The 52,729-nt window shown below is 71.0% G+C and carries 50 protein-coding genes and 1 pseudogene; 35 read left to right on the top strand and 16 right to left on the bottom strand.

Features of this window, described 5'->3' with window-relative positions:
* Together G6N75_RS05500 and G6N75_RS05495 are read right to left on the bottom strand one after the other, a co-directional pair.
* On the bottom strand, window positions 1–607 hold a 607-nt coding region (locus G6N75_RS05500; RefSeq protein ID WP_165347349.1), incomplete at its 3' end, for an AMP-binding protein.
* Window positions 604–1,326 carry a class I SAM-dependent methyltransferase gene (locus G6N75_RS05495; RefSeq protein WP_165347348.1) on the bottom strand — a complete coding sequence of 241 codons (723 nt, stop codon included), beginning with the start codon at window positions 1,324–1,326 and terminating at the stop codon, window positions 604–606. The genes G6N75_RS05495 and G6N75_RS05500, both read right to left, overlap by 4 nt.
* A gap of 100 nt (window positions 1,327–1,426) precedes the next feature.
* On the opposite strand from G6N75_RS05495, the gene G6N75_RS05490 reads away from it, so the two are divergent.
* From G6N75_RS05490 to G6N75_RS05480, 3 genes are read left to right on the top strand one after another with little or no spacing between them, the layout of a single operon-like run.
* Window positions 1,427–1,813 carry a DUF393 domain-containing protein gene (locus G6N75_RS05490; protein WP_165347347.1) on the top strand — a complete coding sequence of 129 codons (387 nt, stop codon included), beginning with the start codon at window positions 1,427–1,429 and terminating at the stop codon, window positions 1,811–1,813.
* Window positions 1,810–2,739: an NAD(P)H-binding protein gene (locus G6N75_RS05485; RefSeq protein ID WP_165347346.1), complete on the top strand. Its 930-nt coding sequence runs from the start codon at window positions 1,810–1,812 to the stop codon at window positions 2,737–2,739. The genes G6N75_RS05490 and G6N75_RS05485 overlap by 4 nt, the downstream gene beginning before the upstream one ends.
* Window positions 2,739–4,205 (top strand): SDR family oxidoreductase, encoded by a 1,467-nt coding sequence (locus tag G6N75_RS05480; protein WP_165347345.1) that lies wholly within the window; start codon window positions 2,739–2,741, stop codon window positions 4,203–4,205. Before G6N75_RS05485 ends, G6N75_RS05480 begins: the two co-directional genes overlap by 1 nt.
* Here G6N75_RS05480 and tagH read toward each other — a convergent pair.
* Window positions 4,202–5,443, bottom strand: a complete 1,242-nt coding sequence (gene tagH / locus G6N75_RS05475) for a type VI secretion system-associated FHA domain protein TagH (RefSeq protein ID WP_165347344.1) — start codon at window positions 5,441–5,443, stop codon at window positions 4,202–4,204. The genes G6N75_RS05480 and tagH overlap by 4 nt on opposite strands.
* Before the next feature lie 143 nt (window positions 5,444–5,586).
* Here tagH and G6N75_RS05470 point away from each other — a divergent pair, with 143 nt between their 5' ends.
* The 4 genes from G6N75_RS05470 (at window position 5,587) to G6N75_RS05455 (ending at window position 11,681) form a co-directional block, all read left to right on the top strand.
* The gene (locus G6N75_RS05470) at window positions 5,587–5,928 is read left to right on the top strand and encodes a DUF1820 family protein (protein ID WP_165347343.1); all 342 of its coding nucleotides are present in this window, start codon (window positions 5,587–5,589) and stop codon (window positions 5,926–5,928) included.
* 9 nt (window positions 5,929–5,937) lie between these two features.
* On the top strand, window positions 5,938–6,696 hold the full coding sequence (locus G6N75_RS05465; RefSeq protein ID WP_165347342.1) for an MBL fold metallo-hydrolase: 759 nt from the start codon (window positions 5,938–5,940) through the stop codon (window positions 6,694–6,696).
* 103 nt (window positions 6,697–6,799) lie between these two features.
* On the top strand, window positions 6,800–10,681 hold the full coding sequence (gene purL / locus G6N75_RS05460; RefSeq protein ID WP_165347341.1) for a phosphoribosylformylglycinamidine synthase: 3,882 nt from the start codon (window positions 6,800–6,802) through the stop codon (window positions 10,679–10,681).
* A 118-nt stretch (window positions 10,682–10,799) separates the two neighbouring features.
* Window positions 10,800–11,681, top strand: a complete 882-nt coding sequence (locus tag G6N75_RS05455; RefSeq protein ID WP_165347340.1) for an NAD(P)H-binding protein — start codon at window positions 10,800–10,802, stop codon at window positions 11,679–11,681.
* Between the two features lie 9 nt (window positions 11,682–11,690).
* On the opposite strand, the gene G6N75_RS05450 is transcribed toward G6N75_RS05455, so the two are convergent.
* On the bottom strand, window positions 11,691–12,749 hold the full coding sequence (locus tag G6N75_RS05450; protein ID WP_165347339.1) for a cobalamin-dependent protein: 1,059 nt from the start codon (window positions 12,747–12,749) through the stop codon (window positions 11,691–11,693).
* Window positions 12,750–12,882: 133 nt separating this feature from the next.
* Here G6N75_RS05450 and pepQ point away from each other — a divergent pair, with 133 nt between their 5' ends.
* Window positions 12,883–14,217 carry a Xaa-Pro dipeptidase gene (gene pepQ, locus G6N75_RS05445; protein ID WP_165347338.1) on the top strand — a complete coding sequence of 445 codons (1,335 nt, stop codon included), beginning with the start codon at window positions 12,883–12,885 and terminating at the stop codon, window positions 14,215–14,217.
* Window positions 14,218–14,235: 18 nt separating this feature from the next.
* Here pepQ and G6N75_RS05440 read toward each other — a convergent pair whose 3' ends face one another.
* Window positions 14,236–14,862 carry a hypothetical protein gene (locus G6N75_RS05440; protein ID WP_165347337.1) on the bottom strand — a complete coding sequence of 209 codons (627 nt, stop codon included), beginning with the start codon at window positions 14,860–14,862 and terminating at the stop codon, window positions 14,236–14,238.
* 265 nt (window positions 14,863–15,127) lie between these two features.
* Window positions 15,128–15,952, bottom strand: a complete 825-nt coding sequence (locus G6N75_RS05435) for a class I SAM-dependent methyltransferase (RefSeq protein ID WP_165347336.1) — start codon at window positions 15,950–15,952, stop codon at window positions 15,128–15,130.
* Window positions 15,953–16,068: 116 nt separating this feature from the next.
* On the opposite strand from G6N75_RS05435, the gene G6N75_RS05430 reads away from it, so the two are divergent.
* Window positions 16,069–16,809 carry an FAD-binding oxidoreductase gene (locus tag G6N75_RS05430; RefSeq protein ID WP_165347335.1) on the top strand — a complete coding sequence of 247 codons (741 nt, stop codon included), beginning with the start codon at window positions 16,069–16,071 and terminating at the stop codon, window positions 16,807–16,809.
* A gap of 15 nt (window positions 16,810–16,824) precedes the next feature.
* On the opposite strand, the gene ettA is transcribed toward G6N75_RS05430, so the two are convergent.
* Entirely contained in the window at window positions 16,825–18,489 is a 1,665-nt protein-coding gene (ettA, locus tag G6N75_RS05425) for an energy-dependent translational throttle protein EttA (protein WP_165347334.1), read from the bottom strand.
* Between the two features lie 160 nt (window positions 18,490–18,649).
* Here ettA and G6N75_RS05420 point away from each other — a divergent pair, with 160 nt between their 5' ends.
* The 13 genes from G6N75_RS05420 to G6N75_RS05360 are packed head-to-tail and all read left to right on the top strand — an operon-like array spanning window position 18,650 to window position 29,101.
* A complete protein-coding gene (locus G6N75_RS05420) occupies window positions 18,650–19,621 on the top strand; it encodes an acetoin utilization protein AcuC (protein ID WP_346765498.1) in 972 nt (323 codons plus the stop codon).
* 40 nt (window positions 19,622–19,661) lie between these two features.
* Window positions 19,662–20,915, top strand: coding sequence for a serine hydroxymethyltransferase (glyA, locus tag G6N75_RS05415; RefSeq protein WP_165347332.1), 1,254 nt, complete (start codon window positions 19,662–19,664; stop codon window positions 20,913–20,915).
* 35 nt (window positions 20,916–20,950) lie between these two features.
* Window positions 20,951–21,454 (top strand): transcriptional regulator NrdR, encoded by a 504-nt coding sequence (nrdR, locus tag G6N75_RS05410; protein WP_165347331.1) that lies wholly within the window; start codon window positions 20,951–20,953, stop codon window positions 21,452–21,454.
* On the top strand, window positions 21,451–22,563 hold the full coding sequence (ribD, locus tag G6N75_RS05405) for a bifunctional diaminohydroxyphosphoribosylaminopyrimidine deaminase/5-amino-6-(5-phosphoribosylamino)uracil reductase RibD (protein ID WP_346765497.1): 1,113 nt from the start codon (window positions 21,451–21,453) through the stop codon (window positions 22,561–22,563). Before nrdR ends, ribD begins: the two co-directional genes overlap by 4 nt.
* Before the next feature lie 31 nt (window positions 22,564–22,594).
* The gene (locus G6N75_RS05400) at window positions 22,595–23,239 is read left to right on the top strand and encodes a riboflavin synthase (protein ID WP_165347330.1); all 645 of its coding nucleotides are present in this window, start codon (window positions 22,595–22,597) and stop codon (window positions 23,237–23,239) included.
* Window positions 23,223–24,368, top strand: a complete 1,146-nt coding sequence (ribBA, locus tag G6N75_RS05395) for a bifunctional 3,4-dihydroxy-2-butanone-4-phosphate synthase/GTP cyclohydrolase II (RefSeq protein WP_276611234.1) — start codon at window positions 23,223–23,225, stop codon at window positions 24,366–24,368. Before G6N75_RS05400 ends, ribBA begins: the two co-directional genes overlap by 17 nt.
* Before the next feature lie 25 nt (window positions 24,369–24,393).
* A complete protein-coding gene (gene ribE, locus G6N75_RS05390) occupies window positions 24,394–24,870 on the top strand; it encodes a 6,7-dimethyl-8-ribityllumazine synthase (protein ID WP_165347329.1) in 477 nt (158 codons plus the stop codon).
* Between the two features lies 1 nt (window position 24,871).
* On the top strand, window positions 24,872–25,327 hold the full coding sequence (nusB, locus tag G6N75_RS05385; RefSeq protein ID WP_346765496.1) for a transcription antitermination factor NusB: 456 nt from the start codon (window positions 24,872–24,874) through the stop codon (window positions 25,325–25,327).
* Window positions 25,328–25,337: 10 nt separating this feature from the next.
* Window positions 25,338–25,892 (top strand): DUF2889 domain-containing protein, encoded by a 555-nt coding sequence (locus G6N75_RS05380; RefSeq protein ID WP_165347327.1) that lies wholly within the window; start codon window positions 25,338–25,340, stop codon window positions 25,890–25,892.
* Complete coding sequence (thiL, locus tag G6N75_RS05375) at window positions 25,889–26,833, top strand: thiamine-phosphate kinase (protein ID WP_346765495.1); 945 nt, start codon at window positions 25,889–25,891, stop codon at window positions 26,831–26,833. The genes G6N75_RS05380 and thiL overlap by 4 nt, the downstream gene beginning before the upstream one ends.
* Window positions 26,830–27,312 carry a phosphatidylglycerophosphatase A gene (locus G6N75_RS05370; RefSeq protein WP_165347326.1) on the top strand — a complete coding sequence of 161 codons (483 nt, stop codon included), beginning with the start codon at window positions 26,830–26,832 and terminating at the stop codon, window positions 27,310–27,312. Before thiL ends, G6N75_RS05370 begins: the two co-directional genes overlap by 4 nt.
* A gap of 10 nt (window positions 27,313–27,322) precedes the next feature.
* Window positions 27,323–28,597 (top strand): serine/threonine-protein kinase, encoded by a 1,275-nt coding sequence (locus G6N75_RS05365; RefSeq protein WP_165347325.1) that lies wholly within the window; start codon window positions 27,323–27,325, stop codon window positions 28,595–28,597.
* Between the two features lie 3 nt (window positions 28,598–28,600).
* Window positions 28,601–29,101: a hotdog fold domain-containing protein gene (locus G6N75_RS05360; RefSeq protein ID WP_206202944.1), complete on the top strand. Its 501-nt coding sequence runs from the start codon at window positions 28,601–28,603 to the stop codon at window positions 29,099–29,101.
* A gap of 409 nt (window positions 29,102–29,510) precedes the next feature.
* On the opposite strand, the gene folE2 is transcribed toward G6N75_RS05360, so the two are convergent.
* From folE2 to G6N75_RS05340, 4 genes are all read right to left on the bottom strand, one after another.
* Complete coding sequence (gene folE2 / locus G6N75_RS05355) at window positions 29,511–30,347, bottom strand: GTP cyclohydrolase FolE2 (protein ID WP_165347324.1); 837 nt, start codon at window positions 30,345–30,347, stop codon at window positions 29,511–29,513.
* Window positions 30,348–30,424: 77 nt separating this feature from the next.
* A complete protein-coding gene (gene dxs / locus G6N75_RS05350) occupies window positions 30,425–32,314 on the bottom strand; it encodes a 1-deoxy-D-xylulose-5-phosphate synthase (RefSeq protein WP_165347323.1) in 1,890 nt (629 codons plus the stop codon).
* Window positions 32,315–32,402: 88 nt separating this feature from the next.
* Window positions 32,403–33,293 (bottom strand): (2E,6E)-farnesyl diphosphate synthase, encoded by an 891-nt coding sequence (ispA, locus tag G6N75_RS05345; protein WP_165347322.1) that lies wholly within the window; start codon window positions 33,291–33,293, stop codon window positions 32,403–32,405.
* Complete coding sequence (locus G6N75_RS05340; RefSeq protein WP_165347321.1) at window positions 33,290–33,556, bottom strand: exodeoxyribonuclease VII small subunit; 267 nt, start codon at window positions 33,554–33,556, stop codon at window positions 33,290–33,292. Before G6N75_RS05340 ends, ispA begins: the two co-directional genes overlap by 4 nt.
* Window positions 33,557–33,822: 266 nt before the next feature.
* Between G6N75_RS05340 and G6N75_RS05335 the strand changes: the two genes are divergently transcribed.
* From G6N75_RS05335 to parC, 5 genes are all read left to right on the top strand, one after another.
* Window positions 33,823–34,245 (top strand): rubrerythrin family protein, encoded by a 423-nt coding sequence (locus G6N75_RS05335; protein ID WP_165347320.1) that lies wholly within the window; start codon window positions 33,823–33,825, stop codon window positions 34,243–34,245.
* Window positions 34,246–34,372: 127 nt separating this feature from the next.
* Window positions 34,373–35,713 carry a heterodisulfide reductase-related iron-sulfur binding cluster gene (locus G6N75_RS05330; protein WP_165347319.1) on the top strand — a complete coding sequence of 447 codons (1,341 nt, stop codon included), beginning with the start codon at window positions 34,373–34,375 and terminating at the stop codon, window positions 35,711–35,713.
* 62 nt (window positions 35,714–35,775) lie between these two features.
* Window positions 35,776–36,357, top strand: a complete 582-nt coding sequence (locus G6N75_RS05325) for a DUF3501 family protein (RefSeq protein WP_165347318.1) — start codon at window positions 35,776–35,778, stop codon at window positions 36,355–36,357.
* Between the two features lie 146 nt (window positions 36,358–36,503).
* Window positions 36,504–38,396, top strand: a complete 1,893-nt coding sequence (gene parE / locus G6N75_RS05320; RefSeq protein ID WP_165347317.1) for a DNA topoisomerase IV subunit B — start codon at window positions 36,504–36,506, stop codon at window positions 38,394–38,396.
* The gene (gene parC / locus G6N75_RS05315) at window positions 38,393–40,642 is read left to right on the top strand and encodes a DNA topoisomerase IV subunit A (protein WP_165347316.1); all 2,250 of its coding nucleotides are present in this window, start codon (window positions 38,393–38,395) and stop codon (window positions 40,640–40,642) included. Before parE ends, parC begins: the two co-directional genes overlap by 4 nt.
* Window positions 40,643–40,652: 10 nt before the next feature.
* Here parC and G6N75_RS05310 read toward each other — a convergent pair whose 3' ends face one another.
* Both G6N75_RS05310 and epmB read right to left on the bottom strand, forming a co-directional pair.
* On the bottom strand, window positions 40,653–42,710 hold the full coding sequence (locus tag G6N75_RS05310; RefSeq protein ID WP_165347315.1) for an EAL domain-containing protein: 2,058 nt from the start codon (window positions 42,708–42,710) through the stop codon (window positions 40,653–40,655).
* A 47-nt stretch (window positions 42,711–42,757) separates the two neighbouring features.
* Window positions 42,758–43,774 (bottom strand): EF-P beta-lysylation protein EpmB, encoded by a 1,017-nt coding sequence (gene epmB, locus G6N75_RS05305; protein WP_165347314.1) that lies wholly within the window; start codon window positions 43,772–43,774, stop codon window positions 42,758–42,760.
* Window positions 43,775–43,838: 64 nt separating this feature from the next.
* On the opposite strand from epmB, the gene efp reads away from it, so the two are divergent.
* The 3 genes from efp to G6N75_RS05290 are packed head-to-tail and all read left to right on the top strand — an operon-like array spanning window position 43,839 to window position 45,893.
* On the top strand, window positions 43,839–44,405 hold the full coding sequence (gene efp / locus G6N75_RS05300; RefSeq protein ID WP_165347313.1) for an elongation factor P: 567 nt from the start codon (window positions 43,839–43,841) through the stop codon (window positions 44,403–44,405).
* Complete coding sequence (epmA, locus tag G6N75_RS05295; RefSeq protein ID WP_165347312.1) at window positions 44,380–45,375, top strand: EF-P lysine aminoacylase EpmA; 996 nt, start codon at window positions 44,380–44,382, stop codon at window positions 45,373–45,375. Before efp ends, epmA begins: the two co-directional genes overlap by 26 nt.
* 38 nt (window positions 45,376–45,413) lie before the next feature.
* Window positions 45,414–45,893 carry a GAF domain-containing protein gene (locus tag G6N75_RS05290; RefSeq protein WP_165347311.1) on the top strand — a complete coding sequence of 160 codons (480 nt, stop codon included), beginning with the start codon at window positions 45,414–45,416 and terminating at the stop codon, window positions 45,891–45,893.
* Between the two features lie 12 nt (window positions 45,894–45,905).
* Here G6N75_RS05290 and asd read toward each other — a convergent pair whose 3' ends face one another.
* The 3 genes from asd to G6N75_RS05275 are packed head-to-tail and all read right to left on the bottom strand — an operon-like array spanning window position 45,906 to window position 47,856.
* Window positions 45,906–46,757 carry an archaetidylserine decarboxylase gene (gene asd / locus G6N75_RS05285; RefSeq protein ID WP_165347310.1) on the bottom strand — a complete coding sequence of 284 codons (852 nt, stop codon included), beginning with the start codon at window positions 46,755–46,757 and terminating at the stop codon, window positions 45,906–45,908.
* Complete coding sequence (locus tag G6N75_RS05280) at window positions 46,757–47,233, bottom strand: copper chaperone PCu(A)C (RefSeq protein ID WP_165347309.1); 477 nt, start codon at window positions 47,231–47,233, stop codon at window positions 46,757–46,759. The genes asd and G6N75_RS05280 overlap by 1 nt, the downstream gene beginning before the upstream one ends.
* Window positions 47,234–47,235: 2 nt before the next feature.
* A complete protein-coding gene (locus tag G6N75_RS05275; RefSeq protein WP_165347308.1) occupies window positions 47,236–47,856 on the bottom strand; it encodes an SCO family protein in 621 nt (206 codons plus the stop codon).
* A gap of 102 nt (window positions 47,857–47,958) precedes the next feature.
* Between G6N75_RS05275 and prmB the strand changes: the two genes are divergently transcribed.
* The 5 genes and pseudogenes from prmB to G6N75_RS05250 all read left to right on the top strand — a co-directional run.
* Window positions 47,959–48,855 (top strand): 50S ribosomal protein L3 N(5)-glutamine methyltransferase, encoded by an 897-nt coding sequence (prmB, locus tag G6N75_RS05270; RefSeq protein WP_165347307.1) that lies wholly within the window; start codon window positions 47,959–47,961, stop codon window positions 48,853–48,855.
* Window positions 48,855–49,955, top strand: coding sequence for a chorismate synthase (gene aroC, locus G6N75_RS05265; RefSeq protein ID WP_165347306.1), 1,101 nt, complete (start codon window positions 48,855–48,857; stop codon window positions 49,953–49,955). The genes prmB and aroC overlap by 1 nt, the downstream gene beginning before the upstream one ends.
* Window positions 49,942–51,183, top strand: coding sequence for an MFS transporter (locus G6N75_RS05260; RefSeq protein ID WP_206202943.1), 1,242 nt, complete (start codon window positions 49,942–49,944; stop codon window positions 51,181–51,183). Before aroC ends, G6N75_RS05260 begins: the two co-directional genes overlap by 14 nt.
* Window positions 51,180–52,208, top strand: coding sequence for an aspartate-semialdehyde dehydrogenase (locus G6N75_RS05255; protein WP_165347305.1), 1,029 nt, complete (start codon window positions 51,180–51,182; stop codon window positions 52,206–52,208). Before G6N75_RS05260 ends, G6N75_RS05255 begins: the two co-directional genes overlap by 4 nt.
* A gap of 102 nt (window positions 52,209–52,310) precedes the next feature.
* Window positions 52,311–52,729, top strand: a pseudogene (locus G6N75_RS05250) (pilus assembly protein FimV); the annotation flags it as partial.

The following is a 52,729-nucleotide window of genomic DNA, read 5'->3' as shown; positions in this document are numbered from 1 at the left end:
ACGGCGCCAGCATGGCCGGCACCACCGAGACGTGGCTGGCGCCTGCGGCCATCAGGACCCGCGCCGCGGCCGGGTCGAAACGGGGCAGCAAGGCCAGCGCGGCGCCGGCCACGAGCGCCCGCCACAGCGCGGCCAGGGCGCCAATGGTGTGCGGCGGCAGGCAGAGCAGCCAGCGGTCGCCGGGACCGAGGGCCGGCAGCACCTGCGCACTGGCCGCGACATGGGCGTCCAGGGCGGCGGCCGGGAGCATGGCGGTGCGCGCCGCGCCGGTGGTGCCGCTGGTCGGCACCCACAGCGCCGGCCCGGCCTCGGCGCCGGGGGCAAGGTCCTGCAGGGCGGCGGCCAGTCCGGGACGGCCCGGGTCCAGGACTGCAACTGGCTGGCCCAGTGACAATCCGGCCAGCACCTCGATGATGCATTCGACCGGGTCCTGCGCTGCTACGGGCACCGGGCCGGCGGCCTTCGCCGAACTTCGCAGTGCCTCTGCGCGCGCGGCGATGCGCGCCCGCAGCTCGCCGGCGCCCAGTACGCCGCCGGGCCAGCTCAGGACGGGATCCGCCGCGGGTCGCCGCGCCAGTGCGGCGAGCGGGGCGGGGAGAGTGGTCATGCCGGCCGGGAGCCGACGTGCAGCGCCGCGATCCCCATGCTGTAGTTGCGATACCAGACGTCGGTGAACCCGGCTTCGCGCAGGATGCCGCAGAAGGCCTGCTGGTCCGGGAAGCGGCGGATGGATTCCACCAGGTAACGATAGGCGGAGGTATCGCCGGCCACCATGGTGCCGATGGCGGGGATGGCCCAGCGGTTGTAGAACTCGTAGGGCACCCGCAGGGGCCCCTGCACGCGGGAGAACTCGAGGCACAGCAGCCGGCCGCCGGGCTTGAGCACGCGCAGGATCTCGGCCAGTGCGTCCTCGATGCGGGTGACGTTGCGGATGCCGAAGGCGATGGTGACGGCGTCGACGCTGGCGTCCGGCAAGGGCATCTGCTCGGCCGTGCCGGCGACCCAGCGCAGGGCGTGGTGCCGGCTGTCGCGCCCGGCGGCCATCATCTCGTAACTCGGATCCACCACGATCACCTGGCGATCCACGCCGGCGAGGCGGTGCGCGATGTCGCCGGTGCCGCCGGCGAGGTCCACGATGCACTGGCCGGGCCCCGGGTTCACTGCCCAGGCCATGGAGCGTTTCCACAGCCGGTGGATGCCGCAACTCATCAGGTCGTTCATCAGGTCGTAGCGCCGCGCCACGCGCCGGAACACGTCGCGCACGAGCTGCTCGCGCTCGCGCGGATCGACTTCCTGGCTGCCGAAGGTACGGGAAAGGTCTGACACGCTGCGCGCCCCTGGCTGTTGGCCGGGGTACCTTAAGGCAGGGCCCGGCGGGCGGCAAGAACCCGAATCCGGCCACCCCTTCCGGCACGAAAGCACGGCCATGAAAACGATCGTTTACTTCGACAGCGGCTGCCCGGTGTGCGCCGCCGGCGCGGCCCACTGGCGGGGCCGGGACTGGGCGCGGCGCACCGAGTGGGTGGACCTCATGGAACAGCCCGAGGCCCTGGCGCCCGAGGGCGTGAGCTTCGCGGCGGCGATGGAAACCCTGCACGTGCGCGACCGCTCGGGCCGGCTGGTGGCAGGCGGCGACGCCTTCCTGCTGCTGTGGGACCAGCTGCCGGGCTGGCGCTGGGTGTCGCGGCTGGTGCGGGCTGCGGGACTGCGGCGCTTGTTCGACCGGGCCTATCGCTGGCACAGTCGGGGCAGGTTCGAAAAGCGCTGCAGCAGCGGGACGTGCCCGGTGCCGGGCGCAGGGAGCAAGGCATGAAAGTCGCCCTGTTCGGCGGCACGGGCTTCGTCGGCAGCTATCTCGTCGACACGCTGGTAGCCCACGGCCACACGCCACGGCTGCTGGTGCGGCCCGGCAGCGAGTCCAGGGTGGTGCAGACGGAGCGCTGCGAGATCGTGCCCGGCGAGATCGAGGATGCCGGCGCCGTGGCGGAGTGCCTGGCCGGCGCCGACGCCGCGATCTACAACATCGGCCTGATCCGCGAGTTCCCCCGCCAGGGCATCACCTGGGAAAAAATGCATTACGAGGGCGCGGTGCGAGCCATGGACGCGGCGTCGCGCGCCGGCGTGCAGCGGTTCATCCTGATGAGCGCCAACGGCGTCAAGCCCGACGGCACGGGTTACCAGTCCACGAAGTGGCGCGCCGAGCAGTACCTCGCCGCGAGCGGCCTCGACTGGACGGTGTTCCGGCCCTCGGTCGTGTTCGGCGAGCCGCGCGGTCGCGAGGAGTTCTGCAGCATGCTGTACGCGCAGATGCTGGCGCCGCCGATCCCGGCCCCGCTGTTCCACGAGGGGCTGCTGCCCACGGACGCGGGCCGCTTCCGCATGTCGCCGGTCGCGGTGGAGAACGTGGCCGAAGCGTTCGTTCGCGCGCTCGAGACGCCGGCCAGCGTCGGTCGCATCTTCCCTCTCGGCGGGCCGCAGGCGCCGGAATGGCGCGAGATCCTGGACATCATCGCCGCCGCGGCCGGGAAGCGGAAGTTCAAGGTGCCGACGCCGGTGGCCCTGACTCGCGCCGCGGCAGCCCTGTTCGACCGCTTCGCCTGGTTCCCGGTGACGCGGGCCCAGCTCACCATGCTGCTGGAAGGCAACGCCTGTGACGGCAGCGAGGCCTGGCAGCTGTTCGGCATCGGGCCGCAGCGCTTCGAGCCGGGCAATCTCTCCTACGTGAAAGAAGCCGCCTGATGGCCCGCCGCCAGCCCCTCAACCTGGTGTTCGGCGCCAGCGGCTATATCGGGGGGCACCTGGTGCCGCGGCTGCTCGAAGCCGGCCGCAAGGTCCGCGCCGTCTCCCGCGACGTCGCGGCGCTGGATCGCCCGGGCTGGGAGGCGGTCGAGCGCAGGTCCGCCGACGCGCTCGAGCCGGACAGTCTCGAGCCCGTGCTGCAGGGGGTCGATACCGCCTATTACCTGGTGCATTCCATGGCGGCCGGCGAGGATTTCGGCCGGATCGACCTGGAGTGCGCCGGCAATTTCGCGGCGGCGGCCGAGCGCGCCGGCGTGCGCCGTATCGTCTATCTCGGCGGCCTGATCCCGGAGGGCGCGAAATCCGAGCACCTCGTCTCCCGCCAGGAGACGGGCGACCGGCTGCGCCACGGCAGCGTGCCCGTCACGGAGATCCGCGCCGGCATCATCGTCGGTCCCGGCTCGGCGGCCTTCGAGGTGATCCGCGACCTGGTCAACGCCCTGCCCGGGATGGTCACGCCGCGCTGGGTGCGGGCGCGCACGCCGCCGATCGCGCTCGACAACCTGCTGGAATACCTGGTCCGCATCCCGGAGCACGAGGAGAGCGCCGGCCGGATCTACGACGCCGCCGGGCCCGAGATGCTGTCCTACGAGGAGCTGATGCGCAGCTACGGCGAACTGGTCGGGCGGCGGCCCTTCATCGTGCCGGTGCCGGTGCTGTCGCCCACGCTGTCGTCTTACTGGCTGGGGCTGGTCACCGCAGTGCCGACACCGGTGGCGCGGGCGCTCATCGGCGGGCTCGCCCACGAGATCCCGGCCGACCCGGAGCCGCTGCGGCGGCTGGTGCCGCAACGCCTGCTGGACTACCGCGAGGCGGTGAGCGCGGCGCTGGAGGCGGAGCGGCAGAACGCCGTCGCGTCCCGCTGGACCGAGGGCGCGCTGATGTACCGCAACTACCGGCAGGACTACGCCTACTATGCCAAGCGCAGTTCCGGCAGCGCGGTGACGACGGCGACGCCGGCCGAGGTCTGGCGCGTGGTGACGGCCATCGGCGGGAAGAACCGCTATTACGCCCTGGACCTGCTGTGGACGCTGCGGGAACTGGCCGACTGGTTCATCGGCGGCCCGGGCACGAGCCGCGGCCGGCGCAATGCGGCCGAGCTGCGGGTCGGCGACACCGTGGACTCGTGGCATGTCATCGGGCTGGAGCCGGAACGCCGTCTCACGCTCTTGTTCGGCATGAAGGCGCCGGGCGCGGGCATCCTGGAGTTCGAGCTGGAGCCCGAGGGCCGGGGCACCCGCATCACGGCGACCGCCTACTGGCATCCCAAGGGCGCCTGGGGCCTGCTGTACTGGTACCCGCTGGAGCCCTTCCACGGGCTCATCTTCAAGCGGATGACGACGGCCATCGCGCGCCGCGCGGAAAACGGGGGCGCGGCGCCCGGGCTCCTGGCCGGCGAGAACTAGCTCCGCTTCCGGTTGCGCCCTTCGCGCGTAGCGGCCAGCTGGACCTCGCGATCGTAGGCGTCGGCGAACCGCGCCCCGATCACCGACGCGAAGTTCTCGTCGGCGAAGCCGGCGATGGACCGATAGGCGTCCTGGTACAGGTCCCAGTAGCGGGCTTTCGGCGAGCCGCCCAGCAGCCCGGCGGGCTTGGCGCCCTGCTTGAACCGCTCCTCGAGCGTTTCCGGGTCCAGGCGGTCGAGGAGGTCGCGGACCGCGACCTGCATGGCCTTGAGCGTAGCCGACTGGTGGATGCGCAGGTCGCGGACGGCATTGTCGACCGCTTCCAGCGGGCCGAGGTAGGCGCCGGGATCGCTCTCCTCCCGCAGGTTGAACATCTGCTCCAGCGCTTCCCGGCTCGTCGGGGCGAGCTTGAGCGGATTGTTGCCGGCCTCCTGGAATCCGGTCTGGCTGATCCGGAACTGGCTCTTGGTGAAGCCCCGCTGCTGCAACAGGGCCCGCAGGCCTTCGGCCGCGGCGTTCAGCATGCGCCCGGCCGTGGCGATGATTTCCTCTTCGTCCGCGCGCGACACGCTGCTGGCTTCCAGCCCCGCGTGCTCGAGCAACAGCCGGACGGCCTCGGTGAAATCGCGGCGGCCGGTCCCGGCCGGTGCCGGCGCGCCCCCCGCCGTGCCGGCGTCGAGTTCCAGCGCATCGCCGGTCGAGAGGAGCGCGGACTCGGCCTGCTTCAGAGCGGCGACCTTGTCGCGGTCGACCTCGGTCTGGGTGTCGAGCCCGGCGTCCGCGAAGCGGACGGTCGCCACCATCTCGTCCTCCTGGTCGCCGGCGTGCTCGCTCAGCAGCTTCACGGACAGCTTGGCCGGGTCTTCTTCCTTGCGCCGCAACCGCGGGCCGCGCGCTTCCTCTTCGTCCTGGCTGATCTCGATGATGCTGGCGCGGAACTGGTAGTCGCCCATGCGCAGCTCGTCGCCGTCGTAGAGCCGGATCGGGGTGCCCCGGCCTACCGGCTGCTCGGAGTGGTTGACGTAGACGCCGTTGGTGCTGGTGTCGCGCAGGAAATACGCGCCGTCGCGATAATCTATGCTGGCATGATGGCCCGAGATGAACCGGTCAGGATCGGGCAGCACCCAGTCGTTGTCCGGGGCCCGCCCGATGGAGCCGCCATGCACAGTGAATACCCGCACGCTGTCCGAACCCAGGATGTGCTTCTGCTTGCTGGTGATCTTCAGCGTAAGCGGCATATTCCATCCGGCGAAACATTGACTTGCGGACCCATGGGGCAAAAATAGTTGAACTCCGGCCGGGCCACAATGCTGCATTATGTGAACTGCATCACGAAACGCCGGGTATTCGGCCCCGAATCTACTCCCCGACAGTGAGCGCGATGACCAGCAAGCGAATCTTCAAGGTGCTGTTTCTCAACCAGGGCAAGGTCTACGAGATCTATGCCCGGTCCGTGTCCCAGGGCGAGCTGTTCGGCTTTCTCGCGGTCGAGGAGCTCGTCTTCGGCGAGCGCAGCTCGGTCGTGGTCGACCCCGCGGAGGAACGGATCCGGTCCGAATTTGCGGGCGTCCGGCGCAGTTACATCCCGCTTCATTCCGTGCTGCGGGTGGACGAGGTGGAGCAGCAGGGGATCAGCAAGATCAGCGCGGTGGAGGGGAGCAACGTCGCCCAGTTCCCGCTGCCGGTCTATGCCCCGGGCGGCGATTCCTCGGCGGGCAAGTAGGCCGCGCCGGTGCGTTTCGCCTGGCTGGCCAGTGGCAGCCGCGGCAATGCCGCGCTGGTCGAGGCCGACGGCTGCTGCGTCATGATCGACTGCGGGCTCGGGCTGAAAGCGGCCCGGTCGAGGCTGGCCCAGCTCGGGCGGGCGCCGGAGGACATCGAGGCGATTTTCGTCACCCACGAGCATGCCGACCACATCGGCGGCGTCGCCCGCCTGGCGGCCCGCCACGGTATCCGGGTGCTGGCGACGGCCGGCACGGCCCGGGGCTTTCGCCTGACGCCGCCGCCGCGACTGGAGCTGATCAACGCCCACGAGCCGCTGGCGCTCGGTCCCTTCGAGGTGACGCCGGTGCCGGTGCCGCACGATGCCCGCGAGCCCTGCCAGTTCCTGTTCGGCGACGGCGCGGTGAAGCTGGGCATCGTCACCGACCTGGGCCGCGTCACGCCGCACGTGGTCGCCAGCCTGCAGGGCTGCGACGCGCTGGCGCTGGAGTGCAACCACGACGCGGGCATGCTCGCCCGGGGGCCGTACCCGGAGGCCCTGAAGCGGCGGGTCGGCGGCGATCTGGGCCACCTTTCCAATGCCCAGGCGGCGGAGCTGCTCGCGCAGCTCGACATCGCCCGCCTGCGGCACCTGGTGGCGCTGCATCTCTCGGACCACAACAACCGGCCCCTGCTGGCACAGAGGGCGCTGGCGACGGTGCTGGACTGCCCGCCCGAAGAGATCGCGGTGGCGCGCCAGCACCACGGGCTGGACTGGCGCTCCCTCTGAAGCGGCCCGGCAACGGCCCGGCAGCGCGCCGTTCGGGTGGGCAGGCGGCGATGTCTGCAGTAGAATTCTGGCGGCCATCCAGCCCCGCCGTCCCCAGGAAACCATGCTGACACTGCCCGGTGCGCCGGCCTACTCGCAGTTCCGGCTCGACAAGTTCCTGGAGGACCTGCGCGCGGTGTGCCCCGCGGTCACCGAGGTGGCGGCCCGGCACGTCCATTTCGCCGCCGTCGAGCGCGAGCTGGAACCCGGCGAACTGCGGCTCCTCAAGCGCCTGCTGAGTTACGGGCCCAGCCGGGCCGTCACGTTCCCGGAGGGCGAGGTGCTGCTGGTCGTCCCCCGCTTCGGCACGATCTCGCCCTGGTCCAGCAAGGCCACCGACATCGCCCGCAACTGCGGCCTCGACGTGGTGCGGCGCCTGGAGCGCGGCGTCGCCTGGCACGTCGCCGCCCGGCGGCCGCTCGGCGAGGAGGACATCGAGGCCGTGGCGGCCGTGCTCCACGACCGCATGACCGAGTCGGTGGTGCGGCGGATGGATGAGGCGGCGCGCCTGTTCGAGCGCCACGAACCGGCCCCGCTCGGGTCTGTCGACCTGCTGGGCGGTGGTCGCGAGGCGCTGGCCCGGGCCAACGGCGAGCTGGGCCTGGCGCTGTCGGAGGACGAGATCGACTACCTCGCGGCGCACTACCTCGAGACCGCCCGCAACCCCACCGACGCCGAGCTGATGATGTTCGCCCAGGCCAACAGCGAGCACTGCCGGCACAAGATCTTCAACGCCGACTGGACCGTCGACGGCGAGCAGCAGCCGAAGTCGTTGTTCGGGATGATCCGCAACACCCACGAGAAGTCCCCCGGCGGGGTGCTGTCGGCCTATCGCGACAACGCCGCGGTGATGGCGGGCTGGCCTGGCGAGCGCTTCTTCCCGGCGCCGGCCGACGGCCGTTACGACTACGTGGCCGAGCCGGTCCACATCCTGATGAAGGTGGAGACCCACAATCATCCGACCGCGATCTCGCCGTTCCCCGGCGCGGCGACCGGTTCCGGCGGCGAGATTCGCGACGAGGGGGCGACCGGGCTGGGGGCGAAGCCCAAGGCCGGGCTGGCCGGCTTCTCCGTCTCGCACCTGCGGATCCCCGGCCACGAGCAGCCCTGGGAACAGGGCGGGCCCGGGTTCCCCGGCCGTATCGCCACGCCGCTGGAGATCATGCGCGACGGGCCCATCGGCGCCGCGGCCTTCAACAACGAGTTCGGCCGGCCCAACCTGGCAGGCTACTTCCGCACCTGCGAGCTCACCGTGGACGGCGTGGTGCGCGGCTATCACAAGCCCATCATGATCGCCGGCGGGCTCGGCAACGTCCGGCCCGGGCACGTCGACAAGGGCGAAGTCACCCCGGGCGCGCGCCTGATCGTGCTCGGCGGCCCGGCGATGCTGATCGGCCTCGGCGGCGGCGCCGCGTCTTCCATGTCGAGCGGGGAGAGCAGCGAGGACCTCGATTTCGCGTCGGTCCAGCGCGGCAACCCGGAGATCCAGCGTCGCGCCCAGGAAGTGATCGACCGCTGCTGGGCGCTGGGCGCCGACAACCCGATCATGCTGATCCACGACGTCGGTGCGGGCGGGCTGTCCAACGCCCTGCCGGAGGTGATCGACCACAGCAAGCTCGGCGGCCGCATCGAGCTGCGCGAGGTGCCGAACGACGAGCCGGGCATGTCGCCCATGGCGATCTGGTGCAACGAGGCCCAGGAGCGCTACGTGCTCGCGGTCGCGCCCGAACGCCTGGAGGCTTTCGCCGCCATCTGCGCGCGGGAGCGCTGCCCCTGGGCCGATGTGGGCGAGACCACGGCGGCGCGGCAGCTTTTGGTCAGCGACCGCCTGTTCGGCAACACGCCGGTCGACATGCCGGTGGAAGTGCTGCTGGGCAAGCCGCCCCGCATGACCCGCGAGGCGGTGCGCGTGGCCCGCCGCGGCGACGCGCTGCCGGCGGACATCGAGCTGGCCGAGGCGGCCCGGCGGGTGCTGCGGTTCCCGGCCGTGGCGGACAAGACCTTCCTCGTCACCATCGGCGACCGCAGCGTCGGCGGGCTGACGGCGCGCGACCAGATGGTCGGGCCCTGGCAGGTGCCGGTGGCCGACGTGGCCGTGACCACTACCGGCTACCGCGGCACGACGGGCGAGGCCATGGCGATGGGCGAGCGGACGCCGCTGGCGCTGCTGGACGGACCCGCGTCGGGGCGCATGGCCGTCGGCGAGGCCATTACCAACATCGCCGCGGCGGCCGTCCCCTCGCTGGGCCATGTGCGCCTGTCGGCCAACTGGATGGCGGCCTGCGGCGAGCCGGGCGAGGATGCCGCGCTGTTCGACACCGTGCGCGCGGTCGGCGAGGCACTGTGCCCGGCGCTGGGGATCGCCATTCCCGTCGGCAAGGACTCGCTGTCGATGCGAACCCGCTGGGAGACGCCGGCCGGCGAGCGGGCCGTCGTGGCGCCGCTGTCGCTGATCGTGTCGGCCTTCGCGCCGGTGGAGGACGCGCGCCGCACGCTCACCCCGCAGCTGCGGCTCGATCGCGGCGAGACCGAGCTGTTGCTGGTCGACCTGGGGGCCGGCCGCAACCGGCTCGGCGGCGCCGTGCTGGCGCAGGTGTACGGCTGTATCGGGCAGGAGCCGCCCGATCTCGACGACCCCTCGCGCCTCGCCGCCTTCTTCGCGGTGATCCAGGACCTCAATGCGCGCGGTGAAATCCTCGCCTACCACGACCGTTCCGACGGCGGCCTGTTCGCCACCCTGGCCGAGATGGCTTTCGCCGGCCACTGCGGGCTCGATATCGACCTGGCGCCGCTGGCCGGCGAACCGCTGGCAGTGCTGTTCAACGAGGAACTCGGCGCCGTGCTGCAGGTGCCGGCGTTCGCGAGCCCCGAGGTGCTGGATGTTTTCGCCGTGGCCGGGCTGCGCGCGTGCGTCCACCGCCTGGGCCGGCCGACGACGGACGGACGCCTCCGCTTCCGGCGCGGCGGGGAGGCGCTGCTGGAGGCATCGCGGCGCGAGCTGCGCGACGCCTGGTCCCAGGTGACCTGGCGCATGCAGGCCTTGCGGGACCACCCGGAATGCGCGCGCGAGGAGCACCTGGCCCGCCTCGACGACGAGGACCCGGGCCTGCGGTCCGCGCTCACCTTCGACCCGGCAGAGGACATTGCCGCGCCGTTTTTTGCCGCCGGCGCGCGGCCGCGGGTGGCAATCCTGCGCGAGCAGGGCGTGAACAGCCAGGTGGAGATGGCCGCGGCCTTCCACCGCGCCGGCTTCGAGGCCGTCGATGTCCACATGAGCGACCTGATCAGCGGGCGGCGCGGCCTGGCGGAGTTCCGCGGCCTGGTGGCCTGCGGCGGCTTCTCCTACGGCGACGTGCTGGGCGCCGGCGAGGGCTGGGCCAAGAGCATCCTGTTCAACGCGCGCGCCCGCCAGCAGTTCGAGGCCTTTTTCGCCCGCAGCGACACCTTCGCGCTCGGCATCTGCAACGGTTGCCAGATGATGGCGGCGCTGAAGGAGATCATCCCCGGCGCCGCCCTGTGGCCGCGCTTCGTGCGCAACCGCTCGGAGCAGTTCGAGGCGCGGTTCGGGCTGGTGCGGGTCGAGCCCGCCGCCGGCGTGTTCACACCGGGGATGGCCGGGAGCGTCACGCCGATCGTGGTCTCCCACGGCGAAGGCCGGGCCGAGTTCCGCAACGAGCAGCACCAGGAGGCCTGCGAGGAGGCCGGGCTGGTCTGGCTGCGTTACGTGGACAACTACGATCGCGTGGCGACGACCTACCCGGCCAACCCGAACGGCTCCCCGGCGGGCATCGCCGGCCTCGTCTCCGCCGATGGCCGCGTCACCATCGCCATGCCGCATCCGGAGCGCGTGTTCCGCGCCGTGCAGCATTCCTGGCGACCCGAGGAGTGGGGCGAGGACAGCCCCTGGATGCGCCTGTTCCGCAACGCCCGCGCCTGGGTCGGCTGACCCTGCCGCTGCCTGCTGCGCCGCGCGGGACTTGACGCGGCGCCTCCGGAGTCGTGAGATTCAGCGCTGCAGGCGCCGCATGGCGCCGGCACGGGCTGGTCACGAAGGAGCAGGTACCATGATCCTGGTCGCGGGGGCGACGGGCGAGCTGGGGCGGGCGATCTGCCATCGGCTCACGCAGAGAGGCGGAACGGTCTACGGGATGGTGCGGCCGACGTCCGCACCCGAGGCGGTCGCCGAGCTCGAGGCCATCGGGGTCAGGCCGGTCGAGGCGGATCTCGCCGAGCCGGAGTCCCTGCGCGAAGCCTGCAGCGGCTGCGATACCGTGGTATCCGGCATGACGGCCATGGGGCGCCCGGCCGAGAGCATCGACGCCGTCGACCGGGACGGGCACCTGGCGCTGGTGGCCGCGGCGGCGGAGGAGGGCGTGGAGCGCTTCGTCTATGTCTCCTACTCGGGCGCCATCGGCAAGGACGACCCCCTGACGCTGGCCAAGCGCGCCGTGGAACGGACCCTGAAGCACAGCGGCATGAGCTGGACCGTGTTGCGGCCGTCCTATTTCATGGAGTCCTGGCTGGCACCGGCGCTGGGGTTCGACCTCGCGGCCGGCCGCGTGCGGATCTACGGCGACGGGCGCGCCCCGATCAGCTGGGTGGCGCGCGACGACGTGGCGGATTTCGCCGCCGCGGCTGTCGACAGCGAGGAAGCCCGCAACGCGACGCTCGAGATCGGCGGGCCTGAGGCCCTGGCGCCGCTCGAGGTCGTGGCCTTGTGTGCGGCGCTGACGGGTCGCGAGCTGGCAATCGAGCACGTGGCTGCGGCGGACCTCGAGGACCGGGTGAAGCGGGGAGCAAGCCCCCAGGAGCGCAGCCTCGCGGCCCTGATGCTGGCCTATGCGCGCGGCAATGCCGTGCCGATGGAGGACGTCGCCGAGCGCTTCGGCCTCGAGCTCACCCCGCTGCGTGCCTGGCTCGAGCGGAGACTGCGTGCCGGGGCCTGAGGTCCGGTCCTAGGCGCCGACGAGGCGCGCGCCGAACTCGACCGCCCCGGGGGCGTCGGCGGCGAAACCGTCGGCGCCAAGCTTGCGCCAGATGTCGGGGGTTTCGCTGAAGGCCAGCCCGCCCACCATGACGCGCACGCGCCGGTCCTCGATGCGGCGCAGGGCGGTCACGGCGTCGGCGACCTTGGGGAGCTGGACGCTGAGCGCCGCCGAGATCACGACCAGGTCGGCGTCGAAGTACTGCACGGCGGAGGCCATCTCGCCGGCCGGGACGCTGGCGCCGAGATGCACCGCGCGCCAGCCCGCCATGTCGAAGAAATCCGCCAGCACGCGCACTGCGATATCGTGCGCATTGCCGGCCACGGCGGCGCAGACCACCGTCTTGCCGTTCGGCGCGGCCCGCTCGGCCCGGTGGGCGAGCAGGGTCATGAGCCGCTCCGTGGTGTAAGTGACCACGTGTTCCTCGACGATGCCGAGTTCGCCGGCATGCCACAGGCGCCCGATCTCGCGCTGGGCGGGAACCAGGACGTCGAGGTAGGCCTCCGGTACGGGCATCCCGGCCGTGACGGCATCGAGCACCCGCTCCATCCCCTTGCGGCTGTCGCCTTCCAGCACCGCGGCGAGATAAGCGAGCGCCAGCTGCCCCGGGCGGGTGCCGGGGTCGATATGGGCATCGGCGACTGCGACGGGCGCCTCCAGCCGGGCGGCGGCGGCGCGCAGCAGCTCGGCCGGTGCGGCGGCGGCCCCCGGGGGCAGCTCTTCGTCGAGCACTGCCTGCAGCGCCTCCAGGCTGTGGCGCAGGTCCTCCTCGGGCACGGCGCGCGCGCCGAAGGCCCGGCGCGCCCAGGCGACCCGGGCCTGGAACAGCTCGGGTTCCCCGAGACGCAGCGCGGTGGCCAGTTCCACGATGCGCTGGGCGAGCGCCGCCTTCCACGCGCCGGTGGCCTCGGCGCCGAACCGCGCCGCGACTTCCGGATGCGCCGCCAGCAACCGGTCGGCAGCCAGCGCCGCGTAGCCGGAGGCGCTGACCTCCAGCAGGTTGGCGGTGAACTTGTCTGCTTCGCTCATGCGTTGTTCCGCTAATGACAGCTTGTGCTGCGTGTTCGCGCGATCCTCCGGCCGCGGATTCGGGGGATTATAATGCAGGCCTCAGGGCGCCTGCCGGACGGGCGCCGCCGGACCGCAACCACGGAGCCGCCCGATGCCAGCCAGTGCCAAGGCCACCGCAGCAGACCCGCTCGACGCGCTGTACCCCGCCCACCACGAGGCGCTGTGTGCCCGCTACGGCCGCTTGCTGGAGAATACGCCGTTTGCGGCCGTCGCGGTTTATGCCGGCAGCCCCCGGTACCGCTTCCGCGATGACCAGAGCTGGCCCTTTCGCGCCGGCGCGTTCTACCAGCAGTGGGTGCCGGCGGACGACCATGCCGGCGCGGTGCTGCTGTTCCGCCCGGGACGCCGGCCGCTGCTGGTGCTGCAGATGCCACGCGACTACTGGCACTCGGTACCCGAGCCGCCCACCGGCGGCTGGGCGGCAGCCTTCGAGATCGCGGTGGTCGACGATGCCGCCGGCGTGCGCGCGGCGCTTCCCGGGGACCTGTCGTCGTGCGCGCTGGTCGGCGACAGCGACGCTGCCGTGGCCGACTGGGGCTGGGCTGCCGTCAACCCGCCGCAGCTGCTGCACGGGCTGGAGTTCGCGCGGCTGTACAAGACGCGCTACGAGGTCGAGTGCATGCGGGCGGCCAACACCATCGCCCGGCGGGGCCATGAGGCGGCGCGTGCGGCCTTCCTCGACGGGGCCAGCGAGTTCGGCATCCACCTGGCCTACCTGGAGGCAACCGGGCACGCGGAGGCGGAGCTGCCGTACGCCAACATCGTCGCCCTGAACGAGCACGGCGCGACCCTGCACTACGGCCGCCTGGACCGGGACCCGCCCGCCGAGCCGCGCAGTTTCCTGATCGACGCGGGCGCGCGCTGCCGCGGTTATGCTGCAGACATCACGCGAACCTGGCCGGCCGGGCCGCGCGGCGAGTTCGCCGCCCTGGTGGAGGCGCTCGACCACGCCCAGCAGGACCTGGTCGAAAGCTTGCGCTGCGGCCGCTCCTACGTGGACGTGCACGAGAACGCCCAGCTGGCGGTGGCGGTGATCCTCGAGGACTTCGGTATCGTGAACATGGCGCCGGACGACATGGTCGCCACGGGGGTCAGCAACGTCTTCCTGCCCCACGGCGTCGGCCACCATCTCGGCCTGCAGGTGCACGACCCCGGCGGCAAGCTGGCGAGCCCCGACGGCACCCTCCTGCCGCAGCCGGAGGCCTGGCCCTTCCTGCGCAACCTGCGGCCGGTGGAGGAGGACAACGTCTTCACCATCGAGCCGGGCATCTATTTCATCGACTCGCTGCTGGATCACCTGCGCGGCTCGCCGCTGGGCGCCAATGTCGATTGGGAGCTGGTGGACGTGCTGCGTCCCTACGGCGGGGTCCGCATCGAGGACGACGTCTGGATGGGGCCCGAGGGGCCGGACAATCTCAGCCGCTGAGGCGCGCGGGGCGTCCGGCTAGCCGTCCGAGCCGTTGCGGCGCAGGCAGTCGGTCGAGCCGGGCGGGTCCGCCTGCTCGGCCACGTAGCGGCGCATCATCATCGCCTGCTGCAGCCGGCCCTTGCGGACATAACTCTCGTAGAGGATGTCCCGCATGAACTCGAGCAGCACGCCGGCCTCGACGGGGGTGACCGCGGGCATGCCTTCCTTCACTGCGTCGGTGTCGAACAGCACGCGCCGCACGGTGTTGAACGTCGTGCCCTCGACTTCCGCCAGGATGCGGATTTCGTTGCATTGCTCGAAGATCCGGATCTTGCCGGTCTCGCCGAGATCCCGGAACACGAACTGGGCGGTGCGCCGGCACATCGAGGCGAAAGCGTTGAGCGCGTTCATGCTGTAGCACTCCAGCGCCTCGCGAAACAGCGCCTCGAGCTCTTCCGGCAGGTAGGTGAAGTCGAAGTGTTCCTTCGGCCGCTCCACCTCGGCGAAGTTGCTCGACAGCTCGACGTGGTCCTCGGTGTAGGCCTTGACCGGGAAACGCAGGAAGACCGGGGCATTGCAGTTGTCGCAGCGGAAGACCAGCCCGGTCTCCGGCGGCTTGTGGCGCGACAGCTCCTCGAAGGCGGGCACGGCCGTCGGGCTCATGTGGGAGAACACGCCGCAAGCAGGGCAGGTCAGCGCGAAATGCTGACCATGATCGTGGTGTAACCCACCTTCCCTGTTGACGTAGATGGGCATTCGCCCGCCCCCCGGAGCGCCGCGTCAAAAAGCCGTTGACGGCCTCGAGTGTAGCCGAATGTTCTCGGGCTACGCCAACCTGCTCGTTATGTAAAATCAATACCTTGGGCGCGGAACCTCAGGCAGGCTCCGCGCCCGGGCCGATTCCCTTCACGCCCTGGGAGCGGTGCTCTCAGGGCTTGATGAAGCGCAAGGTCATCCGGTCGCTCTCGCCGATGGCGAGATACTTGTCCCGGTTCTCTTCGCCGTGCCGCAGGCGCGGCGGCAGGGCCCACACCCCGCCGGGGTGGTCGGCCGTGTCCTTCGGGTTGGCGTTCACCTCGGAGGCGGCCTCGAGCTTGAAGCCGGCGGCCTCGACCTGTTCGATCAGCCAGGCCTGCGGCACGTAGCCGGACTCCCCCGCGGCCGCGGGGTCGGCGCCGGCGGGTGCCCGGTGCTGCACGATGCCGAGCCGGCCGCCGCTCTTCAGCACCGCGTAGGCGTCGGCGAGGAAGGCATCGAGCGTGCCGCCGCGGATCATGCCGTGGATGTTGCGGAAGGTGAGGACCAGGTCGGCGCTGCCGGTCGCGCCGAGCGCGTTGTCGGTGCCGGCCTGGTAGCCGATCACCTCGACCTGGTCGTAGACGGCGGGGTTCGCCGCCAGCTTGGCCAGGAACTCGCCCCGGACGCGCTGCATGTACTCGGACGTCGCATCCGCGGGGAAATGGGCGGCGACCAGCTTGCCGTGGCCGCGTACCGCGGGCGCCAGGATCTCGGTGTACCAGCCCCCGCCCGGGGACACCTCGACGATCACCAGGTTCTGGTCGAAGCCGAGGAACTCCAGCGTCGCCGCCGGGTTGCGCGCCGCGTCGCGGGCCGCGTACTCGGGCGTGCGGTGCTCGCCGGCCACGGCCTTGGCGAGCGCGTCGTGATCGTGCGCGGCGGCGGGAGCGCCGGCCAGCGCCGCCGCGAGCGTGAAGGCGAGGGTCGCGACAGTCGAAACAATGCCTGCTTTCATCGTTAGGTCTCCAGGATGACGGGGGCGAGTCGAGGAGCGAACTATAGCAAGGCCGGCGCCCGCTCCGGGCTTTCGGGCTTGTGTTCGGCCGGCGTAATCGGGAAGATTCGCGCCCCATGGCTATCGATACATTCCCCGTCGAGCTCGCGTGGCGGCGCCATGTGACGCCGCACGTGCTGCACCTCGCGTTCCGGCGCGCCGACGGCACCGCGCTGCCGTTCGTGCCCGGGCAGTTCCTGAACCTTCATTTTGCGACCGAGGCCGGCGGCACCCACCGCAGCTACAGCATCGCCAACCCGCCTGGCCCGGACGGACTGCTGGAGATCGCCATGTCGCCCGTCCCGGGCGGGCTGGCGAGCCTGGCCCTGGCGGCGCTGCAGCCGGGGGACGTGATCGAGGCCAGCGGCCCTTACGGTCGTTTCGTGCTGCGCGACGAGGCGCCCTGCCGCTACGTGCTGGTCGGCACCGGCACCGGCATCACGCCCTACCGGGCCATGCTGCCGCAGCTGCAGGAACGGCTGGCGGCCGGCTTCCGCGTCCAGATCCTGCTCGGCGTCTGGCGCCGGGAGGAACTGCTGTTCGGCGACGACTTCCGCGCCTTTGCCGACGCCCACGAGGCGGTCGAGTTCGGCGCCTGCTACAGCCGTGAGTTCCCGGCCGGCCCCGAGCCCTGGGAGCAGTCCGGCTACGTGCAGACGCGCTTCAGCCAGCTCGGGCTGGATCCCGAGCGGGATCTCGTCTACCTGTGCGGCAACCCGGCCATGATCGACGAGTCGGTCGAGATCCTGAAGGCCATGGGCTTCACCCTCAAGCAGCTGCGGCGCGAGAAGTACCTGTCGGCGCGGCCGGCGGGCTGAGGCCCGTCGCCGGGCCTAGATGATCTTGCGGTACCTGAGCCGGTGCGGCTGCGCGGCTTCCTCGCCCTTGCGCCGCTTCAGGTCGGCCTCGTAGTCGGCATAGTTGCCCTCGAAGAACACCACCTCGCTGTTGCCCTCGAAGGCGAGGATGTGGGTGGCGATGCGGTCGAGGAACCAGCGGTCATGCGAGATCACCACGGCGCAGCCGGGGAACTCCAGCAGCGCCTCTTCCAGCGCCCGCAGGGTTTCGACGTCGAGGTCGTTGGTCGGCTCGTCGAGCAGCAGCAGGTTGCCGCCGGCGCGCAGCACCTTGGCCAGGTGCACGCGGTTGCGCTCCCCGCCCGACAGGTTGCCGACATGCTTCTGCTGGTCGGGACCCTTGAAGTTGAAGCGGCCGACGTAGGCGCGTGACGGCGTCTCGTAGTTGCCGATGCGGATCACGTCCTGGCCGTCGGAGATTTCCTCCCAGACCGTCTTCTTCGGGTCGAGCGCGTCGCGGCTCTGGTCCACATAGGCCAGCTGCACGGTCTCGCCGCGCCGGACCTCGCCGCCGTCCGGCTGCTCGGTGCCGACCAGCATCCGGAACAGGGTGGTCTTGCCGGCGCCGTTCGGGCCGATCACCCCGACGATCGCGCCCTTGGGGATCTCGAAGGAGAGCCCGTCGAACAGCAGGCGGTCGCCGAAGCCCTTTTTCAGGTTTTTCGCCTCGATCACCAGGTCGCCCAGGCGCGGCCCCGGCGGGATGTAGATCTCGTTGGTCTCGTTGCGCTGCTGGTAGTCGCGCGACGACAGCTCCTCGAAGCGGGCCAGGCGGGCCTTGCTCTTGGCCTGGCGGCCTTTCGGGTTGGTGCGGACCCACTCGAGTTCCTGTTTCATGGCCTTGATGCGCGCGGCCTCGGCCTTCTGCTCCTGCTCGAGGCGCAGCTCCTTCTGCTCGAGCCACGAAGAGTAGTTGCCCTGCCACGGGATGCCGAAGCCCCGGTCGAGCTCGAGGATCCAGCCGGCCACGTTGTCCAGGAAATAGCGGTCGTGGGTCACCGCGATGACGGTGCCGGAGTAGTCGTGCAGGAAGTGCTCCAGCCAGGCCACCGACTCGGCGTCGAGATGGTTGGTGGGCTCGTCGAGCAGCAGCATGTCCGGCCGCGACAGCAGCAGCCGGCACAGCGCCACGCGGCGGCGCTCGCCGCCCGAGAGCCTGGTCACGTCGGCGTCCCACGGCGGCAGGCGCAGCGCGTCGGCGGCGATTTCCATGGTGCGCCCGGCCTCGTGGCCGCCCGAGGCCTGCAGCAGGTTCTCCAGCTCCGCCTGCTCCCTGGCGAGTGCGTCGAAGTCGGCGTCCGGCTCGGCATAGGCGGCGTAGATCTCGTCCAGGCGCGCCTGCGCCCCTTTCACGTCGCCGAGCGCATCCTCCACGTTGCCGCGCACGTCCTTGGCCGGGTCCAGCTGCGGCTCCTGCTCGAGAAAGCCGATCCGGATCCCTGGCTGCGGCCGCGCCTCGCCCTCGATCTCGGGGTCCAGCCCGGCCATGATCCTGAGCAGGGTGGACTTGCCCGCGCCGTTGAGCCCGAGCACGCCGATCTTGGCGCCGGGAAAAAAGGACAGGGAAATGTCGCGCAGGATGTACCGCTTGGGCGGCACCACCTTCGCGACGCGGTTCATCGTGTAGATGTACTGCGCCATGGTTCTCGTGGGGCGTGTTGCTGCGAATGGGGGCGGCATTATGCGCCAGCAGGGCCCCGCCGTGAAATCCACCGGCGGGTTCCCGGGCGGCCCGGAGCCATGTCACTTTGCCGGGCGGTGGTTTATGCTCGAAAAAAACCGTCCCCAACGGAGCACCTGGGTGTTTCTCAAGCGCAGGAAAAAAGCCGACGTCCGGGTCCTCGCCGGAGAGTCCATCGCCGAGTACGGTTTCGGCAACGGGCATCCTTTCGGCCAGGACCGGCACGACGTGTTCCTGCGCGGGCTGCGGGAGCACGATCTCGAGTCGCGGGTCTGGATCGAGGACCCGGAACGGCCGGCCAGCCGCGCCGAGCTCGAGCTGTTCCATACCCCGCGGCACGTCAGCTTCATCGAGCGCATGTCGCAGGAAGGCATCGGCTTTCTGGACGAGGGTGACACCCCGGCCTTTCCCGGCGTCTATCACACCGCCGCCAACGTGGTCGGCGCCACGCTGCAGGCCGGGGAGCTGCTGGCCACGGGCGAGGCCAGGCGCGTGTTCGTGCCGATCGCGGGCCTGCATCATGCGGCGCGGGACAAGACCTCCGGGTTCTGCGTGTTCAACGACATCGGCGTGCTGATCGAGAACCTGCGGCAGCAGCACGGCATCCGGCGCATCGCCTATGTCGATATCGACGCCCATCACGGCGACGGCGTGTTCTATGGCTTCGCCTCGGATCCCGACCTGATCTTCGCCGATATCCACGAGGACGGCCGCTTCCTGTTCCCGGGTACCGGCGATCGCAGCGAGACCGGGATCGGGCCGGGTGAGGGCGCCAAGCTGAACATTCCGCTCCATCCGGGTGCGGACGACGAGGAATTCGTCGAGGCGTGGCGCGAAATCGAGGCCTTTCTCGAGGATGCGAAGCCGGAGTTCTACATTCTCGTCGCCGGCGCCGACAGCATCGCCGGCGACCCGCTGACCCACCTGCAGTTCAGCGAGGAGGCGCACGGCGGCGCGACGCGCGCAATCTGCCGGCTGGCCGACCGGCATGCCCAGGGCCGGGTGCTCGCCCTCGGGGGCGGCGGCTACAACCGGCGCAACGTGGCCAGCGCATGGAGCCGGGTGGTGAAGGAGTTTGCCGACAGCGTGTGAGGTAAAATGTCGGCCTGGCCCCGCCCCCTGGAGATGCTCCATGTTCAGCCCCGACATGAAAATCGCTGGTTTCGATGACGAACTCCAGGCCGCGCTCGATGCCGAGCTGCGCCGCCAGGAAGAGCATGTCGAGCTGATCGCCTCCGAGAACTACGCCAGCCCGCGGGTGCTCGAGGCCCAGGGCTCGGTGCTCACCAACAAGTACGCCGAGGGCTATCCGGGCCGCCGCTACTACGGCGGCTGCGAGTACGTCGACCAGGCCGAGGAACTGGCCATCGAGCGCGCCAAGGCGCTGTTCGGGGCCGACTACGCCAACGTCCAGCCGCATTCGGGCTCGCAGGCGAACGTGGCCGCCTTCATGGCCATGCTGGAGCCGGGCGACACCATCCTCGGCATGAGCCTCGCCCACGGTGGTCACCTGACCCACGGCGCCAAGGTCAACTTCTCCGGCCGGGTCTATCATGCCATCCAGTACGGCCTGGACGCCGACGGCAACGAGATCGACTACGCCCAGGTCGAGGCGCTGGCGCTGGAACACCAGCCGAAGCTCATCATCGCCGGCTTCTCCGCCTATTCGCGGGTCGTCGACTGGGCGCGCTTCCGGGCGATCGCCGACCGGGTCGGCGCCTGGCTCATGGCGGACATGGCCCATATCGCCGGGCTGGTCGCCGCGGGCGTCTACCCGAGCCCGGTGCCCCACGCGGACGTCGTCACCTCGACCACCCACAAGACCCTGCGGGGGCCGCGCGGCGGCATCATCCTGGCGAAGCAGAACGAGGCCCTGGAGAAGAAACTGAACTCGCTGGTCTTCCCCGGCACCCAGGGCGGGCCGCTGATGCACGTCATCGCGGCCAAGGCCGTGGCCTTCAAGGAGGCGCTGCAGCCAGAGTTCAAGACCTACCAGCAGCAGGTCGTGACCAACGCCCGCGCCATGGCCGCCACGCTGATCGAGCGCGGCTACCGCATCGTCTCGGGCGGCACCGACAACCACCTGTTCCTGGTCGATTTGATCGACAAGGACATCACCGGCAAGGACGCGGACGCGGCGCTCGGGCGCGCCAACATCACGGTGAACAAGAACACCGTGCCCAACGACCCGCGCTCGCCCTTCGTCACCAGCGGCCTGCGGATGGGCACCCCGGCCATCACCACCCGCGGTTTCGGCGAGGCGGAGTGCCGCACCCTGGCCGGCTGGATTGCCGACGTGCTCGACGACATCGAGCGCGAGGGCACCATCCGCCGCGTGCGCGACCAGGTGGTCGAGCTGTGCGGCCGCTTCCCGGTCTACGGCTGAGCCGGCTGCCGGGCTGAGCCCCGCCTGGAGCGAGCATGTACTGTCCTTTCTGCCGGCACGAGGAGACCAAGGTCATCGACTCCCGGCTGGCGGGCAACGGCCTGCAGGTGCGCCGGCGGCGGCAGTGCCTCGCCTGCGAGGAGCGCTTCACTACCTTCGAGAGCGCCGAGCTGGTCCTGCCCCGGCTGGTGAAACGCGACGACCGGCGCGAGCCCTTCGACGAGACCAAGCTGCGCGCCGGCGTGATGCGCGCGCTGGAGAAGCGGCCGGTGGCCGCCGAGGACGTGGAGGAGGCCGTCTCGCGCATCCTGCAGCGGCTGATGACCACCGGCGAGCGCGAGCTGCCCTCGAGCTTCGTCGGCCAGCTGGTGATGGACGAACTGCGCGGCCTGGACGAGGTCGCCTACGTCCGCTTCGCCTCCGTCTACCGCAGCTTCCAGGACGTGGAGGAATTCCGCCAGGAGATCGAGCGGCTGCGCGACGCGACCCCGGTCGGCAAGGAACAGATGTCCCTCCTGCTGCCGCGCGAGCGCAAGTGAGCGGGTCGCCCGGCGGGTCCGAGCCCGACCGCCGCTGGATGGCCCGCGCCCTGGAGCTGGCCCGGCACGGCCTGTACAGCGCCGCGCCCAACCCGCGCGTGGGCTGCGTGATCGCCCGCGGCGACACGCTGCTCGGCGAGGGTTTCCACGCCCGCACGGGCGGCCCGCATGCCGAGATCGAGGCGCTGGCCGCCGCGGGCGAGGCGGCGCAGGGCGCCACCGCCTACCTCAATCTCGAGCCCTGCAGCCACCACGGCCGCACGCCGCCCTGCGCCGAGGCCCTGGTCGCCGCCGGCGTGGCCCGCGTGGTGGCGGCCATGGCGGACCCCAACCCGCAGGTGGCCGGGCGCGGCTTCGCCGTGCTGCGCGCCGCCGGTATCGAGACGGCCAGCGGGGTGCTGGCGGCCGAAGCGGCCGCGCTGAACGCGGGCTTTGTCAGCCGGATGACCCGGGGCCGGCCGCGCGTGACGCTGAAGATGGCGGCCAGCCTGGACGGGCGCACCGCCATGGCGTCGGGGGAGAGCCAGTGGATCACCGGCCCCGAGGCGCGCGCCGACGTGCAGCGGCTGCGCGGGGAGAGCTGCGCCATCGTGACTGGCAGCGGCACGGTGCGGATGGACGACCCGCGGCTGGACCTGCGGCTGGACGAAGCCCTGACGCGCGGCCGGCAGCCGCTGCGGGTGATCGTCGACAGCCGGCTCCAGACGCCGCCGGGGGCGCGAATCCTGGCTTCGCCGGGCCGGGCCCTGGTCTGCGTGCCCGACGCCACGGCGGCCGGCGCCGCCGCGCTGCGGGCCGCGGGGGCCGAGGTGGCGCAGCTGCCGCGGGCGGCCAAGGGCCTGGACCTCGAGGCGCTGCTGGCGCTGCTGGGCGCGCGCGAGTGCAACGAGGTGCTGGTGGAGACCGGCGCCCGCCTGGCCGGCGCGTTCCTTGCTGCCGGGCTGGTCGACCGGCTGGTGGTCTACCTGGCGCCGTCCCTGCTCGGCAGCGAGGCCCGGGGGATGTTCCACCTGCCGGGACTGACCGGGCTGGCGGACCGGTTACAATGGCGTTTTACCGACGTCAGCCCGGTCGGCGACGATCTCAGGATCACCGCGGTGCCGGGCTGACGCCGCTCGGCAGCAGGAGAGTCCCGCCCGCATGTTCACCGGCATCATCGAGGCCGTCGGCAGCATCAGCGCCCTGGAGCCGCGCGGGGGCGACGTGCGCCTGCGCGTGCACGCCGGCGGCCTGGACCTGTCGGCCGCCGCGATCGGGGACAGCATCGCGGTCAACGGCTGCTGCCTCACGGCGGTCGAACTCGGGGCGGACGGTTTTGCCGCCGACGTCTCCCGCGAGAGCCTGGGCCTGACGACGCTGGGGGACCTGGAGCGCGGCAGCAGGGTGAACCTCGAGCGCGCCCTGACGCTGGCGAAGCCGCTGGGCGGCCACCTCGTCACCGGCCACGTCGACGGCGTCGGCCGCGTGGCAGGCCGGGCCGATGACGGGCGCTCGGTGCGCTTTCGCATCCGGGCCCCGCAGGCGCTGTCGCGCTACCTGGCGCGCAAGGGCTCGATTTGCGTCGACGGCGTCAGCCTGACGGTGAACGAGGTCGACGGGGCGGAGTTCGGGGTGAACATCGTGCCGCACACCCTCGAGGCGACCGTGTTCGGCAGCTACCGGACCGGCGCCCGGGTCAACCTGGAAGTGGATATCGTGGCGCGCTACCTGGAGCGGCTGGTCGGCGAGGCCGGCGGCCTGAGCCGGGAGCGCCTGGAGGAATACGGGTTTGGCAAAGGTCAGTGAACTGAAGGACGAGGGCCTGCGCCTCGATCCCATCGACGACGTCCTGGCGGACCTGCGCGCGGGGCGCATGGTCGTGGTGATGGACGACGAGGACCGGGAGAACGAGGGCGACCTGGTGATGGCCGCGGGCAAGGTCCGCGCCGAGGACATCAATTTCATGGCGCGCTACGGGCGCGGCCTGATCTGCCTGACGCTGACGCCGGAGCGCTGCCAGCAGCTGCGCCTGCCGCTGATGGTCACCGGCACCGACCGCGCCCGCAGCACCAACTTCACGGTGTCGATCGAGGCGGCGGAAGGCGTCACCACCGGCATTTCCGCGCACGACCGGGCTCACACCATCCAGGCGGCGGTGGCGCCCGACGCGCGGCCGGAGGACCTGCGCCAGCCGGGCCACATCTTCCCCCTGATGGGCCAGCCCGGCGGCGTGCTCACGCGCGCCGGCCACACCGAGGCGGGCTGCGACCTCATGCGCCTCGCCGGCCTCGAACCGGCGGCGGTGATCGTGGAGATCCTCAACGAGGACGGGACCATGGCGCGGCGGCCGGACCTGGTCCACTTCGCGCGCAGCCACGGGCTGAAGATGTGCACCATCGCCCAGCTGATCCGTTACCGCCTCGAGAAGGAAGAATCGGTCGAGCAGATCTCGGAGGACCGGGTCGAGACCGAGTACGGCGCCTTCCGCATGGTCTGCTTCGAGGATCACGTCCACCAGGACGTGCACCTGGCGCTGGTGCGGGGCGACATCGGGCCCGGCGCCGTGCCGCTGGTGCGCGTGCAGCTCACCGATACCCTGCGCGACCTGGTCGGCGTCACCTCGGCCCAGCTGGGCTGGCCGCTGCGCGACGCCATGCGCCGGATCGCCCAGGAGGAGCAGGGCATCGTGGTGCTGCTGCGCCGCCACGAGCTGCCGCGCGAGCTGGTGGATTCGGTGGCGCTGCTGTCCGGCCGGCCGGTGGCGCCGGCCGACCACCGCGACGGCCAGGAGTCCCGCGTGCTGCGGACCTACGGCATCGGCGCGCAGATCCTGCGGGCGCTGGGCGTGCGCAAGATGCGGGTGCTGTCGGCGCCGAAGCAGATGCTCGGCCTCTCGGGCTTCGGCCTGGAAGTCGTCGATTACGTGAACCATTGAGCCGCGCGTGGGCGAGGACGGGAACATGGACAAGCTGAGGAAGATCGAGGGCGAGCTGACGGCGCGGGACCTGCGCATCGGCATCGTGGCGGCGCGCTTCAACGAGCTGATCGTAGACAGCCTGGTGCGCGGCGCGGTGGACGCGCTGCTGCGCCACGGCGCCAGCGAGACGGACCTCACGCTGGTGCGCGTGCCGGGCGCTTGGGAGATGCCCTGGGCGGTGAAGAAGATGGCGGCCAGCCGTCGCTACGACGCCATCATCGCGCTGGGCGCGGTGATCCGCGGCGCCACGCCCCATTTCGACTACGTCGCCGGCGAGTGCGCCAAGGGCATCGCGCAGGCCGGGCTGGCGGCGGACACCCCGGTGGCCTTCGGCGTATTGACCACCGACACCATCGAGCAGGCGCTGGAACGCGCCGGCACGAAGGCGGGGAACAAGGGCGCGGATGCGGCCATCTCCGCCATCGAGATGGCCCGCCTCGCGGCGCGGCTGGAGGGCTGACGTGGCCGGCGGAGGCCACAGTCGCCGCCGCGGCCGCAGCGCGTCCCGCGAGCTCGCCCTGCAGGCGCTCTACCAGTGGCAGCTCGGCGGCCAGCTCGGCAAGGACGTGCTGCTGGAGTTCCTGGCCGAGCGCATGCCGGCGGGCGCCGACGTGGAATTCTTCAAGGAGCTGGTGCTGCAGGCGACCGAGCGCGCCGCCGCGCTGGACGCCGAGCTGGCGGAGTTCTCCGACCGGCCCGTGAACCAGCTCGATCCCGTGGAGCATGCCGTGCTGCTGATCGGCATGTACGAACTGCTGCACCGCCCCGAGATCCCGTGGCGGGTGGTGATCAACGAGGCCGTCGACCTGTGCCGGCGCTACGGCGGCACCGACGGCCACCGCTTCGTCAATGCGCTGCTCGACCGGGCGGCCCAGCGCCACCGCGCCCTCGAGACCGGGGCCGTGGGCCAGGCCTAGGAGGTCCCGCATGCCCCTGTCCGAGCCGGTAGCCCGCGAGGCCATCCACCTGCGCCAGATCGAGTGCCGCGGCTTCCGCCGCGGCGACGGGCTGTGGGACATCGAGGGCCGCATGACCGACACCAAGGAATACGGCTTCGACAGCCGCTACCGCGGGCGCGTCGAGCCGGGCACCCCGGTGCACGACATGTGGCTGCGCATCACCCTCGACGACCAGCTGGAGATCAAGGCCATCGAGGTCGTCTCCGACGCCCATCCCTTTCCCAACTGCGCCGAGATCGAGTCTGCCTACCAGACGCTGGTGGGCACCCGCCTGCGGCCCGGCTGGACCAAGCTGGTGATGCAGCGGCTCGGCGGCGTCGCCGGCTGCACCCACCAGACGCGGCTCGTCCAGGAACTGGCGGTGGTGGCGCTGCAGACCATCATGCCGCTGAAGAGCCGCGACGAGGCGGTCACCGAGGGCATGGCGAAGAAGCCGCCCCATCTCGACGGCTGCCATGCCCTGGCCACCGACGGCCCCATCGTGCGCGAGATCGCGCCGCGCTGGTACCGCGGGGAGCAGTGAGCGCGGGCGAGTTCGAGCTGATCCGGCGGCTCACGCGAGCCGTGCCCTGCCGTCGGCCGGATGTGGTGCTGGGTCCCGGCGACGACGCCGCGGTGCTGCGCCCGCCGCCCGGCATGGACCTGGTGCAGACCATCGATACCTGCCTCGAGGGCGTCCATTTTCCGGCGGGGCTCGACCCGGCGGATCTCGGCTGGCGCGCGCTCGCGGTCAATCTCTCGGATCTTGCGGCGATGGGTGCCGAGCCGGCCTGGGGCCTGTTGTCCCTCGCCCTGCCGGAGGCCGATGAGCGCTGGCTGGACGGCTTCGCGCGCGGGGTGGCGGCGCTCGCCTCCGAGGCGGGGCTGGACCTGGTCGGCGGCGACATGGTGCGCGGCCCGCTGGCGGTGAGTTTCGCGCTGACGGGTTTCGTCCCGGCCGGCGCAGCGCTGCGGCGCAGCGGCGCCCGCGCCGGGGACGAGATCTGGGTGACCGGCCCGCTGGGCGGCGGCGCGGGCGGCCTGGCGGCCTGGCAACGCGGCGACCGGGCGCGGGCGCGGGCATTCCTGCGGCCGGAGCCCTGCCTGGTTGCCGGGCGCGGGCTGCGCGGCCTCGCCAGCGCGGCCATCGACGTGTCCGACGGGCTGCTGCAGGACCTGGGACACGTGCTGGAGGCCAGCGGCGCGGGCGCGGTGCTCGAGCTGGAGCGGCTGCCCGTCCATCCGGCGGCGGTCGGCGCGGACCCGGTCGCCATGGCGCTCGGCGGCGGCGACGACTACCAGCTGTGTTTCACCATGCCGCCCGAAAAACGCGATGCGCTGCTGGCGGCGGCGGCGGACTGGACCGGGGCGCCGGTCTGTATCGGCCGGGTGCGGGCCGAGCCGGGCATCGAGCTGCGCCGGGACGGCGAGCCCGTCCCGCTGCCGCCGGCCGGCTGGGATCACTTCCGGGGCGCGGGGCCGTGACCCGCGTGTCGGCCGGGCTGCTGCGCGATCCGGTCCATTTCCTGGCGCTGGGATTCGGCGCCGGCCTGGTACCGGTTGCGCCGGGGACTGCCGGCACCCTGGTCGGCGTGCTGCTCGACCCCCTGCTGCGGCTGCTGGGTTTCGAGCTGCGGGTCGTCATCGTCGCGGCCATCGCCCTGGCGGGCGTGTGGATCTGCGGGGAGAGCGCACGGCGGCTCGGGGTCCACGACCATCCCGCCATCGTCTGGGACGAGATCGCCGGTTACCTGGCGCTGATGCTCGTGGTCCCGGCCGGCTGGCCCTGGGCGCTCGCCGGCTTCGCCGTCTTCCGGCTGTTCGACATCTGGAAGCCCTGGCCGATTCGCCAACTGGATCACGCTGTGCCGGGCGGTCTGGGCATTATGCTCGACGACCTGGTGGCAGCGGCCTGGGGCGCGCTGCTGATCGCGGCGGCGCTGGCCGCCGCCGGACATTACTGAAGGGATTGGCATGGCCGTAAGGCGCGAACAGTCGACGTTGCCGGAGAAGATCGGGAAATACCGCATCGTCCGGGAAGTCGGGCGGGGCAGCTCCGGCATGGTGTACTTGTCGCATGACCCGTTCTACGGGCGCGACGTCGCCATCAAGCTGTACACCGACGTCGGCACGCAGGATGCCCGCGAGCAGGAAGCCGCCCGCAAGATGTTTTTCAACGAGGCGCGGCTGGTGGGGCGCATGCAGCACCCCAACATCCTCCCCGTCTACGACGCCGGCGAGGAGAATGGGCGGCGCTACGTGGTGATGGAGCACGTACAGGGCGCGCGCACGCTCACGGCCTATTGTCACCAGGGCAACCTGCTGCCGATCCCGGAGGTCGTGCGCATCATGTTCAGCGCGGTGCGCGCGCTGCACTATGCCCACACCCGCGGCATCGTCCATCGCGACATCAAGCCGAGCAACATCATGCTCACCATCGACAACGAGGTGCGGGTGATCGATTTCGGCATCGCCCAGTGGACCGACGGCGAGGTGTCGGGCATCCGCGGCGTGGCCGGTTCGCCGAGCTACATGTCGCCGGAGCAGGTCCGCGCCGAAGAAATCACCCCGCGCTCGGACCTGTATGCCCTCGGGGCGGTCATGTACGAGCTGCTGACGGGTGCCCGGCCGTTCAAGGCCCCGAATCTCGCCAAGCTCCTGCACGAAATCGTGTTCGCCACGCCGCAGCCGATTCACCGGCTGCGTGCGGACGTGCCGGAGGACCTCGAGGAGGTGGTCTGGCGTGCCATGCGCAAGAAGCCCGCCGACCGCTTCTCCAGCGGCCTGGAATTCGCCGCCGCGCTCACCAGCGTGCACCAGTCGCTGCGGAGCGCGCGCAACGTCATCGACGCGCGCGAGCGCGTGGCCAACCTGCGCGGCCTGCGCTTCTTCCATGATTTCTCCCACAACGAGATCCGCGAGCTGATCAAGGCGGCCGAGTGGCGGGAGTACAGCGAGGGCCAGGACATCGTGCGCCAGGGCGACATGGACGATCGTTTCTACGTGATCGTCAGCGGCGACGTCGCGGTGGAGGCGAACGGCGCCCAGCTCGGGCGCCTCGGCGCCGGCGATTGTTTCGGCGAGAGCAGCGTGATGCCGAACGCCCGGCGGCAGGCGACCATCCGGGCCCTGGGCCCCGTGGTCGTGCTGCAGGTGAGCTCGACGCTGCTCGAGACCCTGTCCGCGGCCTGCCAGCTGCGGTTCAACCGGATGTTCCTCAAGGCGCTGATCGCGCGCCTGCAGGGCTAGCGGTTGGCGGCCGGCGGCGCCCCGGAAGTGCTGGCGCTGCGGCTGTGGCGGCGGCTCGGCGGCCGCCCGGCGGGCCGCTGGCTGTTCTCCCGCATCGTATGTTTCAAGGCGCCGTACTTCGGCTCGATCAGGCCGCTGCTGCTGGCGCTGGAGCCCGGCCGGTGCCAGGCGCAGCTGCGCCAGCGCCGCCGCGTGCAGAACCACATCGGCACCGTGCACGCCATCGCGCTGTGCAACCTGGCGGAACTCTGCGCCGGCCTGGTCACCGACGTCAGCATTCCCGCCGACATGCGCTGGATTCCCAAGGGCATGGACGTGCGCTACCTGGCGAAGGCGCGCGGCACGATCACGGCCACGGCCCGGCCCCGCGTCAAGCCCGAGTCTTCACCAGAGCCCTACAACCTGGTGATCGCGGTCAGCGTCCGGGACCGGGAGGGCGTCGAGGTTGCGGCGGCGGACATCACCATGTGGGTGACGCCGCGCACAAGGTCGCGTCAGGCGTGAGTTCGTGGTTGGAATGCCCGGCGGCACGCGCCCCCTTTCCGGGGCCGCCGTGAATACGTCCCTGTAGGCTCGCTCGCGCACGTCCTGTGCGCGAGCGCCCCGGAAAGGGGGCACATACCGCCGGGCAGCCCAGGCCGCGCACCCGGTCGACACGCGCTTTGGTCCGTTCCTGGTGGCGCCCGCGGAGGATCGTGCCTGGCGTCGTTCGGGCGGCCGGACCAGCGTGCGCCCGGGCTGGCAGGGCTTGGGGTGTCTGGGGCTTGGGGGTAGCTGCGTGATGTGCGGCAGGCCGATGCGGGGCGCTCGCGCACAGGGACGTGCGCGAGCGAGCGTACAGGGATGTATTCACAGCGTCCCCGCAGGGGCCTGCCGCGCAGCGCGCAGCGGCGGGCAAGCCCCGGATCGGCCGTCAGCCCGGCAGCGGCCCGTCCCGGTCCTTGTCCCGCTCGATCAGCGCGTAGGCCGAGTGGTTGTGGATGGACTCGAAGTTCTCCGACGCCACCGTGTAGGCACGGATCCGCTCGTCGGCATTCAGCCGCCCGGCGATGTCGCGCACCAGGTCCTCGACGAACTTGGGGTTGTCGTAGGCGCGCTCGGTCACCCACTTCTCGTCCGGGCGCTTGAGAATGCCGAACAGCTCGCAGGAAGCCTCCTGCTCGGCCAGCTCGATCAGTTCCTCCAGCCAGACCAGCCCGTCCACCTTGGCGGAGATGGTGACATGGGAGCGCTGGTTGTGGGCGCCGTAGTCGGAGATCTTCTTCGAGCAGGGACACAGGCTGGTCACGGGGACCACCACCTTGACCCAGATGATGCTCTCGCCGTTGCGCCGCTCGCCGATCAGGCTGGCCTGGTAGTCCATCAGGCTCTGCACGCCGGAGACCGGGGCGGCCTTGTTGACGAAGTAGGGGAAGGTCATCTCGATATGCCCGGACTCGGCGTCGAGGCGCTCGGTGAGTTCGCTCATCATGTCGCGGAAAGACTTCACCGAGATCTCGCGTTCGTGGTTGTTCAGGATCTCCACGAAGCGCGACATGTGGGTGCCCTTGAAGTTGTGGGGCAGGTCCACGTACATGTTGAAATTGGCGACCGTGTGCTGCTCCCCGCCGCTGCGCTCCTTGATGCGCACGGGGTGATAGATGTCCTTGATCCCGACCTTGTTGATCGGGATGTTGCGCAGGTCGGCGCTGCCCTGGACGTCGGCTATGGGGTCGATGTTGATGGCTCCGGCCTCGCTCACGTCTTTCATGTCACTGGTCCCGGTTTAGGCTGATTGCCCGGGTTTTCGTTGCATCGCCGCGGCGGGATTCACCCCGCGCGACGGGTTCAGGATTCTCCCACGGTACGGAGGTCCGGCGCGCGCCGCCAGGCGCGCACCGCCTCGAGCACCGAGCCGGCGTCGAGCCCGGCTGCCGCCAGGCACTCGCCGCGCGAGCCGTGCTCGATGAAGTGGTCGGGAATGCCGATATTCAGCATCGGCACCAGCACGCGATGCGCCGCGAGGCATTCGCCCACGGCACTGCCGGCGCCGCCCATCACCGCGTTGTCCTCGAGCGTCACCAGCGCGGAGTGGCTCTTCGCCAGCGCCAGCACCAGTTCTTCGTCCAGCGGCTTGACGAAACGCATGTTCACCACCGTGGCGTCCAGCGCCTCGCCCGCCTGCTCGGCCACCGGCACCATGGCCCCGAAGGCCAGCAGGGCCACGCCCTTGCCGCGCCGGCGCACTTCCGCCTTGCCGAGCGGCAGCGCCGTCATGCCCGTCTCGATGGGCGCGCCGGGCCCGGTGCCGCGCGGATAGCGCACGGCGCTCGGCCCGTCCAGGGTGATGCCCGTGTACAGCATCTGGCGGCACTCGTTCTCGTCCGCCGGCGCCATCACCGTCATGTTCGGAATGCAGCGCAGGAAGGACAGGTCGTAGGCGCCGTGGTGCGTCGGCCCGTCGTTGCCGACCAGGCCGCCGCGGTCGAGGGCGAACACCACCGGCAGGTTCTGCAGCGCCACGTCGTGGATCAGCTGGTCGTAGGCGCGCTGCAGGAAACTCGAATAGATGGCCACCACCGGCCGCGCACCCTCGCAGGCAAGGCCCGCGCCCAGGGTCACGGCATGCTGTTCGCAGATGCCGACATCGAAGTAGCGCTCCGGAAAGCGGCGCGAGTACTCGACCATGCCGGAGCCTTCGCGCATCGCCGGCGTGATGCCGATCACGCGCTCGTCCGCCGCCGCCATGTCGCACAGCCAGTCGCCGAAGATGGCCGAATAGGTCTTGCCCTTGGCGGGCGCCTTGTGGATCTCGCCCTTGCCCGGGTCGAAGGGGCCCGGGCCGTGCCACAGGATCGGGTCGGCCTCGGCCGGCGCGTAGCCCTTGCCCTTGCGCGTCACCACGTGCAGGAACTGCGGGCCGGGGAGGTCGCGCACGTTGCGCAGGGTCTTCAGCAGCACGTCCACGTCGTGGCCGTCCACCGGGCCGATGTAGTTCAGCCCGAGCTCCTCGAACAGCGTGCCCGGCAGCACCATGCCCTTCATGTGCTCCTCGGAGCGGCGGGCCAGCTCCCATACCGTCGGCATGCGGCGGATCAGCTTCTTGCTGCCTTCGCGCATCTGCGAATAGAGCTTGCCGGAGAGCACCCGGGCCAGGTAGTTCGACATGGCGCCGACGTTCTCGGAAATCGACATGTCGTTGTCGTTCAGGATCACCAGCAGATCGACGTCGAGGCTGCCCGCATGGCACAGGGCCTCGTAGGCCAGGCCCGCCGTCAGGGCGCCGTCGCCGATGATCGCGGCGACGCGGCGTCGCTCGCCCTTCTGCTTGGCCGCGATCGCCATGCCCAGGGCGGCGCTGACCGAGGTGCTCGAATGGCCGACGCCGAAGGTGTCGTACTCGCTCTCGAAGCGGGTCGGGAAGGGCGCCAGGCCGCCTTGCTGGCGAATGCTGGCCAGCCGGTCCCGCCGCCCGGTGAGAATCTTGTGCGGGTAGGCCTGGTGACCCACGTCCCATACCAGCCGGTCGTGCGGCGTGTCGAACACGTAGTGCAGCAGCGTGGCCAGCTCCACGGTGCCCAGGTTGGCGGCGAAATGCCCGCCCGTCCGGGCCATCGTCTCGACCAGGTAACCGCGCAGTTCATGGGTGACGGCTTCCAGGGCCTCCTCCGGCAACGCCCGCAGGTCGGCCGGCGCCTGGATGCTGAACAGCAGGGGATATTTCTCCTCGGGATTCATGTCCTTGCCGGTTGCGCCGTCCTGCTGGAAACAAGCTCCCGATTATCCGCCAGACGGCGCGCCCTGTCCAAGGCGGGCCGGCCGCCCGTCAGTGCCGGCGCTCGGTGAGCCAGCCGGACAGCCAGCGCAGGGGCGCAGCCGCCTCGCCCAGCGGCGCCAGCGCCCCGACGGCCTCGTCGTGCAGTTCGCGCAGGCGCTTCTTGGCGGCCTCCAGCCCGGCCACGGCGGGGTAATTGGGCTTGTCGAGGGCGGCGTCCGCGTGCGCCCGCTTGCCGAGCACCGCGGTCTCGCCTTCTACGTCGAGGATGTCGTCCTGGACCTGGAAGGCGAGGCCCAGCGCCCGGCCGTAGTGGTCGAGCCCCGCCGCCGCGCCAGGCGGCAGCGTGTCCGCGCTGGCGGCGGCCATCAGCACGCTGGCGTGGATCAGCGCGCCGGTCTTGAGGCGGTGCATGTGTTCCAGTTCGGCCACGGACGGCACCTGGCCCGCGGCCTCGAGGTCGATCGCCTGGCCGCCCGCCATGCCGGCGGTGCCGGCAGCCCGCGCCAGCAGGCGGATGATTTCCAGCCGCCCGGCGGTTGCCGGCGTCATGGCGGGATCGTCGGCCAGGATCTCGAAGGCCAGCACCTGGAGCGCGTCGCCGGCCAGGATCGCCGTTGCCTCGTCGAAGGCCCGGTGGCAGGTGGGCCGGCCGCGGCGCAGGTCGTCGTCGTCCATGGCCGGCAGGTCGTCGTGCACCAGGGAGTAGGCGTGAATCAGCTCTACCGCGGCGGCCGGGCCGTCGAGTCGCTCCGGCGCCACGCCGAGCGCGCGCCCGGTGAAGTACACCAGCGCGGGGCGGACCCGCTTGCCGCCGCCGAGCGCCGCATAGCGCATCGCCTCATGCAGCCGGCAGGGTTTCCGGCCGGATGGCGGCAACCAACGCTCCAGCACGGCCTCGACGCGCGCGCCGCAGGCCGACAGTTCTTCGGCCCAGCTCATTCGCCGGGCTCGAACGGCTCGAGCCCGGCCTCGTCGGTGTCGCGCGACAGGATCTCGACTTTCTGCTCCGCGGCCCGGAGTGCCGCCTGGCAGCGGCGGGTGAGCGCGACCCCGCGCTCGAAGGACGCCAGCGCCTGTTCCAGCGGCTGGTTGCCGGACTCGAGCTCGGCCACGAGCAGCTCGAGCGCGGCCAGGGCCTGCTCGAAGTCCAGCGTGTCCGCCTCGGCCGGCGGCGGCGGAGCGTCGGTTTTCTGCTTGGGCATCGGCGTGATCACGGGATGATAAAAGAGGCGGCTACGATACCGGCGCGGCGGCCGCGGAATCAATCCGCAACGGTCGCGCGGCGCCGCGTCCGGTTGACAGCCGGAGGTGCCAGGACTAACCTTTCCGTGGTCATTTAGACTAAGTCTAAATTGAGTCCAAGTCGCATTAGCGGGCTGTATCCCCTGGGTCCGGTCCGACGGCGGCTGGAGCCGAAATTGTCCGGCCGCCCGGCCGGAATGGGAATCACCTCAGGAGGAAAAGACCCATGGCAGAACTGAAGGGCAGCAAGACCGAGAACAACCTCAAGGAGGCCTTCTCGGGCGAGTCCCAGGCTAACCGTCGTTATCTGTATTTCGCGTCCAAGGCCGACGTGGAAGGCTACAACGATGTCGCGACCGTGTTCCGTTCGACCGCCGAGGGCGAGACCGGCCACGCGCACGGCCACCTCGAGTACCTCGAGGCCGTGGGTGATCCGGCCACCGGCCTGCCGATCGGCGGCACCTCGGACAACCTGAAGGCCGCGATTGCGGGCGAGACCCACGAGTACACCGACATGTACCCGGGCATGGCCAAGACCGCGCGCGACGAGGGCTTCGACGAGATCGCCGACTGGTTCGAGACGCTGGCGAAGGCTGAGCGCAGCCACGCCAACCGCTTCCAGAAGGCCCTCGACAACCTCGACGGCTGAGCACCCTGGTGCAGGGGGGCGCCGCCGGCCCGGCCGGCGGCGCTCCGCCGTCGTCGCGGGCGGGCGCCCGCGCATGTTCCGGTTCCGGGCCCGGCATCTGCCCGGACAGATCTAAGGAGTTCGCCACATGTCGCTCGATACCCCCCGTCGTGAAGGCAGCCTCGAGGCGCCGACGCGGCATCCGGTCGCGTGGAAATCCACCGATTTCTGGGACGAAGAGAAGCTCTTCGCCGAGATGGAGCGCGTGTTCGACATCTGTCACGGGTGCCGGCGCTGCTTCAGCCTGTGCAACTCCTTCCCGCTGCTGTTCGACGCGGTCGACGAGTCGGACACCGGCGAAGTGGACGGGATCGGCCGCGAGGTGTACTGGCAGGTCGTCGACCACTGCTACCTCTGCGACATGTGCTACATGTCGAAGTGTCCCTACGTGCCGCCGCACGAGTGGAACGTCGATTTCCCGCACCTGATGCTGCGCGCCAAGGCGGTGCGCTTCAGGAAGGACGGCGCCAGCCGCCGCGACCGCATCCTGACTTCCACCGACGCGGTCGGGAAGCTGGCCGGCATCCCGGTGGTGGCCGAAGTGGTCAACGCCGTGAATGCGAGCTCCGGCGGGCGCAAGCTGCTGGAGAGCGTGCTCGGCGTGCACCGTGACGCGCCGCTGCCGAAGTACCACTCGCGCAGCATGCGCAGCCGCCTGAAGAACCAGCCCACGGCGCGCGCGGGCGAGCCCGTGGCGGGCACGCAGGGCCGCGTGGCGCTGTTCGCCACCTGCTACGGCAACCGCAACGTGCCCGAAGTCGGCGAGGACCTGGTCAAGGTCTTCGAGCACAACGGGATCCCCGTGAAGCTGGTCGAGAAAGAGCAGTGCTGCGGCATGCCCAAGATGGAACTCGGCGACCTGGAGGCCGTGGAACGGTCGATGGAAGCGAACATTCCCGCCCTGGCCAGGGCCGTGGACGAGGGCTGGGACCTGGTCGCGCCGGTGCCCTCCTGCGCGCTGATGTTCAAGCAGGAGCTGCCGCTGCTGTTCCCCGAGCGCGAAGACGTGAAGAAGGTTGCGGCGGCCATGTTCGACCCCTTCGAGTACCTGGCGCTGCGCCACAAGGGCGGCAAGCTCAAGACCGAGTTCGCCCAGCCGCTCGGCAAGGTCAGCTACCAGGTGCCGTGCCACCTGCGCGTGCAGAACATCGGCCTCAAGACGCGCGACATCCTGTCGCTCGTGCCCGATACCAAGGTCGAAGCCATCGAGCGCTGCTCGGGCCACGACGGCACCTACGCGGTGAAGAAGGAATTCCACGAGACCTCGATCAAGATCGCGCGTCCCGTGGTGAACAAGGTGAAGGGCGCTGCGCCGGACCATTTCGTCAGCGATTGCCCGATGGCCGGCGACCAGATCGCCCACGGCCTGCAGGACGGCACGCATGCGAAGCACCCGATGACGCTGCTCAGGATGGCCTACGGGCTCTGACGCGGGTAGCGACGGGGGAAGTCGCCCGGGGACCCAGCCAACAGATCGACGGAGAGATTGCCATGACCCAGCTGACAGCAAGCGACCTGATGAGCCTCGAGCAGTACGCGCGCGAGCGCCCTGCTTTCCGGGCCAAGGTCCTGGAACACAAGAAGCACCGCCAGGTGGCCCTGGGCCCCAACGCGACCCTGTATTTCGAGGACGAGCTGACCATCCAGTACCAGGTGCAGGAGATGCTGCGCATCGAGCGCATTTTCGAGGCCGAGGGCATCGAGGACGAGCTCTCCGCCTACAACCCGCTGATCCCGGACGGCCGCAACTGGAAGGCCACCTTCATGCTCGAGTACCCGGACGTGGACGTACGCAAGCTTGAGCTGGCCCGGCTGATCGGCGTCGAGGACAAGGTCTGGGTGCAGGTGGACGGCCACGACAAGGTCTATGCGATCGCCGACGAGGACCTGGAGCGGGACACCGAGGAGAAGACCTCCTCCGTGCACTTCATGCGCTTCGAGCTGAGCGACGAGATGGCCGCGGCGCTCAAGGGCGGCGTGGGCCTGGCCATGGGCGTGGACCACGACAACCTGAAAGTTGCCGTCACGGTGCCCGACAGCACCCGCGCCAGCCTGGTCAACGACCTGAACTGAACGCCCGAGGCCATCGCGCCCGGAGCGAGATACGCGGCGGCGCCCGCTGGGGGGCCGCCGCGTTTTTTCGTCCGTTCTAAGCCTCCGCGCCTTGCGTTAGAATCGTCTCCCGTTCGCGCGCTCGTGCGCGGACGCACGGGGAACCCATGAGCAACGACTACAACGCCTCCTCGATCGAGGTCCTCAGCGGGCTCGATCCGGTCCGGCGCCGGCCGGGCATGTACACCGACACCACGCGCCCGAACCACCTCGCCCAGGAGGTGATCGACAACAGCGTGGACGAGGCCATCGCGGGCCATTGCAAGAAGATCACGGTGACGCTGTTTCGCGACGGCTCGCTGCAGGTCGAGGACGACGGCCGCGGCATGCCGGTGGATGTCCATCCGCAGGAAGGCATCCCGGGCGTCGAGCTGATCCTCACGCGCCTGCATGCGGGCGGCAAGTTCTCCAACAAGAACTACCAGTACTCCGGCGGCCTGCACGGCGTCGGCGTGTCGGTGGTCAACGCCCTGTCGCGCAACCTCGAAGTGTGGATCAAGCGCGGCGGGCGCGAATACAACATGAGCTTCCGCGGCGGCGAGCCGGCGGGCGCGCTGGAAGATGTGGGCACCGTCGGCAAGAGCAATACGGGCACCACCATCCGGTTCTGGCCCGACGAGAAATATTTCGACTCGCCGAAGATGTCCGTGCCGCGCCTCAAGCACCTGCTGCGCGCCAAGGCCGTGCTCTGTCCCGGCCTCGTGGTGGTGCTGCACCTCGAGGCCGAGGACGAGACCGAGACCTGGCACTACGAGGGCGGGCTGGGCGACTACCTGGCGGAGGCGCTGCAGGGCCAGGCCGCCATCCCGCCCGAGCCCTTCGTCGGCAGCGTGCAGGGCGGCACCGAGGCGGCCGACTGGGCGCTCGCCTGGCTGCCGGAGGGCGGCGAGCCGGTGACGGAGAGCTACGTCAACCTGATCCCGACCGTGCAGGGCGGCACCCACGTCAACGGCTTCCGGGCCGGCCTGACCGAGGCGCTCAGGGAGTTCTGCGAATTCCGCAACCTGCTGCCGCGGGGCGTGCGGCTGGCGCCGGACGACGTCTGGGCCCAGGTCGCCTACGTGCTCTCGGTGAAGCTGGAGGACTCGCAGTTCTCCGGCCAGACCAAGGAGCGGCTGTCCTCGCGCGAATGCGCGGCCTTCGTCTCCGGCACGGTCAAGGATGCGCTGGCCATCTGGCTCAACCAGCATCCGGAAGCGGGCGAGAGCATCGCCCAGCTGGCGATCAGCAACGCCACCGCCCGGCTCAAGGCCGGCCGCAAGGTCGTGCGCAAGCGGGTGGTCACCGGGCCGGCGCTCCCCGGTAAGCTGGCCGACTGCACCTCGCAAGACCCGGAACGCACCGAGCTGTTCCTGGTCGAGGGCGACTCGGCCGGCGGCTCGGCCAAGCAGGCGCGGGACCGGGAGTTCCAGGCCGTGATGCCCCTGCGCGGCAAGATCCTCAACACCTGGGAAGTCGATCCGTCGGAGGTGCTGGCCTCGCAGGAAGTGCACGACATCAGCGTGGCGCTCGGCGTCGACCCGGGCTCGGTCGACCTGCGCGGGCTGCGTTACAACCGCGTCTGCATCCTCGCCGACGCCGACTCCGACGGGCTGCATATCGCGACCCTGCTGTGCGCCCTGTTCCTGCGCCACTTCCCCGCGCTGGTCGACGCCGGTCACGTCTACGTCGCCATGCCGCCGCTGTTCCGCATCGACGTCGGCAAGCAGGTGTACTACGCGCTGGACGACGCCGAACGGCGCGGCGTGCTGCACCGGATCGAGGCCGAGAACCTCAAGGGCAAGGTCACCGTGACGCGCTTCAAGGGCCTCGGCGAGATGAGCGCCATCCAGCTGCGCGAGACCACCATGGCGCCGGAAACGCGCCGCCTGGTGCAGCTCACGCTGAGCGCCGGCGACCGGACCCACGAGCTGATGGACATGCTGCTGGCCAAGAAGCGGGCCGGCGACCGGCGCGAGTGGCTGCAGACCAAGGGCAACCTCGCCGAGGTGGCGCCGTGAAGGAGCTGGAACTCAATTTCGAGGGCGTGGAGCGCCTGCCGCTGAAGGAATTCACGGAGAAGGCGTACCTCGATTACTCGATGTACGTAATCCTGGATCGCGCCCTGCCGCACATCACCGACGGGCTGAAGCCGGTGCAGCGCCGCATCATCTACGCCATGAGCGAGCTCGGGCTGTCGGCCGGGCAGAAGCCGAAGAAATCCGCCCGCACGGTCGGCGACGTGATCGGCAAGTTCCACCCGCACGGCGACTCGGCCTGCTACGAGGCCATGGTGCTGATGGCGCAGTCCTTCAGCTACCGTTATCCGGTGATCGACGGCCAGGGCAACTGGGGCTCGCCCGACGACCCCAAGGCCTTCGCGGCGATGCGCTACACCGAGGCGCGCCTCACGCCCTACGCCGCGACCCTGTTGGCGGAGCTCGGCCAGGGCACCAGCGACTGGCAGCCCAACTTCGACGGCACGCTGAGCGAGCCGGTCCGGCTGCCCGCCCGCCTGCCGAACGTCCTGCTCAACGGCGCCTCCGGCATCGCCGTGGGCATGTCCACCGACATCCCGCCCCACAACCTGCGCGAAGTGACGGCGGCCTGCATTCACCTGCTGGAGCACCCGGGGGCGACGCTCGACGAACTGCTCGAGCACGTGCGCGGCCCCGATTTTCCGACCGGCGCCGAGCTGGTCTCGCCGGCCGCAGACCTGCGCGCCATCTACGCCACCGGCAACGGCACGCTGCGCTTGCGGGCCGGCTGGGAGCGCGAGGAGGGCGAGATCGTCATCAGCGCGCTGCCGTGGCAGGTCTCGGGCAACAAGGTGCTGGAGCAAATCGCCGGGCAGATGCGCGCCAAGAAGCTGCCCATGGTCGAGGACCTGCGCGACGAGTCGGACCACGAGAACCCCATCCGCCTGGTGATCGTGCCGCGCTCCAACCGCGTGGATTACGAGGCGCTGATGGCGCACCTGTTCGCCACCACCGACCTCGAGCGCACCATCCGCGTCAACCTCAACATCATCGGCCTCGACGGGCGGCCGCGGGTCATGGACCTGCGCGGTCTGCTGGCGGAATGGCTGGAGTACCGCCTGCAAACCGTGACCCGGCGGCTGCAGCACCGGCTGGACAAGGTCGAGTCCAGGCTGCACGTGCTCGAAGGCCTGCTGGTCGCCTACCTCAACATCGACGAGGTGATCCGCATCATCCGGACCGAGGATGAGCCCAAGCCGGTGCTGATGGCCAGCTTCGGGCTGTCGGACACGCAGGCCGAGGCGATCCTGGAGCTGAAGCTGCGCCACCTCGCCAAGCTGGAGGAAATGAAAATCCGCGGCGAGCAGGATGGGCTGGCGGCGGAGCGGGACCGCCTGCAGAAGGTCCTGGGCAGCAAGGCGCGCCTGAAGAAGCTGGTGCGCGAGGAACTCACCGCCGACGCGGAGAAACACGGCGACGACCGGCGCACCGCCATCGTCGAGCGGGCGGCCGCGCAGGCGCTGGACGAGACCGCGCTGGTGCCGGCCGAGCCGGTCACCCTGGTGCTGTCGCAGCGCGGCTGGGTCCGCGCCGCCAAGGGCCACGAGATCGACCCGTCGAGCCTGAGCTATCGCTCCGGCGATGCTTTTCTCGCGGCCGCCCGCGGCCGCAGCAACCAGGCCGCGATGTTCCTCGACAGCACCGGCCGGGTCTACAGCCTGCCGGCGCACGGCCTGCCGTCCGCCCGCGGCCAGGGCGAGCCGCTGTCGGGACGGCTCAACCCGCCCGACGGGGCCAGTTTCGCCGGCGTGCTGATCGGCGCGCCGGAGGACCGGTGGCTGCTCGCCGCCTCGGACGGCTATGGCTTCCTGGCGCCGCTGGCTGAGCTGGCCTCCCGCAATCGCAGCGGCAAGCACGTGCTGAAGGCCAGCGGCAAGGCGCGGGTGCTCCGGCCGGCCCCGGCGACCCTGGCCGAGGGCGCGCTGGTGGCGACGGCCAGCAGCACCGGCAAGCTGCTGTGCTTCCCGGTCGCGGAGCTGCCGGAGCTGGCGCGCGGCCGCGGCAACAAGATGCTGGGGATCGAGGCGAAAAAGTTCGCTGCAGGCGAGGAGGAGATGGTGGCGGCCGTGGTGCTGCCGCCGGACACCGCGCTGAAGGTGACCAGCGGCCAGCGCGTGATGACCCTCAAGCCGCGCGACCTGGAGCCTTATCTCGGGGAGCGGGCGCGCCGCGGCGCGTTGCTGCCGCGCGGCTGGCGCAAGGTGGACGCGCTCGAGCCCGACCTCTAGCGATCCGGGGCTACTCGACGGCGAGCACGACCTCGGGCTCGCTGATCTGGTAGCCCTGGATGTACTCGACCCCGAGCTGCCACAGCACGGCCATGGTGTTGGCGTCCTCGACGCGCTCGGCGATGGTCTTGATGTCGCGGTCCTTGGCTTGCTGCACGATGCTCTTCACGCGTTCCTGCAGCGGCTCGTCGCCGGCCAGGCCCTGCATCAGCGAGCCGTCGATCTTGAGGAAGTCGATCGGCAGGTGGCCGAGCAGCTGGGCGGACGCATGGCTGGCGGTGAACGCCTCCAGCGCGAAGCCGAAGCCGATCTTCTTCAGCCGCTGGATCATGTCCAGGGTCTGCTTCAGCTGGCCGGACGCCACTTCCTCGGTGACCTGGAACACGATCGCGCCCTCGGGCAGGTGGCTGTTCTTGCGACAGGTTTCCAGCCAGGCCGGCAGCATGTTGTCCAGCAGCGTGTCCCGCGACAGCCGCACCATGGCGGTGGCCCCGGGGTGCTCCTTGCAGAACATGATCGCCGCGCCGATCACCCAGCGGTCGATGTTCTTGACCACGTCGTTGCGCGCGGCGGCGCTCATGAACTGCGACGGCATCACCTCGTCGCCCTGCTCGTCGATCATGCGGACGAACAGGTCGTGCAGGTCGCGTTCTTCGCCGGTCAGGCTCGCGATCGGCTGGTGGGCCAGGCGGAAGCGGTTTTCCAGCAGGGCGCGCCGGATGCGCTTGACCCAGAGCCGGTCCTGCTCCTCGATGCGGGTCGAGTCCTCCGCCCGCCGGCTCATGCCGACCTGGCCCGCCGCGGTCTCGGCCGCGCGGTGCAGCGAGTCGCTGGCATCGGCATGCAGCTCGTCGACGCTCATGCCGGCCTGGTCGACGATGGAGACGCCGGCGCTGAGCGACAGCGACACGGACTTGCCGCCCGCCTCGAACAGCGTGCGGCCGACCCGGGCGATCACGCTGGCGGCCCAGGCCTTGAGGTCGCGCCGCGTGCCGCGGGCGACCAGCGCGCCGAACTCGCTGGTGGCGAAGCGGCCGTAGAGATCGCGCGACTGCATGCTGTCGCGCAGCAGGTCGCCGACGCCGGCCATCACCAGCTCCAGGCCGCTGGCGCCCACCTGGCGCTGCAGCCCGGCCAGGTCGTCGACCCGGAAAACCACCAGCGCCAGGATGCCGGCCGGCAGTTCCTCGCGCAGCCGCGCGCCGATGGTCTCCAGCAGGTGGCGCCGCGTGTACAGCCCGGTGCTCTGGTCCAGCCGCAGCGCCTGTTGCAGCCGCGCGGCCAGTTGCTCCTCGTCTTCCTGCGGCCGCGCCGGGACCCGGACGCGCACGCAGTCCTCGTCGTCGAAGCGGGCCGGCTCCAGCTCCAGCACCAGGCTGAACGGCTGGTCCTTGCGATTGACGCCGTTGGCCTTGAGGCCCTGCGGCGGCCAGCGCCCCTGCATGCAGGCCACGAGGGCGCCCTTGATCGCCGGCTGGTGCTGGGCGGCGAAGAGGTCCATGAAGGTCAGGCCGGGCAGCTCGTTCTCGTCGTCGAAGCCGAACAGGTCGGCCCAGGCCCGGTTGGCGTCCAGCACCACGCCCTCGCCGACGTGGGCAATGGCGTCGCCCGTGCTGGCGACGACCTTGTGCAGCTGCTCCCGGTAGCTGGAGGCGCTGTGAATGGCGCTCTTGAGCGCGCGATTGAGTTTTTCCGTGCGCAGTGCCCGCTCGAATACCGCCGCGGTGCGGTCCTTGCGCTGCAGGGTCACGGCGTCCTCGGCCCCGTTGGCGATGTCGTCGGCGATGACGGTCTCGTCGAGCGCCTCCCGGCAGCTGATCAGCGGGACTTCCGCGCCGACCGCTTCCAGCACGGCGGCGGCCGTGAGCAGCAGGTTCTCGCTCTCGTCGGCGAAAACTACCAGCAATTCGCACTGGTCCGGCGCCAGGTGGTCGGCCAGGTCGCCGGCGTCATCGAGGCGCAGCACATGGGCCGCGCGGCCGCTGTTGCGCAGCGCCTGGTTGATAGCTTCGGCGTTTTCTTCGTGCCGGCTCAGCACGACGACCGGGACCGCAGTGGTTTCGCTCAAGTCTGGTTCCTCTCCCGCAGGCGCGCCATTCTAGCACCGCAAACCGGTCACCCAAGGCCGGTGACGGGCAGCTTCGCCGGCGCGCCTTCGACCTCCTGCACCAGCCGCGGCACGAGGTAGCCGGGCAGCCGCGCCGCCAGCTCCCCATGCAATGCCACGGCCTCGGCTGCCGGCACCTCGAAGTGGGCGGTGCCGCGGGCGCGGTCCAGCAGGTGCAGGTAATACGGCAGCACGCCGGCGTCGAACAGTGCGGCCGAGAGCTCGGCCAGGACTTCGGCGTCGTCGTTGACCCCGCGCAGCAGCACGGCCTGGTTCAGCAGGCGGGCGCCGGTGCCCGCCAGGGCCGCCAGGGCGGCGCGCAGCTCCGGCGACAGCTCGCGCGGATGATTGACGTGCACCACCATCGCGACCGGCCACGGCAGCCCCCGCAGCCAGCCGAGCAGCAGCTCGTCGACGCGGGCGGGCAACACCACCGGCGTGCGCGTGTGAAGCCGCAGCCGCCGCAAGCCGGGCAGGCCGGCCAGCGCCGCGGTGATCCGCGCCAGGCGCGCCGTCGGCAGCGCCAGCGGGTCGCCCCCGGAGAGGATCACCTCGTCGAGCCCGGGGAGGGCCGCCAGTTCCGCCACCGCGGCCGACAGGCGCGTGGGCGTCAGGGCGCCGCTGTCGTAGGGAAACTCGCGGCGGAAGCAGTAGCGGCAGTTGACGGCGCAACCGCCCGTGGTCATCAGCAGCGCCCGGCCGCGGTACTTGGCCAGGACGCCCGGCGCCCGCAGGGCCGCGAGATCGCCGACCGGGTCGGCGCCGTAGCCCGGCGTCTCCAGGGTCTCGGCGCCCAGCGGCAGCACCTGGCGCAGCAGCGGGTCGTGCGGATCGCCGGGCCGCATGCGGGTGATGAAGCTGCGCGGAACCTTGAGGCCGAAGTGCGCCGTCGCCGCGCGCGCGCCCGGCAGCAGGCCCGGATCCAGCCCGAGCAGCTCCAGCAGCTCGGCGGGGTCGGTCACCGCGGCGGCCAGTTCGCGCCGCCAGGGCTCCAAGTGACGCGCCGCCGTCCCGGGCGTTATCATTGCCTGCTTACGCAAACCACTTTCCCCATTTCGGCCCGACACCGGCCCACCCGCGGGTAAATCCATGGCGACCTATAGTACCAACGAGTTCCGTTCCGGCCTGAAGCTGCTGCTCGACGGCGACCCCTGCGTCATCCTCGAGAACGAGTTCGTCAAGCCCGGCAAGGGCCAGGCGTTCAACCGGGTGAAGCTCCGTAACCTCAAGACCGGCCGCGTCAACGAGAAGACCTTCAAGTCGGGCGAATCCGTCGAGGGCGCCGACGTCGTCGACACCGACATGCAGTACCTCTACTACGACGGCGAGTTCTGGCACTTCATGGTGCCCGACACCTTCGAGCAGCATGCCGCCGACGAGAAGGTGGTGGGCGAGGCGAAGGACTGGCTGAAGGAACAGGATCTCTGCCAGGTGACGCTGTGGAACGGCCAGCCGCTGCTGGTCGCGCCGCCCAACTTCGTCGAGCTGAAGATCGTCGAGACCGACCCCGGCGTGCGCGGCGACACGGCCACCGGCGGCCAGAAGCCGGCCAAGCTCGAGACCGGCGCCGTGGTGCGCGTGCCGCTGTTCATCGAGGAAGGCGAGGTGATCCGCGTCGACACCCGCACCGGTGCCTACGTCTCCCGCGTCAAGTAATTCCCCGCCCTGGCAGCCGACGGCGTCGCTCGCGGCGCTGCGGCTGCGCGCCTCGCTGCTGGCGGAATGCCGCGCCTTCTTTGCGGCGCGCGGGCTGCTCGAGGTGGAGACGCCGCAGCTCTCGGCCGCGGCGGCCACCGACCTGCACCTCGAGAGCCTGCAGGTCCGGGCCCCGGGCGGCGGCCTCGAGGGCTGGCTCCACACCTCGCCGGAGTTTCCGATGAAGCGCCTGCTGGCCGCAGGCGTGGGCGACTGCTGGCAGCTGGCCCGGGTGTTCCGCGGCGGCGAGCAGGGCCGGCGGCACAACCCGGAGTTCAGCCTGCTGGAGTGGTACCGGGTGGGCTGGGACGCCGCCCGGCTGATGGACGAGGTCGACGGCTTCCTCCGGGCCCTTGCCGCGGGCCGGCGCCCGCTCGGGCCCACCGCGCGCCTGACCTACCGTGAGGCCTTCCGCGCGCACGCCGGCTTCGATCCTTTTGCGGTCGACGCCGCCGGGGTCGCGACGGCCTTGCGGGCGGCCGGGGTCGCCGCGCCGGCAGAGCTCGAGGACGACCTCGCCGCGGGCCTCGACCTGGCGCTGGCGCTGTTGGTCGAGCCGGCGCTGGATCCGGCGCGGCCCACCTTCATTCACGAGTTCCCGGCCAGCCACGCCGCCCTGGCCCGGGTTCGTCCCGGCGACCCGCCGGTGGCGGAGCGCTTCGAGCTGTTCCTGGGCGGGATGGAGCTGGCCAACGGCTTCCACGAGCTCACCGACGCCGCCGAGCAACGGTCCCGCTTCAGCGCCGACCTGGCCGCGCGCACCGCCCGCGGGCTGGCGGCGCCGCCGGTGGACGGGCGGCTCCTGGCGGCCCTGGAGCACGGCCTGCCGGCCTGCGCCGGCGTGGCGCTGGGTTTCGACCGGCTGGTCATGCTGCTGGCCGGGGCCGATGATATCCGCACCGTGCTGGCGTTCGGCTGGGGCGATGCCTGAGCCGGCCGTCGCGCGGCACCACGACTGAGGATTCAACGATGCACGAGACCAGCGCGCCCGATTACGCCGACAAGCCGGCTTTCTACCGCGAGCTCACCGCCCAGGCCCGCGCCCTGACCGCGGGCGAGCCCGACCGCGTGGCGAACGCGGCGAACGTCGCCGCGCTGGTGTTCCAGGCGCTGCCGCGCATCAACTGGGCCGGCTTCTACTTCCTGCAGGGCGACGAGCTGGTGCTGGGCCCGTTCCAGGGCAAGCCGGCCTGCGTGCGCATCCCGGTCGGCCGGGGCGTCTGCGGCGCCGCGGTGGCCGAGCGGCGCAGCCAGCGCGTCGACGACGTCCATGCCTTCCCCGGCCATATCGCCTGCGACGCAGCCTCCCGCTCGGAGGTGGTGGTGCCGCTGCGGGACGGGACCGGCGCGATCATCGGCGTGCTGGATATCGACAGCCCGGAGCCGGCGCGCTTCGATGCCGCCGACGCGGCCGGGCTCGAGACGCTGGCCGCAGCGCTGGCGTGGTAGCCGGCGGCCGGGTCAGGCGGCGAGCGTCTCGCCCAGCCGCACCCGGCGCTCGGCGCGGATGGTGTCAGCGAACCGCGGCCCGCCTTCCGGCAGGACCACGATCACCGTCGAGCCAAAATTGAAGCGCCCGAGTTCCTCGCCGCGCGCCAGGCGCACCGCGCCGGGCCCGCTCTCCGGGTAGCGCCAGGCGTGGGCCTGGCGGTCGGCGCCGGGCGCCACCTCGCCGGCCCAGGTGGTGGCGATCGAGCCGACATTGAGCGCGCCGACCAGCACCATGGCCATCGGGCCGAAGGCCGTCTCGAACAGGCACACCACGCGCTCGTTGCGGGCGAACAGCCGGGGCACGGCGCTGACGGTGGCGCCGTTGACGCTGAACAGCGCGCCCGGCAGGTAGCGCATTTCCACCAGGCGGCAATCGGCCGGCGCGTGAATGCGATGGTAGTCGTACGGCGCCAGGTACATGGTGGCGAAGCTGCCGCCCGCCAGTGCGGGCGGTGCCGGAGCGCCGAGCAGCCGGTCGAGCCGGTAGCGGAAGCCCTTGGCCTGCAGCAGCGTGCCGTCCACCAGGCCGGCGCACTGGCTGACCCGCCCGTCGACCGGGCAGGCCAGCGCCTGCGGATCGGCGGGCATGGGCCGGGTGCCGGGCGCCAGCGCGCGGGTGAAGAATGCATTGAAGCTGGCGTAGGCCAGGGGGTCGGGCTCGGCCGCCTCCTCCAGGTCCACCTGCCGGAACAGCGCGAGGAAGCCCCGCACCAGCGCGGTCCGCGCCCACGGCTGCTCGAGCCGTCCCAGCCACCCCACCAGCCGCGACAGCGCATGTTGCGGCAGCAGGTACTGGAACCAGGCGAACAGGCGCGCCGTCATTATTGGGCCGGCTGCCCCACCGGCGCCGTGAAGTCGATCCGGCTGCCGTCGGCCAGCAGCAGCGCGAGCGGGATTTCGCCCTCGCTCGGGATGGTCTCGACGGCCTGCATCAGCATCAGGTGCAGGCCGCCCGGCTCGAAGCTGACGGTGTCTCCCGGCGCCACGGTGACGCTGTCCTGGAGGCGCATGCGCGCCATGCCGTCCACCATCTCGGTGCCATGCACCTCGACGGCGTTGAACAGCGGGCTCTCGGCGCCGACGATCACCAGCGGCTCGCTGCCCGGGTTGGTGATTTGCAGATAGCCGGCGGTCATCCGCGCGGCCGGCGGCACCTGGCGCACCCAGGCGCCGGTGACGGCCGGCGCTGCGGCGGCGCTCGAGGCGGCCGGAGCGGCGGAAGTCGCGGCCGGCGGGGCATCCTGGTCAGGGGCGCAGGCCGCCAGCAACGCTGCGGCGGCGAGAACGATCAGTCTCATCGTCACTTCTCCAGTTCGATGATGCGGCGCAGGTCGCTGGCGACGCCGGCCGCGGTGTGGGGGGTCGGGAATACGGCCGCCACCCGCGCCTGCGGGTCGACCAGGAACAGCGACGCCGTGTGGTCGACGGTGTAGCTGTCGTCGCCGGCCGGCGAGTAGGCATAGGCGGCGCCGAAGACGCGCGTGAGCTCGGCCAGGTTCGCCGCCGGCACATGCACGCCGCGGAACTCCGGGTGGAAGAACGGCACGTACTCGGCCAGGCGCTCCGGCGTGTCGCGGCCCGGGTCGACCGAGATCATCACCACCGCCGGCATCTCCTCGGGCGGCAGGTCGTCGAGCAGCTGGCGCGCGCCGGCCAGCACCTGGAGGGTGGCGGGACAGATGTCCGGGCAGTGGGTGAAGCCGAAGAACACCATGGTCCAGCGGCCGCGGAGCGCCTCGGGGCCGAACGGCTGCCCGGCCTGGTCGATCGCCGGCACGGCGGGCACCGGCCGCGGGGTGGTGAGTACGCGGGCCTGTTCGGGCGGCTGCGGCGCGCCGAGATTGGCCGCGAGCCAGGCGCCGGCGACGGCCGCTGCGATGGCCAGCACGATGGCGATGGCGAGAAAGGTGTTCCTGGGCATGCCGGGCATTATCTCACAGCCTGGCGGCGCGACCGCCACTGCGCGGGGCTCGGTTATGATGAGCGTCCTGGCCCGCGGGGGGCCCCGGGACAAAGTGCCGCCGTGAGTTCCAACGACCATCCCTACCAGGGGCTGAAGACCATTGCCGACTTCGTGCGCCGGGGCGCCAGCCGCTTCGCCGCGGCCGGCCTGCATTACGGCCACGGCACCGACAACCCGGTGGACGAGGCGCTGGTGCTGGTGCGCCATGCCCTGCATCTCGGCCACGACCTGCCGCGCGAGTTGTACGGCGCCCGCCTGACGAAGCCCGAGCGCAAGGCGGTGGCGGCCCTGCTCGAACGCCGCGTCGAGGAGCGGGTGCCGGCGCCTTACCTCGTCGGCGAGGCCTGGTTCGCCGGGCTGCCGTTCCATGTCGACCCGCGCGTGCTGATTCCCCGCTCGCCCTTCGCCGAGCTGGCGGCGCAGGGCTTCCAGCCCTGGGTGCGCGAGGACGGCGTGACCCGGGTGCTGGACCTGTGCACCGGCAGCGGCTGCATCGCCGTCGCCTGCGCCATGGCGTTCCCCGCGGCGGAGGTCGATGCCGTAGAGCTGTCGCCCGGGGCCCTCGAGGTCGCGCGCCGCAACGTGGCGCGCCACGGGCTGGAGGACCAGGTCCAGGTGCTGGAGGGCGACCTGTGGGCGCCGGTGGAGGGCCGGCGCTACGAGCTCATCGTCAGCAACCCGCCCTACGTGGGCGACACCGAGATGGCCGGGCTGCCGCCGGAATACCGCCACGAGCCCGACCTCGCCCTGCGCGCGGCGGAGGACGGGCTGGCGATCGTGCGCCGCATCCTCGAGGGGGCGCGCGATCACCTCGCCGAAGAAGGCGTGCTGGTGGTCGAAGTCGGCAATTCCGCCGCCGCGGTCATGGACGCCTGGCCGGACCTGCCGTTCACCTGGCTGGAATTCGAGCGCGGCGGCAGCGGCGTGTTCCTCCTGACCGCGGAGGAACTGGTCTGATGTCGGGCAATACTTTCGGCCGCAGTTTCACCGTCACCACTTTCGGCGAGAGCCACGGCCCCGGCCTCGGCTGCATCATCGACGGCTGCCCGCCGGGGCTGGAGCTGGACGAGGAAGACCTCCAGCGCGACATCGAGCGCCGCCGCAGCGGCAAGTCGCGCCACGTCAGCCAGCGCCGCGAGCCCGATCGCGTCCGCATCATGTCGGGCGTGTACGAGGGTCGCACCACGGGCGCGCCGATCGGCCTGGTGGTGGAGAACGTGGACGCCAAGCCGAAGGACTACGCGAAAATCGCCGAGCTCTTCCGGCCGGGCCACGCCGACTACACCTGGGCCTACAAGTACGGCTTCCGGGATTACCGCGGCGGCGGCCGCTCGAGCGCGCGCGAGACGGTGATGCGCGTGGCGGCCGGGGCCGTGGCGCGGAAATACCTCGCGACCCGGCTGGGCGTCGACATCCGCGGCTGGCTGGCCCAGCTCGGGCCGATCCGGCTCGAGCCGGTCGCCCTCGACACGGTCGACGACAATCCCTTCTTCTGCCCGGACCCCGCCCGGGTGCCCGAGCTCGAAGCGTACATGGACCGGCTGCGCAAGTCGGGCGACTCCATCGGCGCGCGGGTGAACGTCATCGCCACCGGCGTGCCGCCGGGTCTCGGCGAGCCGGTGTTCGACAAGCTCGACGCCGACATCGCGCACGCCATGATGGGCATCAACGCCGTCAAGGGCGTCGAGATCGGCGACGGCTTTGCCGTGGTCGAGCAGCAGGGCACCGAGCACCGCGACGAGATCACGCCCGGCGGCTTCCTGTCCAACCATGCGGGCGGCACGCTGGGGGGCATTTCCTCCGGCCAGGCGATCCGCGTCAGCATGGCGATCAAGCCCACTTCCAGCCTGCGCCTGCCGGGACGCACGGTGAACGTGCGCGGCGAAGCGGCCGAGGTCGTGACCACGGGCCGGCACGATCCCTGCGTCGGGCTGCGCGCCACCCCGATCGCCGAGGCGATGCTGGCGCTGGTGCTGATGGATCACCTCTTGCGTCATCGGGGCCAGAACGCGGGTGTCGTGCCGGGCGCGCCGGCGCTGCCCGATGCCCCTGCCTGAGGCCGGCAACGCCCCGGCCCAGGAGGTGCCGGCGGGCCTGTATCCGCGGCTGTCTGCCTTCTACCTGTGCTACTTCGGCGCGATCGGCGTGATCGTGCCGTACTTCGCTTTCTATCTCCAGCACCAGGGTTTCAGCGCCGTCGCCATCGGCCAGCTGATGGCCATCCCGATGGCGATGCGCATCCTGGCGCCGGGCTTCTGGGGCTGGGCCGCGGACCGCAGCGGGCGGCGCGACCTGACCCTGCGCGTCGGGGCGCTGCTGGCCACCGGCGGCGCGGCGCTGTTGTGGGGCGCGTCGGGCTTCCTCGCCACGGCCATAGGACTCGCCGCCTTCGCCCTGCCGTGGACCGGCCTGCTGCCGCAGTTCGAAGCCACCACGCTGAACCACCTCGGAACCCGGCCGCATCGCTACGGCCTGGTGCGGCTGTGGGGCTCGGTGGGCTTCATCGTGGCGGTGATCCTGGGCGGGCTGGTGTTCGCCGGCGCGCGGGTCGGCCTGGTGCCGCTGGGGCTCCTGCTGATCGTGGCCGCGACCATGATCACGATCTGGCTGGTGCCGCCGGCGCCCGCAACCGCCGGCGCGAGCTCGTCCTTCCGCCTCGGCCCGGCGCTGCGGCGGCCGTGGGTGCTGGCCCTCCTGGTGGTCTGCGCGTTGCAGCAGGCCGCGTTCGGGCCCTACTACGTGTTCTTCACCATCTACCTCGATCGCCTGGGCTACAGCACCGCGGTCGCCGGGCTGTTCTGGGCCTGGGGGGTCGCCGCCGAGGTGCTGGTGTTCCTGGCCACGCCCTGGCTGATCGAGCGCTTCGGCTCGCGCCCGCTGCTGGTCTTCGCGCTGGCGGCGAGTTCGCTGCGCTGGCTGCTTACCGCCTGGGGCGCCGCCTGGCTGCCGGTCCTGGTGTTCGCCCAGACCCTGCACATGGCGGCCTTCGGCCTGTTCCACGCCGTGGCCGTGCTGCTGATCCACCGGGCCTTCCCGGGCAGGCTGCAAGGCAGGGGGCAGGCGTTGTACAGTGCGGTGGGATTCGGGGTCGGCGGCGCGCTCGGCAGCCTCGCCAGCGGCTACGCGTGGTCGGCGGGCGGGCCGGCGCTGACCTGGACGGGAGCCGCCGCGCTGGCCGGCATCGCCGCGCTGGTTGCCTGGCGCGGACTCGCCGGCTACGAGGGCGCGGCGGCGGCGCCGGCCGGGGCGACGGGCAGCGACGACGGGCATACGGGTGAGCGATGAGCAGTAAACAGGGCTTTTCGGTGGCGGTGGTGGGCGCGACCGGGCTGGTCGGCGAGGCCATGCTGGCCTGTCTCGAGGAGCGCAAGTTCCCGGTCCGGGAGCTGCACCTCCTCGCCAGCGAGCGCTCGGCCGGCACGCGGCTCGGGTTCGCGGGCCGCTCGCAGCTGGTCGGGGATCTCGCGACGTTCGATTTCGCGGGCGTGGACCTGGCCCTGTTCTCGGCCGGCGGCTCGGTCTCGCGCGAGCACGCGCCCCGGGCGGCGGCGGCCGGCGCCATGGTGATCGACAACACCTCCTGCTTCCGGTACGACGACGACGTGCCGCTGGTCGTGCCGGAGGTCAATCCCGAGGCGCTCGAGGGGGCGCGCCAGCGCAACATCATCGCCAACCCGAATTGCTCCACCATCCAGATGGTGGTGGCCCTGAAACCGATCTACGACGCCGTCGGCATTACGCGCATCAACGTGGCCACCTACCAGTCGGTGTCCGGCGCCGGCCGCAGCATGCTCGAGGAGCTCGCGCGCCAGACCGCGCAGCTGATGAACGGCCGGCCGCTGGGCGAGATGCTCACCCCCCGCCAGCTGGCTTTCAATGCGCTGCCCCAGATCGATGTCTTCGAGGACAACGGCTACACCCGGGAAGAGATGAAGATGTGCTGGGAGACGCGCAAGATCTTCGACGATCCGGCCATCGGCGTGAACGCGACCGCCGTCCGCATCCCGGTGTTCTTCGGCCACTCGGAGGCGGTACACTTCGAAACCGTGGACAAGATCACGGCGCGGCAGGCGCGCAGCCTGTTAAGGAAGTCGCCTGGGATCCAGGTTCTGGACCGCCGGCAGCCCGGCGGCTACCCGACGGCGGCCACCGATGCGAGCGGGGCCGACCCGGTTTTCGTCGGGCGTATCCGGGAGGATATCTCGCATCCCCGCGGCCTGAGCATGTGGATCGTGGCGGACAACATCCGCAAGGGCGCCGCTTTGAACAGCGTGCAGATTGCTGAAACTTTTGTAAAAAACCAGCTGTAAGTCTATATTCCGCAAATTATGTGAAACGGTTTTGTTGATGGCGCACGGCGGCCGGGCCTCGGTCGTGGCGCGCCTGCGCAGGGTCGCAGCCAGGGAGTGACAATGTCGCGCAAGCTGATTTTTATTGGGGTGCTTTCTCTGATCCTTGCACCGGGCGCGGCCTTGTCGCTCGGCCTTGGCGAGATTCGGCTCAACTCTTACCTCAACCAGCCCTTCGACGCCGAGATCGGCCTGAGCGTGGCTGGCCCCGGCGAACTCGAGAGCCTCGAGGTCGAGCTCGCTTCCGCCGATGCCTTCAGCCGCTACGGGCTGGCGCGGCCGGCCTATTTCGACGAGCTGCAGTTCCAGGTGGTGCGCAACGGCCCCGGCGGCGCGGTGATTCGCATCACCTCCGCCAGCGCGATCGTCGAGCCTTTCATGACCTTCCTGCTCGAGGCCAGCTGGAGCGGCGGCCGCATCCTGCGCGAGTACACGGTGCTGCTGGATCCGCCGGTCTTCCTGCCGGCGCCCGAGGCCGCAGC

Source organism: Thioalkalivibrio sp. XN8 (assembly GCF_011058255.1).
In the GTDB taxonomy this organism is placed as follows: Bacteria; Pseudomonadota; Gammaproteobacteria; order Steroidobacterales; family XN24; genus XN24.
The sequence above is the reverse complement of the archived record's forward strand: the minus strand, read 5'-3'. Positions and strand labels throughout refer to the sequence as shown.

Excerpts from the sequence above, each read along its gene's own strand:
- G6N75_RS05490 (WP_165347347.1), top strand. The coding sequence starts at position 1,427 with ATGAAAACGATCGTTTACTTCGACAGCGGCTGCCCGGTGTGCGCCGCC.
- G6N75_RS05485 (WP_165347346.1), top strand. The coding sequence starts at position 1,810 with ATGAAAGTCGCCCTGTTCGGCGGCACGGGCTTCGTCGGCAGCTATCTC.
- G6N75_RS05480 (WP_165347345.1), top strand. The coding sequence starts at position 2,739 with ATGGCCCGCCGCCAGCCCCTCAACCTGGTGTTCGGCGCCAGCGGCTAT.
- tagH (WP_165347344.1), bottom strand. The coding sequence starts at position 5,443 with ATGCCGCTTACGCTGAAGATCACCAGCAAGCAGAAGCACATCCTGGGT.
- G6N75_RS05470 (WP_165347343.1), top strand. The coding sequence starts at position 5,587 with ATGACCAGCAAGCGAATCTTCAAGGTGCTGTTTCTCAACCAGGGCAAG.
- purL (WP_165347341.1), top strand. The coding sequence starts at position 6,800 with ATGCTGACACTGCCCGGTGCGCCGGCCTACTCGCAGTTCCGGCTCGAC.
- G6N75_RS05455 (WP_165347340.1), top strand. The coding sequence starts at position 10,800 with ATGATCCTGGTCGCGGGGGCGACGGGCGAGCTGGGGCGGGCGATCTGC.
- G6N75_RS05450 (WP_165347339.1), bottom strand. The coding sequence starts at position 12,749 with ATGAGCGAAGCAGACAAGTTCACCGCCAACCTGCTGGAGGTCAGCGCC.
- pepQ (WP_165347338.1), top strand. The coding sequence starts at position 12,883 with ATGCCAGCCAGTGCCAAGGCCACCGCAGCAGACCCGCTCGACGCGCTG.
- G6N75_RS05440 (WP_165347337.1), bottom strand. The coding sequence starts at position 14,862 with ATGAGCCCGACGGCCGTGCCCGCCTTCGAGGAGCTGTCGCGCCACAAG.
- G6N75_RS05435 (WP_165347336.1), bottom strand. The coding sequence starts at position 15,952 with ATGAAAGCAGGCATTGTTTCGACTGTCGCGACCCTCGCCTTCACGCTC.
- G6N75_RS05430 (WP_165347335.1), top strand. The coding sequence starts at position 16,069 with ATGGCTATCGATACATTCCCCGTCGAGCTCGCGTGGCGGCGCCATGTG.
- ettA (WP_165347334.1), bottom strand. The coding sequence starts at position 18,489 with ATGGCGCAGTACATCTACACGATGAACCGCGTCGCGAAGGTGGTGCCG.
- glyA (WP_165347332.1), top strand. The coding sequence starts at position 19,662 with ATGTTCAGCCCCGACATGAAAATCGCTGGTTTCGATGACGAACTCCAG.
- nrdR (WP_165347331.1), top strand. The coding sequence starts at position 20,951 with ATGTACTGTCCTTTCTGCCGGCACGAGGAGACCAAGGTCATCGACTCC.
- G6N75_RS05400 (WP_165347330.1), top strand. The coding sequence starts at position 22,595 with ATGTTCACCGGCATCATCGAGGCCGTCGGCAGCATCAGCGCCCTGGAG.
- ribE (WP_165347329.1), top strand. The coding sequence starts at position 24,394 with ATGGACAAGCTGAGGAAGATCGAGGGCGAGCTGACGGCGCGGGACCTG.
- G6N75_RS05380 (WP_165347327.1), top strand. The coding sequence starts at position 25,338 with ATGCCCCTGTCCGAGCCGGTAGCCCGCGAGGCCATCCACCTGCGCCAG.
- G6N75_RS05365 (WP_165347325.1), top strand. The coding sequence starts at position 27,323 with ATGGCCGTAAGGCGCGAACAGTCGACGTTGCCGGAGAAGATCGGGAAA.
- folE2 (WP_165347324.1), bottom strand. The coding sequence starts at position 30,347 with ATGAAAGACGTGAGCGAGGCCGGAGCCATCAACATCGACCCCATAGCC.
- dxs (WP_165347323.1), bottom strand. The coding sequence starts at position 32,314 with ATGAATCCCGAGGAGAAATATCCCCTGCTGTTCAGCATCCAGGCGCCG.
- ispA (WP_165347322.1), bottom strand. The coding sequence starts at position 33,293 with ATGAGCTGGGCCGAAGAACTGTCGGCCTGCGGCGCGCGCGTCGAGGCC.
- G6N75_RS05340 (WP_165347321.1), bottom strand. The coding sequence starts at position 33,556 with ATGCCCAAGCAGAAAACCGACGCTCCGCCGCCGCCGGCCGAGGCGGAC.
- G6N75_RS05335 (WP_165347320.1), top strand. The coding sequence starts at position 33,823 with ATGGCAGAACTGAAGGGCAGCAAGACCGAGAACAACCTCAAGGAGGCC.
- G6N75_RS05330 (WP_165347319.1), top strand. The coding sequence starts at position 34,373 with ATGTCGCTCGATACCCCCCGTCGTGAAGGCAGCCTCGAGGCGCCGACG.
- G6N75_RS05325 (WP_165347318.1), top strand. The coding sequence starts at position 35,776 with ATGACCCAGCTGACAGCAAGCGACCTGATGAGCCTCGAGCAGTACGCG.
- parE (WP_165347317.1), top strand. The coding sequence starts at position 36,504 with ATGAGCAACGACTACAACGCCTCCTCGATCGAGGTCCTCAGCGGGCTC.
- epmB (WP_165347314.1), bottom strand. The coding sequence starts at position 43,774 with ATGATAACGCCCGGGACGGCGGCGCGTCACTTGGAGCCCTGGCGGCGC.
- efp (WP_165347313.1), top strand. The coding sequence starts at position 43,839 with ATGGCGACCTATAGTACCAACGAGTTCCGTTCCGGCCTGAAGCTGCTG.
- G6N75_RS05290 (WP_165347311.1), top strand. The coding sequence starts at position 45,414 with ATGCACGAGACCAGCGCGCCCGATTACGCCGACAAGCCGGCTTTCTAC.
- asd (WP_165347310.1), bottom strand. The coding sequence starts at position 46,757 with ATGACGGCGCGCCTGTTCGCCTGGTTCCAGTACCTGCTGCCGCAACAT.
- G6N75_RS05280 (WP_165347309.1), bottom strand. The coding sequence starts at position 47,233 with ATGAGACTGATCGTTCTCGCCGCCGCAGCGTTGCTGGCGGCCTGCGCC.
- G6N75_RS05275 (WP_165347308.1), bottom strand. The coding sequence starts at position 47,856 with ATGCCCAGGAACACCTTTCTCGCCATCGCCATCGTGCTGGCCATCGCA.
- aroC (WP_165347306.1), top strand. The coding sequence starts at position 48,855 with ATGTCGGGCAATACTTTCGGCCGCAGTTTCACCGTCACCACTTTCGGC.
- G6N75_RS05260 (WP_206202943.1), top strand. The coding sequence starts at position 49,942 with ATGCCCCTGCCTGAGGCCGGCAACGCCCCGGCCCAGGAGGTGCCGGCG.
- G6N75_RS05255 (WP_165347305.1), top strand. The coding sequence starts at position 51,180 with ATGAGCAGTAAACAGGGCTTTTCGGTGGCGGTGGTGGGCGCGACCGGG.